Source organism: Paenibacillus agaridevorans (assembly GCF_003112455.1).
GTDB lineage: Bacteria > Bacillota > Bacilli > Paenibacillales > Paenibacillaceae > Pristimantibacillus > Pristimantibacillus agaridevorans.
The window spans coordinates 1-41,140 of sequence record NZ_BDQX01000089.1; the positions used below are offsets into that span (position 1 = coordinate 1).

Annotated in this window: 30 protein-coding genes; 4 read left to right on the plus strand and 26 right to left on the minus strand. The window is 47.3% G+C overall.

Features of this window, described 5'->3' with window-relative positions; all coding sequences use genetic code 11:
• Window positions 1–210 precede the first annotated feature (210 nt).
• From PAT3040_RS09265 to PAT3040_RS09285, 5 genes are all read right to left on the minus strand, one after another.
• A complete protein-coding gene (locus PAT3040_RS09265) occupies window positions 211–996 on the minus strand; it encodes an ABC transporter ATP-binding protein (protein WP_108992392.1) in 786 nt (261 codons plus the stop codon).
• The gene (locus tag PAT3040_RS09270) at window positions 986–1,960 is read right to left on the minus strand and encodes a FecCD family ABC transporter permease (protein ID WP_108992393.1); all 975 of its coding nucleotides are present in this window, start codon (window positions 1,958–1,960) and stop codon (window positions 986–988) included. Before PAT3040_RS09270 ends, PAT3040_RS09265 begins: the two co-directional genes overlap by 11 nt.
• Before the next feature lie 11 nt (window positions 1,961–1,971).
• Entirely contained in the window at window positions 1,972–2,916 is a 945-nt protein-coding gene (gene isdE / locus PAT3040_RS09275; protein WP_108992394.1) for a heme ABC transporter substrate-binding protein IsdE, read from the minus strand.
• 115 nt (window positions 2,917–3,031) lie between these two features.
• Entirely contained in the window at window positions 3,032–4,768 is a 1,737-nt protein-coding gene (locus tag PAT3040_RS09280) for an S-layer homology domain-containing protein (protein ID WP_108992395.1), read from the minus strand.
• Between the two features lie 31 nt (window positions 4,769–4,799).
• On the minus strand, window positions 4,800–5,723 hold the full coding sequence (locus tag PAT3040_RS09285) for an NEAT domain-containing protein (protein WP_108992396.1): 924 nt from the start codon (window positions 5,721–5,723) through the stop codon (window positions 4,800–4,802).
• A 285-nt stretch (window positions 5,724–6,008) separates the two neighbouring features.
• Between PAT3040_RS09285 and PAT3040_RS09290 the strand changes: the two genes are divergently transcribed.
• Entirely contained in the window at window positions 6,009–7,484 is a 1,476-nt protein-coding gene (locus PAT3040_RS09290) for a GGDEF domain-containing protein (RefSeq protein ID WP_181376522.1), read from the plus strand.
• A 117-nt stretch (window positions 7,485–7,601) separates the two neighbouring features.
• On the opposite strand, the gene PAT3040_RS09295 is transcribed toward PAT3040_RS09290, so the two are convergent.
• The 4 genes from PAT3040_RS09295 to PAT3040_RS09310 form a co-directional block, all read right to left on the minus strand.
• Window positions 7,602–8,606: a succinylglutamate desuccinylase/aspartoacylase family protein gene (locus PAT3040_RS09295; protein ID WP_108992398.1), complete on the minus strand. Its 1,005-nt coding sequence runs from the start codon at window positions 8,604–8,606 to the stop codon at window positions 7,602–7,604.
• Between the two features lie 11 nt (window positions 8,607–8,617).
• The gene (locus tag PAT3040_RS09300) at window positions 8,618–9,517 is read right to left on the minus strand and encodes a dihydrodipicolinate synthase family protein (protein WP_108992399.1); all 900 of its coding nucleotides are present in this window, start codon (window positions 9,515–9,517) and stop codon (window positions 8,618–8,620) included.
• A gap of 65 nt (window positions 9,518–9,582) precedes the next feature.
• Window positions 9,583–10,317, minus strand: a complete 735-nt coding sequence (locus PAT3040_RS09305; protein WP_108992400.1) for an MBL fold metallo-hydrolase — start codon at window positions 10,315–10,317, stop codon at window positions 9,583–9,585.
• 21 nt (window positions 10,318–10,338) lie between these two features.
• Window positions 10,339–11,361, minus strand: a complete 1,023-nt coding sequence (locus PAT3040_RS09310; RefSeq protein ID WP_108992401.1) for a Gfo/Idh/MocA family protein — start codon at window positions 11,359–11,361, stop codon at window positions 10,339–10,341.
• Between the two features lie 177 nt (window positions 11,362–11,538).
• Between PAT3040_RS09310 and PAT3040_RS09315 the strand changes: the two genes are divergently transcribed.
• From PAT3040_RS09315 to PAT3040_RS09325, 3 genes are all read left to right on the plus strand, one after another.
• Window positions 11,539–12,618 (plus strand): threonine synthase, encoded by a 1,080-nt coding sequence (locus PAT3040_RS09315; protein ID WP_108992402.1) that lies wholly within the window; start codon window positions 11,539–11,541, stop codon window positions 12,616–12,618.
• Window positions 12,619–12,694: 76 nt separating this feature from the next.
• Window positions 12,695–13,384: a FadR/GntR family transcriptional regulator gene (locus PAT3040_RS09320; RefSeq protein ID WP_108992403.1), complete on the plus strand. Its 690-nt coding sequence runs from the start codon at window positions 12,695–12,697 to the stop codon at window positions 13,382–13,384.
• 55 nt (window positions 13,385–13,439) lie between these two features.
• Entirely contained in the window at window positions 13,440–14,123 is a 684-nt protein-coding gene (locus PAT3040_RS09325) for a FadR/GntR family transcriptional regulator (RefSeq protein WP_108992404.1), read from the plus strand.
• 8 nt (window positions 14,124–14,131) lie between these two features.
• On the opposite strand, the gene PAT3040_RS09330 is transcribed toward PAT3040_RS09325, so the two are convergent.
• The 17 genes from PAT3040_RS09330 to PAT3040_RS36885 form a co-directional block, all read right to left on the minus strand.
• The gene (locus PAT3040_RS09330; protein WP_108992405.1) at window positions 14,132–16,879 is read right to left on the minus strand and encodes an FG-GAP repeat domain-containing protein; all 2,748 of its coding nucleotides are present in this window, start codon (window positions 16,877–16,879) and stop codon (window positions 14,132–14,134) included.
• 29 nt (window positions 16,880–16,908) lie between these two features.
• A complete protein-coding gene (locus PAT3040_RS09335) occupies window positions 16,909–17,730 on the minus strand; it encodes a carbohydrate ABC transporter permease (RefSeq protein ID WP_108992406.1) in 822 nt (273 codons plus the stop codon).
• Window positions 17,731–17,741: 11 nt separating this feature from the next.
• Window positions 17,742–18,623, minus strand: a complete 882-nt coding sequence (locus PAT3040_RS09340; protein ID WP_108992407.1) for a carbohydrate ABC transporter permease — start codon at window positions 18,621–18,623, stop codon at window positions 17,742–17,744.
• 30 nt (window positions 18,624–18,653) lie between these two features.
• A complete protein-coding gene (locus PAT3040_RS09345) occupies window positions 18,654–20,087 on the minus strand; it encodes an ABC transporter substrate-binding protein (protein ID WP_108992408.1) in 1,434 nt (477 codons plus the stop codon).
• Between the two features lie 158 nt (window positions 20,088–20,245).
• On the minus strand, window positions 20,246–22,393 hold the full coding sequence (locus tag PAT3040_RS09350; protein WP_181376523.1) for a helix-turn-helix domain-containing protein: 2,148 nt from the start codon (window positions 22,391–22,393) through the stop codon (window positions 20,246–20,248).
• Window positions 22,394–22,784: 391 nt separating this feature from the next.
• The gene (locus tag PAT3040_RS09355; RefSeq protein ID WP_181376524.1) at window positions 22,785–23,219 is read right to left on the minus strand and encodes a NanQ anomerase/TabA/YiaL family protein; all 435 of its coding nucleotides are present in this window, start codon (window positions 23,217–23,219) and stop codon (window positions 22,785–22,787) included.
• 7 nt (window positions 23,220–23,226) lie between these two features.
• On the minus strand, window positions 23,227–23,895 hold the full coding sequence (locus PAT3040_RS09360) for an SGNH/GDSL hydrolase family protein (RefSeq protein ID WP_108992411.1): 669 nt from the start codon (window positions 23,893–23,895) through the stop codon (window positions 23,227–23,229).
• Between the two features lie 54 nt (window positions 23,896–23,949).
• Window positions 23,950–24,891 carry an aldo/keto reductase gene (locus PAT3040_RS09365; RefSeq protein ID WP_181376526.1) on the minus strand — a complete coding sequence of 314 codons (942 nt, stop codon included), beginning with the start codon at window positions 24,889–24,891 and terminating at the stop codon, window positions 23,950–23,952.
• A gap of 19 nt (window positions 24,892–24,910) precedes the next feature.
• Window positions 24,911–25,711 carry an SDR family NAD(P)-dependent oxidoreductase gene (locus tag PAT3040_RS09370; protein WP_214628099.1) on the minus strand — a complete coding sequence of 267 codons (801 nt, stop codon included), beginning with the start codon at window positions 25,709–25,711 and terminating at the stop codon, window positions 24,911–24,913.
• 153 nt (window positions 25,712–25,864) lie between these two features.
• Window positions 25,865–30,244 carry a DUF2341 domain-containing protein gene (locus PAT3040_RS09375; RefSeq protein ID WP_108992413.1) on the minus strand — a complete coding sequence of 1,460 codons (4,380 nt, stop codon included), beginning with the start codon at window positions 30,242–30,244 and terminating at the stop codon, window positions 25,865–25,867.
• 85 nt (window positions 30,245–30,329) lie between these two features.
• Window positions 30,330–31,946 (minus strand): response regulator, encoded by a 1,617-nt coding sequence (locus PAT3040_RS09380; protein WP_108992414.1) that lies wholly within the window; start codon window positions 31,944–31,946, stop codon window positions 30,330–30,332.
• A 5-nt stretch (window positions 31,947–31,951) separates the two neighbouring features.
• Complete coding sequence (locus PAT3040_RS09385; protein ID WP_108992415.1) at window positions 31,952–33,724, minus strand: sensor histidine kinase; 1,773 nt, start codon at window positions 33,722–33,724, stop codon at window positions 31,952–31,954.
• Window positions 33,725–33,748: 24 nt separating this feature from the next.
• Window positions 33,749–35,437 carry an extracellular solute-binding protein gene (locus PAT3040_RS09390; protein ID WP_108992416.1) on the minus strand — a complete coding sequence of 563 codons (1,689 nt, stop codon included), beginning with the start codon at window positions 35,435–35,437 and terminating at the stop codon, window positions 33,749–33,751.
• Window positions 35,438–35,489: 52 nt separating this feature from the next.
• Entirely contained in the window at window positions 35,490–36,380 is an 891-nt protein-coding gene (locus tag PAT3040_RS09395) for a carbohydrate ABC transporter permease (RefSeq protein WP_087569611.1), read from the minus strand.
• A 15-nt stretch (window positions 36,381–36,395) separates the two neighbouring features.
• The gene (locus PAT3040_RS09400; protein ID WP_108992417.1) at window positions 36,396–37,418 is read right to left on the minus strand and encodes an ABC transporter permease; all 1,023 of its coding nucleotides are present in this window, start codon (window positions 37,416–37,418) and stop codon (window positions 36,396–36,398) included.
• Window positions 37,378–40,149 carry an FG-GAP repeat domain-containing protein gene (locus PAT3040_RS09405; RefSeq protein ID WP_108992418.1) on the minus strand — a complete coding sequence of 924 codons (2,772 nt, stop codon included), beginning with the start codon at window positions 40,147–40,149 and terminating at the stop codon, window positions 37,378–37,380. Before PAT3040_RS09405 ends, PAT3040_RS09400 begins: the two co-directional genes overlap by 41 nt.
• 181 nt (window positions 40,150–40,330) lie before the next feature.
• On the minus strand, window positions 40,331–41,140 hold an 810-nt coding region (locus PAT3040_RS36885), incomplete at its 5' end, for an alpha/beta hydrolase family protein (RefSeq protein ID WP_219930263.1).

Here is a 41,140-nt window from a genome sequence, read left to right on the forward strand (position 1 = left end):
GTGGTGTCCGTTACGATCAGCCTTTACTTAACTGCGCTGCCGTCCACAATGAATCGACAGCCTCCTGGTGCCTGTTAGATTTTTTATCCTGTTGTTTCACAAGCCCGAGCGACAGATCTCCCCTTGGACAATGCAAAACCAAGCGCAACAGGGCCGAGCAAAAGTAGATTAACTTTTGCTCAGCCCTATCAGTAAAGCCATATATATCGATTAACCTAGCGGCGTTGTTGAGGCAACCGGAATAACATAAAACCCGGCCTCGGCATCCTCTCGAATGACAGCCTGAACATCATAGACCCGCAGCATCAATTCACGGGTCATAATTTGCTTCGGCTCGCCTTCAGCCACGATTTGGCCCTCCTTCATCACCTTTAATTCATCGCTGTATCGCACCGCTTGATTGACATCATGAAGCACCATCACGATCGTTAAGCCCAATTGTTCGTTAAGGCTGCGAACCAGCTCCAACAGCTCGATCTGATAATAAACATCCAAATAAGTCGTCGGCTCATCAAGAAACAATAGATTTGTTTTTTGGGCAAGCGCCATTGCAATCCATGCACGCTGCTTTTGCCCGCCGGACAGTTCAATCAGTTTTTTCGACTTTAATGAAGTCAATCCCGTACATGCCATCGCCCATTCGACCGCTTCGGCATCTTCCTTGTTGTCAAACGAGAACATATGGCGATAAGGCAGACGTCCAAACTCCACCAGTTTCTCTACCGTCAAATCAAACGGCGCTTCATTCTGTTGATGGACAACCGCTAATTGCCGAGCCAATTCCTTTTGCGAAAACTGCTGCAAATCACGACCGTTTACGATCACTTGACCCGCCGTTGGCGCCAAATTTTTGGCCAGAAGACTAAGCAGCGTCGATTTCCCGCTGCCATTGGGTCCAAGAATCGTCGTTACTTTCCCTGCAGATATCGATGTAGAGAGGCTGCGTATAATCGCTCCGCTATTTTTATAATGAAATTGAAGCTGCTTAATGTCCATGGACGCGATCCCCCTTTAACAGCATAAAAATCAAGAACGGACCGCCGATCATCATCATAATGACCGAAGCAGGAATTTCAACGGGAGCAATAAGAGTGCGTCCCGCCGTATCAGCAAATAAAATAAGCAAGGCCCCTCCAACCGCACTAAACGGAATTAATAGTTTATGATCGGAGCCTACGAATTGCCTGGCTATATGGGGGACAAGCAAGCCTACGAATACAATCAGCCCGCCAACGGCTGTAGCCGCAGATGCAAGCATGACAGCAACCAAAGAGATGACGATTCGGGCGCGCATAACATTCAAACCTAAATTGCTTGCCGTACGATCCTGAAGAGCAAGCATATTGCACCACGTCGATAAAAAGAAGGATAAAATCAGAGTGATTCCGCCATAAAGCAAGATCATTTCGACGTCCTGCCAGGTTTTCATATGGAAGGTGGAGCTTGTGATCCGACTCGTCGCGCTTGATCCGCCAAACGACCCGAGAACATGGTTAAAGCCGGTAAACGCAGCATTAATGGCTACGCCGACCAAGATAAGCCGCAAAGGCTGCAGACCTGATTTCCATGAAAATAGATAAACCAAAAAGCAGGCAAGCAAACCTCCCATAACGGCAAACAACGGAATATAAAAAAATAATGCGGGAAAAACCGCCGTTACGAGCAAGCCGGCAAAGCCGGCTCCCGCCGAAATGCCAATGACTCCGGCATCCGCGAGCGGGTTGCGCATGACGGATTGCAGCAGAACACCGGATACGGCCAAGGCTGCCCCGCATAGCATCGCAACAAAAACACGAGGCAGCCTAAGGTCGCGGATCACGTCAACCTGCGGATTGTTGCCCCATAATAAACCAGCTACAAGCTCGCCTAAACCTACCTTGATACTGCCCGCCATCATCGAATACAGCGCCATAGCAACAAGCAGGCAAAGGGCTGCCAATAAGGATACCCACTTTTTCATGACAGTCTCCTTTAGTTTGGATAAAGCATATCCGCCAATGCCTCCAGGGCTTCTTCAACGGCCATGTTGCCGGTCGTTCCGAATAGATCCTCAGGCAAGTCATACACTCGGTCATTTTGTACCGCTTTAAAGTGCTTCCAAATATCATTGGTTCGGAATTCTTCATCGAACATTTTAATAACCTCGTCAGGCATCCCATGGGCAGCGCGCAAAATAATATCCGCATTGCCTTGATACAAATATTCGGTGTTGGCGGAGATAAATTCTACATCCGATTGTTCCACCACATTTATGCCTCCCAACTGCTTCACAAGGTCTCCAATATAGCTATTGGCTGTGCCGACCAAATAGGAGCCGGGTACGCCCATTAAAATCATGACGGTAGGCGGTTCTCCGGTTGCTCTTTGCTTGAGCTCGGCAATTTTGCCATCATAATTCGTAATTAACGTTTCGGCAAGCTCCGTTCGATTAAACTGCTCTCCCAGGCTGCGAATCTCCTCTTTCATGCTTTGCAGATTGGTAAAATCCAGAAAATCGGCTTTCACCTTGGCGGCCTCAAAACCATCCTTTAAATCATCCTCCAGCGTACTAACCGATAAAACATGTGTTGGCAGCAAGGAACGAACGAGCTCCATATCAGGGCTCATTGGATTGCCGATCTCCGTTACGCCTTTGAAACGACCAGGCAATTCTTTATAGGTAGTCGGAATGCCAACGGCATCCAGATCAAGCGCATCCAAAATTTCCGTAATCGCGACAGTTGTGGATACGATTCGATATTCGGCATCGGCTTCTGTCGAAGGCTTGCTCCCGTTTGAAGCTTCATCATCTACGATAGTCTTGTTTCCCTTTGCATCGGAACTTATTTGTGCTTCCGTGCCACAGGCAGCCAGTAATAAAACACAAGCACTAACAAAACTTATTTGCTTTAACGATGTCCATATCCTTGCCGGCATCTTAACCCTCCTAAAAACAGATAGAAGGACACTCCCTATAACATCGTTATAAGGAGGTCCTCATCATTAGATAAAACCTAATTAGAATCTTAATTAACTTGACTTGACGCTATGCTTATAGAGTTAGAGCGCGAAGGATAATTGCAGCAGCTTGGGCACGAGATGCATCGGCGCCAGGAGCAAAAGTATTGTTGCCGACTCCTTCGATCAGACCCTTTTCTACCGCCACGGCAACATATGGTTTTGCATAGGCAGGAATCGCATCGGAATCCGCAAAAGTCAGCTCCGGAGCATTTTCCGTGCTAAGCTTCAGAGCTTTTACAAGAATAACTGCAGCTTCTGCGCGACTAACCGTATCTTGCGGAGCAAACGTATGGTCGGCATAACCTGTAATCACTCCTGCAGCTACCGCTCTCTTAACAAAGTCGGATGCCCAAGCTGCGATCTTATCATTGTCGGCAAAAGCTAACTCTTTTTCCGTCGCAGGAATATTTAAGCTTGTAACGACAAGCTTGGTGAATTCTGCGCGAGTCATCGCTTTGCCTGGGGCAAACTGGCCGTTTTCGTAGCCGTTGACGATGCCTTGAGCGTAAAGTTGAGCGATATCGTTTTGCGCCCAATGTTTCTCCGTGTCGACAAATACATTGACATTGCCAATTGCTTGCAGAAGCGCATTCGTTGCAGACTCAATATCAGCAGCAGTGTTTAAATAAGTAGCCGCTTGGTTAGCCGCGGTAATTGCAGCTTTAAGCTCATCGGTTTGTTCGACAGCCGCTTCCGCTAAAGCTACAGCCGCTTTCGCTTTGCTCAATTCGGCATCTTTATTCTGATTGACAACGATGGAAATCGTGTGCGATTGCGGCTCTTCGAATACCCCAGGCACAAAGTAGCTTGCACTTGCGGATAAAGTCGCAGCCAGATCCGACACTTCAAAATCAAACGTAACGAAGGTAACTTCCTCGGAGCCTTGACGACCTTGAACCGTCGTCACATATTCAGCTACTTTGGCGCCTTCCTTTTCTTCTACCAATACTTTGACATCGTATTTTTGCATGACATCTAGTCTCAAATAGCTTTTACCGTCTTTTTGATAAGACTTTGGATTAGCCAAATAGGCAGCCATAGAAGACAGTTTGCTCGGATCCGAATCATTGACATAATAAACAAAAGCATTTGTCGGATTTTCTTGCGTTGCCTTGGTCAGATCAGCCAAAGCGGCCTCTAAATCTGCTTTGGGCGTCAGTAAGCTATTCGCTTTTTTAGCCTTGGATAAAGCTGCAGTCAAAGCTTCCGTCTTCGGCTCAGCTGCGTCTGCAGTTGCAATTGCCGCACTCAACCCTTTTACAGCTTCACTGCTATCATTATTGATGACCACATAAAGATCATGCGATTGCGGCTCAGTGAAATAGTCCGGAACCATATAAGTCGTATTAGCAGTAATAACCTCTGTAAAGCTGTCTACTACATAATCAAATGTAAAGTATGTAACCTCTTGCGCACCATTGCGACCTTGCACGGTTGTCGTGTATTCGCCGACTTTAGCGCCTTCCTTGCCCGCAACGGTTAATTTCACATCGTAGACTTGTTGAACGTCAACGCGCAAGTAATTCACGCCGTCTTTAGAATAAGTGCCGGGCTTTGCCAGGAAAGAAGCAACCGAGGAAATTTTAGTCGTATCTTCATAATTAACAAAATAGACGATCGATTCTTGAGTCTCCTCTTTAGCGGAAGTTACGACTGCCGAACCTGTTGTAACCGCACTGCTTTCCGCCGCTACTACGGTAGGGATTGTACCTACTAACATTACTGCTGCAATAAATGCTGCCAATCTTTTAACTGCTTTTGAATTCATTTTCCATTCATCCTTTCGACTGCACAACGTTTTATTTTTTATTCCGACGTGCTTTATAAACAATAGCCGCTGCTGCAGCTGCCGCTAATAACACGACTAAAACTACTGTGACAATTACTTGATTTCCATTGCGATCCGTTTCCTCTACCTTAATTGAATCTACGGATTCGGCTCCTGTATCAGACTCCGAAGGGACCGCTTCTTCGCTTTGAGTATCGTTTTCCACTGACGCAGGTTCAGTGACCGGAATTGCGGATGGAGTTGCATTTGCGCTGCTATCTATTAACTCCTGCTCATCTGCTTCAGACGTCGGAACAGGAGACGATGCCGTTTGATTTGTTGGTACAGCAGATGCCGATGGCTTTATGGAAGAAACAGGCGTTTCAGTCGATGCCGCCGGCGGGTTCGTCGGCGCAGTTGTCGATTCTCGCGGCGATGTTGCTGCAGGTTTAGTAGCAGCAGGCTTTGTAGCAGCGGGCGCCGATTCTTCTGCTGCTTTTACAAGCGTTAACGTTTCAGGTTTAAATTTAAAATACATCGTATAGCTGTGATCATAGTCCATCTCATCGATAGTCACGCTCACACTGGACTCTACTAAATCCGTTAAATTAGCAATTTGAAATTCGGTCAATCTTTCATTGGCAGCCTCGTCGACCGATATCGTCTTTACAGCCGTCATCCTCCCGTTGTAACGAGTAGCAAATTCGGTTACCCAGGCATGTTTATTGATCGTCGTTTGCACCCGCATGCCGCCATCCTTTATCGTCAGCTTTGCCGGCTGATTCCAGTACCCTTCTGCAATTGAAGCATTTTTTTTATCCGCATGCATAATGTTGAATCCAATCGTATATTCCCCATCGGCCTGCTCTGCATAGGCTGCTTCGGGAAGCAACAAAAAGGCAAGCATCAGCATGGCCATTACCGTCCTGACGACAGGTAAACGGTCAACTAACATATTTAACCTCCAAATCCCACAAAATACCGATAATCATTCTCAATATAGTCCAAAATAAAAAGCTCAATTGAGCTGGCTTTCAAAATGATACCTCATGCGGGTACTGGCGTCAATCAAGTTCATAGAATCGTAAAAAATTCGATGCAGGTTATACGCAAAATCGCCGATACCATTCGTACATCAATAAGTCACTTTTTTATCGAAATATAGATTATAATGCAGTAGATAAGAACTATGGCGAATGGTCAATTATTACTAGATTCAGTCATTAAAGAGGTGAAAGATATGGAATCACGCTTCCGACTAAAACTTATTTGTACAATGATCGCTTTTGCAATGAGTATTTCGGTCATACTAGCTGCGATTGATCATAACAGACTTAAAAGTCAAACGATCCAAAACCAGCATGTGCTCATGCAAAAAAGCGAAGAAATGGTTATAACCTCAATTGATACGATCGAAAAAGCTTATTACCTATTCGGCGAGCAGATGGCTGCCTCCATGAAGGAGGCAACTGCAGAATTAATACTTCTCTATGAAAAACAACCAAATTTCGATCAATGGAGCTTTAATGAACTAAAGAAGGAATATGGATATGATGTCTACATTATCAATAAGGATAACGTCATTACGCACAGCAGCATGGAATCCGATATCGGACTTGATTTCAAATCTTGCTGCAAATCGCTTGCCAAAACATTGGATGCCAGAAGAATATCCGGACAGTTCTATCCTGACGGCATGGATATCGAACAAGAGACTGGCGTGGTCAAAAAATATAGTTATCAGGGCACGCCGGACGGGCAATTTATCATTCAGCTTGGCAATAATTTGCAAGAAGGCGCTATTTTTCAACAGTTTAATTTTTTCACTGCCATTGATAACCTTACATTAAGAGACCCATTGATTTCCCATATTTACATATTAAACACGGCCGGAAATGCATTAGGATATTCGACGGATTCGTTTAAATTGCAAGAAGAGCATTACAAAGCTTTTAAGCATACCCTTGACACGAAAGAAACGACAGAACGGCCAGGGGAATGGAATGGCAAAAAGGTTTCTTACCGAAACATTTATTATAAATCCAAATACGATACGGGAACGACAACGGAACGAAAAGTGATCCAGGTTATTTACAATGATGATGATCTGCAAAACTTGCTGGCCGACAATCGCAAAGCTTTTGTTTTCCAGCTTGGAACCGTATTATTCGTTACGATCATTTTGTCGTTATTCATTTCAAAAGCAGTAGCCAGGCCTATGCATCTTGCCTTTCATGATAGCCTTACCGGTCTGAAAAATAGAGCTGCTTTCGACGAAGCCATGATTCGGACACTCTCTTCGCAACAAACGACGACAGCGCTCATTATGATGGATGTTGATAACTTCAAAGAAGTGAACGACAAGCTGGGTCATGACACCGGCGACCAGCTGTTGAAATGCGTGGCTGAAGGCATGCATAAAGCGGCACGCAAGGGGGACATATCGGCACGACTGGGCGGCGACGAATTTATTATGATCTTGCCTGAGACAAGCGCTGCGGATGCTATGCAGATGGCAGAACGGCTTATCGATTCGATTACAGCCTTGACGACTTCCAACAGGGAGCTCTCGGATCAGCCTGTAACGATCAGCGTAGGCATCGCGGTTTCCCCCATTCATGGACAAGACGCAGAAACCTTGATCAAACATGCGGACAAAGCACTTTACTCCTCCAAAAAGCGCGGAAAAAATCAATATCAGGTATACAACGCATAGTAAGTATTCCATAGAAGCTCAAGAGAGGCTGTCTCAAAAGCAGGTTTTTTCGCTTAATGAGACAGCCCGCTTCGTGAAAAAATCAGCAAAAACATAGAAATGGCGGTGGCCGAAAGGTTATCCCTTTACTCCCGTAATGGAGCAAACGATTCCTGCTTTTTTGATGTATGGCATTTCCGCCAAGCCTACAATGATCCCGGAGGAAGGCGCATGCAGCTTCTCGAGTTCCTCGCCGAATAAGCCATATAAGCTGCCGACAGCATCCCCTTCCTCAACGATCTGAAGCAATTCCACTGCCGGGATAAAGAAACCGTCTACGGATGCAAGCAACGAAGCGTCAAAATTGCCATCGCCTTTCAATCTTCGTTTAATAGCAGGCGCAGGCTGAAGTAACCAGGCTTCAGGCGCAAGCAGCATACCCATATGATGCATCAAGCGATAGGCGCCGCGCCTGTATTGTTCCTGCTCAGCAAGTTTAATTCTGCGGCCTCCGCTCGCCTCCGTATACAGCCATGGGATTCCCCTTTCCGTCGCCGCGCTAACCGTGCGTCCCGGCCCAACCTGCGGATGGGCCCAAATCGTCTCCATGCCGAACGCTTCGGCGGCAGCGCGCGAACGTCTCCCCAGCTCTTCTTCTTCATTATGGTAATAGCCCACAAGCACCGGAATGGAAAATTCCATGGCGCCGCTATGAAGATCCAGCAAAAAATCTGCTTTTGCCAAAATATACTGATCCAAGTAATAGGCCAGTCTTTCCGTATAGCTGCCTTCCGGCGAGCCCGGAAACTCCCTCGCCAAATTTTTTCCATCAAGGGGCGTAACACGCGAAATCCCCTCATAAGCCGGCATATTTACAATAGGAACCATGAGCAGCGTTCCGCGAATATCTTCCGGCTGCACGGAATGAATAAGCTCAATGACAGTACGCACCCCGTCATATTCGTCTCCGTGAACGGCAGCAAGAATGAGCAAGGTTGGTCCCTGCTCCTTCCCTTTTACGATCCGCAGCGGAATTTCTCCGGCTCTTTCCCCGCATTCAAAAGTCAACATAACATTCGCGGCTTCCCCCCGCTTTACTGACTCCCATTCGAATAACGCGGCAGGTGTATGTGGAATCGTCATTTTTACTCTCCTTAGATCAGCTTGAGCGACCGCATGCAGCTTTGGACCTGCTCTTCTTGCGCGGCTGTCAGCCGCGGCGCATAATCAGGCGCAAAATTCCCTTCAAAGCCAAGCGAATTCATGGCATAGCTAAAGCCGCCGAATACGCCCACGCTTACAAATGTGTTGCGAAGCGTTATAATATCATCCAGACTGCTCGACGCCGCTTCCATATCCTCACTTGCCAAACTTTCATATAAACGCTTATTAATAGCCGTCGTGCATGAAAACATGCCGTCAAGCTGACTCGTCAATCCATAGCCGTAAGCCGCATCGAATACGTCCAAGCCGCTAAATAAAACCGAGAAGTTCGGAGCATGCTGAAACTTTTCACGCTGCAAAACTCTGGCCAAAGCCAAATCCCCTGTCTTGATCCCTGCAATATTCGGATGTTTCATTAGCTCTATGGCCGTTGCCGCTTCAATCTTCGTCTTCGTAATGCCAGGCAAATCGTACATATAAACCGGAAAAGGAGACTTCGACGCGATCCGCTCAAAAAATGCTCGTACCTCCGTCTGCGTCAACGCAAAGTAAAAAGGGGTAGTCGCTACAACTCCGCTCAAAGCCATTCCTTTCAAGCTGTCTATTCTTTCTGCCACTCGTCCGATAGAGTTGTCCATGACACCGACCATAACCGGGCAAGCAGACTGGGCTGCCTTTACCGCATCGGATGCGATCTGCGCCGTCCTTGCATATTCCGAGTTTTTAATTTGCGCTTGCATGCCCATCGAGCCCATTACCAACAGCCCTGCCGCATTCCCATTCAACTGATCCTCAACATGCAAACTTAAGCTCGAAGCAATGACGTTCCCCTGCTCATCAAGAGGCGTCCCAAGCGCTGGATAATAACCTGCAGACAAAATATTTTTCATTCTTCATCCCCCGCTAATTCTCAAAATTTATCCTTATAGAGCACATACCCGTGCTCACACCCGTTTTACACAATACTCTCCGGTATTTCCCCCGCCGCAAATTTCCGCTCCGCAGCTGCCATTGTTTTCCCCTCATCACCACATAACGCCTGCCAGTGCCCCGGAAACAAATCCTTTGCCGGCAACCTTTTCAATTTGCGTATGCTGCAAACAAGCTCCTCAAGAGAGAAATCTTCCGCCTGCTGCACAGCTATTCTTCCATTCGAAAATAGTACATCCCCGCAAAATAATGCTGCAAGTTGTGGAATATAGATACTCATATGATCACGGCTGTGGCCGGGCGTCGCAACAAAATGCAGCTCCAAGTCGCCGCAGGACAGTCTTTCTCCATCTTCGATTACGAGAGTCGGCACGCAAGACTCGTAACGATAATCAGCCGGATAAATCCCTTGCTCCCGCGCTTTGCCAATCCCAAGCGTATCTTCCCCACCGCTCACCAACTCTGCCGTCAATCTTGAACAAACGACCTTCGCGCCGAATTGCTGCTGCAATATGGCGGCCCCGCCGGAATGATCCGCATGCGCGTGCGTCAACACAATCCATTCCAGCTGTTCGCCCGAAAATCCATGCTGCGCAAGAAGATCCAGCAATATATGCGTATTTCTTCCGCCTCCGCAATCAATCAATATCCCTTTATCGCCAGCTGCTACATAATAAACATTGCAGTCATAGTCATCCGACATACGATTGCCTAGCAACCCGCTTCCTACTAAAAAAACACGCTCAGTCAGTTGCGCCATCGCGCCGCCTCCCCTTCCACGTCAAGGCGCTAATCGAACCGGCTGTCCGGTTTGGCTGGACAAAATAATAGCTTCCGCCACCCGAACAGCCTCTTTCGCATCCTCCGGCAACAAAATAGGAGAAGGCGTATTATCGCGCACGCACTGGTAGAAATGCTTCATTTCCTCAAAAATATAGCCTGCATAAGAGTCATAAGCTTCATTCCATATATAGGAAGCCCTATGAGTTACGCCGTGTCCGTTCCAAAATACAAGGGATTGGTCTGGATCCTGAAAATGAATGATGCCTTCCTCGCCGACAATCTCCATCCGCACATCCATCTCCGCAGGCGATTGCTTAGATATGAGCCAATTATTCTCAATTACGCCTATCGTCCCATCTGAAAAAGTAAGCATTGCCCATATTAAATCCGGTCCGTTCCCGGTGCTGCTGCTTGATCGGGCAAACACTTCAACAACCTCCGCCCCCGTCATCCAACGCTGCAGATCAATATCATGAATGCCGAGAATATACATCAAATTCGTACGCTCATATAACGAAAAATAACGACTCGGATTGTTCCGTCTCGAATAAATCGAGCGAACTTTGCCAAGCTCGCCTTGCTGAACCGCTTGCCTTGCCGCAAGCATTCTAGGATCAAAACGCAGAACATGCCCTACCATAAGCAGCCGATTATTTTGCTTGGCCGTTTCAATCATCCGCTCAGCATCCTGCTCCGTAAGCGCGATTGGTTTCTCGACAAATACATGACAGCCTGCCTGTAAAGCCGCCAAGGTTGGTTCGGCATGATGCATTTCGGGAGTAAGCACAATGACCACATCCAACCGCTCGGTGTCGATCATTTCCTGCCAGCTTGCATAGCCGGCGCAGCCCCACTCCTCAGCAGTCTCCAACCTCGTTGTCTCGCTCAACTCTGCTACAGCCACCAACTTTACATTGGCAAGCTGTCGCAAACATTTAAGATGAAAGTGCGAAAAGCGTCCTAACCCAATCATCCCTACTCGAATATACGCTGCAGCTTGCCGATGCCCATGATTAACCATTGCACCATCCCCTCGCAAATATATAATATGGTATTACCAATCAATATATCATCTGCTCTTTGATTTAGTCAATTTCATTTCATTGTATACGAATCATCCAGATAACATTGACCTTGTCACTAGCATACAGTACTATAATTGGTAATACCATAATATAAAAAGAAGGTGCTGTTTTATATGATATCTACAGGTATATGGCATTTCGCGGACTCATTGCCGGTCGTAGCGCCGCATAACCGCATTACGCTTGGAGAAGGACATACGCCGCTTATTGCCAGCAGCTCCATTGGTGCCGAGCTGGGTTTGTCACAGCTTTATTTTAAGCTGGAATCACTGAATCCGACCGGTTCCTACAAAGATCGCATCTCGGCTATGGCGCTATCCCTGGCCAAACAATCCGGTAAAACGGCCTGTATCGGCACCACCTCCGGCAATGCGGGCGCGTCTATCGCTGCCTATGCAGCCAAAGCGGGCATTCCTTATCATGTTTATGTCCAGGAAAATATAATTCCCGCCAAGCTGGAGCAAGTGCTTGTTCATCAAGCGCATGTGTATAAGGTCAAAGGACTCGGTTTCGATCCCGCGATCGGCACCAAAGTATTCGAACAGGTACGGGATAAAGCGATTCGCAATAACTGGGAAGCCGTCATTACTGCTTTCGCCTATGCACCGCTCGCTATGGAAGCCGTGCAAACAATCGCATGGGAAATAGCCGATCAGCTTGGCGTGCCCGATGCCGTCTTCGTCCCCGTTGGAGGAGGCGGACTGTTCTCCGGCATATATAAAGGCTTTCATCGGATTTGCGAGCAGAACAAAGCCAGCAAGCTTCCCCGCATGGGCGCCTGCCAATCTGCAGGCTGCAGCAATTTAGTAAGGGGCTGGCAGCAAGGTTTGGGACAGCCTGCAGCAGGAGCCTCGACTTCTATGATTTCAGGCATTCAAGTGTCCAATCCGCCCGATGCAGACATTGTCTTCGAAGCGCTGGACAGCAGCCAAGGCGTGGGCTCCATCGTTGCCGATGAGGAAACATGGAAGTGGCAGCGCGAACTTGCAAGACGGGAGGGTATCTACTGCGAACCTGCCGGAGCCATTTCGCTTGCCGGTCTCGTTCAGGCTGTGGAAACAGGCCGAATCAACCGCACTGACAAAATTGTGTGCATCGTTAGCGGCGCAGGCTATAAGGATTTGGAGCAGCAGCGACTAATGGTTCAGGAAGCAGCAGCCACTATCCCTCTATACGACGCCGATCAGTTGTAGAACCTTATTCTGCTTACAATTAATCGACATTCTCGAATTGTTGGCTATAATGATAGTGTAGAGGAGGTTCCGCGAATTGAAACAACCCATTTCAAATGAAATCAAATCATTAAGCTGGATCGTAAGCGACCGCATTAAACAATATATGATTGATCAGCAGTTGAAGCCTGGCGACCGCCTGCCTCCGGAGCGCGCGCTGTCCGAAGCTTTGGCAGTAAGTCGTCCTGTTGTCAGAGAAGCGCTCAGCCATTTGGAAACACTCGGATTAATCGAGAAACATCAAGGACGGGGATTATTTGTCAAAGAACAAAATTTGTCGCGCCTGTTTCAAGAAATGCTGCCCCCCTCCAATCATGACAAACAAACCTTTAAACAGGTAGTTGAATTTCGTTTTATGATTGAACAAGCCGCACTGAGCCATATTATGAACAATATTCGGGTGGAACAGCTTCAGCCCTTGTACAAGATCATAGAGCAATCCGAAGGCAATATAAGCGATTCGGAGTTTGTAAGACTGGATCATGAATTGCATCGCCAGCTTATCCAGCTTTCATCCAATCCGTATTTAGTTGAATTGACCACTGTCATTGACAATTTTTTTGCGCTCATCGAACAACCGGTTCGTGACAAGACACTTTCTATGGAAGAACGCAACCAGTCCATTAGACAACATCGTCAATTACTTGATTTCATAGAGCAAGGTCAAAAAGGCAGTGCGATAGAGCTGCTTGAAGAGCATCTGTTGCCCATTTACTCTGACTTCTAACATTGGAACTGGAGAAGTATTAACCATTTTATGCTGAATAGGAGTAGGCGGAGTTATGTCACTTGAACCTATAGTACGCACAAGTCTAAAAGAACAAGCGATTGCCAAAATCCGCGAATTTATTACGGATGGCGGCTTTCGTGCCGGACATCGCTTCTACAGCGAGAAAGAACTGATAGAACGACTGGAAATGAGCCGAACGGTTATACGAGAAGCGCTTAAGTCGCTGGAAACAATCGGACTTCTCCAAATTAAGCCAGGCGACGGCATTTATGTATCGGAAGCTTCGATTAGCCATATTGTAGATCAAGTCTCCTTCGGCTGGACACAAAGTCCGGCGCGTATGCGAGAGCTGCTCGAAACGAGAGTCATGCTGGAGAAAGCCGCGCTAGAATTAATCCTTTCACGATCGCAGCCAATCGCATTAGACGCGTTAGACCGCATTAACGCACAGATGGCCGCCGCAATCGAAAATGGCGAATCGATCATCGAACTGGATATCGCTTTCCACCGTTCGCTCTTTCAGTTGACCGGCAACGCCACCTTTCAGGAATTAAGCGAGGTTATAAGCGCGTTTTTTCACGATTGGCGCGATCAGCTTCTGGATAAAGAGTCCGGCTATATTACCCTTCGCGACCATGAGGAAATTACGAAAGCTATTGCAAAAAAAAATATGGCTGCAGCAAAAACTTGGCTAGAACATCATTTATCCGTCTGGGAACGTCTGTTTGAACAATAAAAGCTGTTCTAAGCTTCATAATGGACGGTTACTTCCGTCACGCGCGGACTATTCCCACCATTTATTGCTCCAAATGCCAGGCGATATTGAATCCAGTGACCAACCTGCAGGGCATCCGTCGCTTTCTGACCATTATCGAACCAGCTATCTTCCATCCCATTCGGGCCCTGCCAATTAGCCTGTACCAGCCCCTCTCTACTTGTCGCAGTCCGGATTTGAGCCTTCACCCAAGTCTTCGGCTGCAGCTCGGCTATCCAAGAAATTCGCGACACTTTATCTCCGTGAGGGAGTTCAAATTCACTGGATATATAGAATTCTTCTGGACGACGATCCATGATATTACCCGGATCTACGGACATCATGCCATGCGGACCCATTGTAGGGAGCTTAGTCATCCGTTCTTGAGAGAATCCATCAGGACCATTCCACATGACATAGGAATATCCGCAGTGATTCCCATTCGTCTTGTGGTTAGCGATAGCCAAGTCGACCCAACCGTCTTCATTAAAATCAATCGCCATCGATCCGCAAGATGAATGGGTAAATATCGTCGAACGGTAATCCGCGGAATAGACACCTCCCGGTTGTCCCCAGTAGATATAGGCATCAATGTCCCGTTCACGTCCAGAATTATAGGATGTAACGAAGATATCCAGAATGCCGTCACGATTGAAATCGGCTATCGTTATCGAATTTGCCGTATGCGCCGGGAGCTGCGTTCGTCTATCCTCGCGGAATCCTTCCGGACCGCCCCAGTAAATATAAACATAGGATTCATTCGCAACCTTTTTACCCATCGATAGATATCCGCCGACAATCAGATCAAGCCAACCATTCCCGTTTAAATCCGCTGCTTGGGCGCATATACCGCCATCACAATTCAATACGGTCGAACGGTTCATCGAGAATCCTTCCGGACCGCCCCATAGTATATAACTCGGTCCAAAAACCTGCGATACATATAAATCCAACCAACCGTCATTGTCGAAGTCCGCAGTAAACAACCAGCGCGGCTCCCGATAAGCACGACCTGCCAGCATCTCGTACGAATACAATTTCTTCTCCGGATTGAATATCTTCATATCGGGATCCATCATGATTTTCTGCGGATGATCCACGTCGAATCCTTCGGGTCCGCCCTTGAAGATCAACAGCTCCGGATTACTCGCTCCCGCAACCACGATGTCCAAGTATCCGCTGTGGCGGAAGTCGCCGACGGCACAGCCATGCGCTCTAACCGTAGGCAGCACCAACTTGTTATCGGGATCGAATCCATTCACGCCATTCCAATAGAGATAGGATCCCGGATCAAGGTGGGGAGCGTTCTCCGAACAATTGGCAAGAAACACATCGCCCCAACCATCGTCATTGAAATCGCAGCAGATGGAATCAACCGCCGCCCATCCCGGGAACTCGATCCGCCTATCTTCATTAAAGCCATCGGCCCCCCCTAAATAGGCGTATGCGGGCACGTCTCCTCTGACTCGTCCAGAGACATGATTAATAAAAATCACTTGAGGGGAAGGGGAGTCCATCGTTGTACCGATCAATGCTGTCGTGGCATCATGCGTTACAAAACGAATGAGCTCCGCTGAAGCGTCAGGATGCGCAAATTTAACAATGATCGACTCGGTTGTATTCATAACATCTGTTCTTCCTTGACAGATCACAATTTCCAATTGTCCATCTCCATCAAGATCATGCATGACCACGTCACGCGCGCTTTGGGTTGGAATCTCCAGTCTTTCCCTGTTGGAGTACCCCGAAGGATGACCCCAATAAATCCATGAGGACTCGCTTCGATCCCGATCCTTACAAACGACGAGAACAATGTCCTCATAACCGTTCCCGTTTACATCGCCGACTGCGGCAGAGATAACCGATTCGCAATTCAAGATAAGAGGTTCGGCTGCTTTTCGACTTGTTGATAGAGGATAGAAATAGGCTGCATCATTTTCTTGACGGAAAAGATGGATATGACCTCCAATTTCAACGATTTTCGGCGCCCAACCTTCAACAAATACAAGCCACCCTGCTGTCGTACCCGCTAAATCCTGGGCAGCCTCGTCACTCCCGCCAATTTGCGTGCAGCCCTCTTGCCGCAGTCCTTCAGTACTTCCCCACAGCACCAGGGGATTCCCGCCTTTGACGCGTACAAATAAATCGCAATAGCCATCCTGATCAATGTCCCCGGCAGCCATATGCGTTACTTCAAGCTCTAGCGTTACACGATTCGAAGGCCGGAAACCCGCTGCGGTTTGGTAATAGACGACTAACTTGCCATTGCTGCTGAATGCGATATCCCGATAACCATCACCATTGAAATCACCAATCGCCACGGCTCTGCAATTCGGAACAGGAAGTTCAATCTTGTAACGCTCCGACAAACCGCCGGGTGAACCGTAGTAAATATAAGCCGTCAGGTCCGAGTGGGTTCCATTGTTCTGGTTAACAATGACTAAATCATCATATCCATCGCCATTCAAATCACCGATGGCGCCATAATAAGCCCCTGCTGAGGGTAGTTCGATTCGTCTGGCAGAATGTAAGGGATCTACGTAGACATCAATAGCTGGACGTTCGCCCATATCATGACTATTGACATACATAATATCGGTATAGCCATCTTGATTGAGGTCGAAGCGGAAAATCCGTTGCAGAACCCCATTCTGAGAAACATATAGATTTTGTCCGCCGTTACCGAAAGTTCCGTCTGCGAAAGCAGCATAGCCGCTTTCACGCCAAGCTTTACTCAAGTCAACCCCTCCATAATCCTGCTTAATGACTACCCTTTGACCGCACCTACAGTCAGCCCTTGGACAAAATATTTCTGGAAGGAAATAAAGATAATGACAACAGGCAGCGACGTTACAACCGACCCTGCCATGATGAGCCCCCAATCAACTGCTTCCGCATCAATTAAGGTGGCAACGCCTAACGGCAGCGTCATCATTTCTGTATTCTTGATGATCAGAAGCTGCCAGATATAATCATTCCAGCTCTGCACGAAAGTAAAGATAGCAATTGCAGCGAGTCCAGGCGTCGATAAGGGCAGCATAATACGATAATAAATGCCCATCTCGCTGCACCCGTCCATTTTTGCCGACTCAAGAACTTCCTGAGGGACGGTTTTCATAAACTGCCTTAATAAAAAGATCATGTAAGGCGCTGCGATCGCAGGGACAATCAATCCAAGATACGTGTTTATTAAATTCAGTTCGATTGCAATCTTAAATTGCGGGATCAGGAGCGCCGCCCCTGGAATCGTCATCGAGCCGACAAATATTGAAAATATAAACTTGCCTGCGCGAAAGTTAATCTTCGCCAAAGAATAAGCAGCCATAGAAGTAATAAAAACGACTGCAAGGGTGGTACTCGCGCTTACAAATACACTGTTTAAAAACCATTTAGCCGCATTCGTATCCAGTAGCTTAATATAGTTATTTAATGTCGGATGATGGGGATAAAATTGTGGCGGAATCTGGAAAGCAATCGACATTTCCTTAAATGAAGATGAAATCATCCAATAAAACGGGAACAAAAACAAAACAGCAGCAATAACGAGCAACAGCTTCAACATAACGACGATCAGGTTGGACTTGTTCATACGATTGCCCCTTAATACTCAATATCCGTTCGCAAAAATTTGAACTGCAGCCATGCAATAATGACAATGATTATGCTCAGTATGACAGCCATCGCATTAGCCCGGCCGTAATCCCCATTTACAAAAGCCTCCTGATACAAGAGCAATAAAATGGTTGTAGTCGCATAATTCGGACCGCCTGCCGTAAACAACAATATAATCGCAAAAAGCTGAAAGGCGCCAATCGTGCTCGTAACTGCAACGAAAAGAATGGTTGGCTTCATCATCGGGAGTGTAATACGAATATGTTTGCGCCAGAACGATGCCCCGTCCAATTCGGCAGCCTCATAATAACTGACGGGAATTCCACCTAATGCCGCAGATAGGATTACAATAGGTCCGCCGAGTGAAATGGTGAGTACGACTACTGTCGTTGTCACGATCGCCCTGTCATAGCTAAGAAAATTCACTTTGTCTATGTCGAATAGACCAAGGAGGAAATTCAGCAATCCAAAATCATAATTCAGCAGATACTGCCACATAAATGTAATGCTGACAATGGACGTGACTGCAGGAATGTAAAATACGGCTTTAAAAACACTTTGCAGCCTCGTCCTGAACAGACTGATAAAAATCGACAGAATGAAACTAATGATGAGAGTTGCCGGTACAAACATGATGACAATAAGCAGTGTATTCTTGACGGACCTGAGAAAAACATCATCTTGCAGCAGGGACTGGTAATTCCCAATCCCTGCCCAACCCGAAGAATAATAGGTGTATTTGTAGAAGCTTACTTTAATAGCATCCAAGATTGGATATAAATAAAATAGTGCGAAAAATAACAAGGCAGGCGCTACAAATAGAAAACCATATCTTTCTTTATACAATAAGTTGAATTCTCTTTTCAGCATCGCATGCTCCACTCCAATTCGTGCACTCCATCATTTTTTGGATGCAATTGCGTCCTTAATGATTTTATTGGCCTTCTCATCATAATCCTGCATCGCTTGCAGCGGCTCCTTGGCACCGATAAATACGGCTTGCATTTCCGGGAAGAACACCGCTCTGGTTTGTGAATATCCTTCAATATCATAAGAGCCGTCAATCGCAATGATATGCTCTGTATCGGTCACCAATTTGGACAACCACAGCTTCTCGGGATCTGGATTGGCTCCTAACGTGTCTCTTCCATAAACATCAAAGGCGTTCATCGCTTTAATAAAATCAGGATCCTCCGTCTGTGCAAACTGGATGAATTTTTTTGCATATTTAATCTTATTCTCATCCCCATTGTCGAAAATAACGAATTGACCGCCTCCGCCGATAACTACGCCTTGATCCTCCTTAACACTTGGAAATGGCGCCAAGATCGCTTCAAACTCTCCCTTGATCGCCCCTTCGTCTTTCGCCTTCTGGACTGCATTCAAGAGTGAAAACCCGCCAAACGCGACAGCAGTCTTTTCTTGAACGAAATAATCGTTGCTCATTCCAGCAGCTCTTGTTTCCGGATTTGGATATACAAGCTGTTTATCTATTAGCGATTTGAACCACTCCACCGCTTGCACATTTTCCGTGGAGCTAAATGTACTTTGCGTCCGGTCATCCGTATAACGTTTTCCGCCAAAACCAGCCATAAAGCTGTGATACAGAGCATCCCCCTGCTCATTCAAACCGAACATTAGAAACGGATAATGATCCGGTGTTTCCTTCTTCTGATATTCCCTTACAGCCACGAGGAGTTTTTCAAATTGTTCGATCGTCCACGTCCGTAATTCTCCCGAGGGCAATACGTCCGCCGCTCCCGCTCTTTCCACTAACGATTTATTGATTACCATGAGTGTCGCACCCAATCCCTGAGGGTAGCTGAAGATCGTTCCGTCTTGTAAAGTTACTTTCTCAAGAACATTTTGCGGGATTTTTTTTAGCTGCTCCTCCGTCAATAAATCATTTAGAGGTACCGTATATCCTCTCTTAGCATAGCTGGTCGTACGTCCAGGAGAATCATTAAGAATATCCGGTGCCGTATTGGATGCAAGAGCTACATTCACCTTCTGATCTCCGCCATCATAGGGAATGATTTCAAGCTTCACTTTCACGTTGGGATATTTCTTTTCAAACTTTTCAATCAGCGTCTGGGCATATTCACCTGGCTTTTGATCTGGCAAATTCCAAACCGGATAGTTCCAGAACACAAGCTCGACCGGCTTCTCATCTTCCGGATTAGTAGTTGCTTCCTGGCTCGGAGTCACGGATGATGATGAGCTGTCCGGCTCAACCGTTGTCCCCTCGTTATTCCCGCTCCCGCATCCGCCCAATATGGTTACAACCAACAGCATCACGAGCAAGTAAGCTAAACCGTGCTTTCTTCTTCTCATTTTCTACCCCTCCAGAATTTTGTTAGAAAGCAACCGAAATTAAACCGCTTTCACAAATTAAATGTTAGCGGACATATGGCTCAGGCGACCATATAATATTCTGGGTTTTCCCTTGAAAAAACCATCGTACCGTCTATAAAATTAGGCTGAACAGCGTTTTACTGATGCTGTTCTCGATACTTTACCGGCGAAACTCCAAAAATCCCCTTAAAGCTGAGACTGAAATAATTGGCATCCTTGTAGCCCACTTTTGCGGCTACTTCACTGATCTTTAAATCCGTTAGCGTAAGTAAATTTTCGGCTTCTTTCATACGCACGGCAGTAACATATTGAGAGAAATTTTTGCCTGTCTCTTGTTTGAACAGCTTAGAAAAATAGTTTTCGCTTATATATAATTCCTTACTAATGGTGCTAACGGAAAAATCCCCATCGATATATCGCTCATTAATGATCGTGATTGCTTTGGCAATCGTTTCATGCATCCGTGTTTCGCGTTTATTCCCGATTAATTGTGCGGATGTTTCCAAGAAAATAGAGAACTCTTGTTTCAGTTCATGTGTATGGCGAAACAAGTTAAAGCTTTCAAGCGATGGCAATCGGGGGATAGTCGGGTCGGCATTAAAAAGATCGATTCCCAGATTGCTCATTAATTTAAGAATTTTCAAATGGGTATGGCCTAACGATCGATTCATCGTTTCCCTGCTCACAAATTGTTCTTTGAAGGTATTAAAAAGCAGTTCCGTGCTTGCGGTCAATTGTTCTCCTCGTCCAAACTTTACTGCTTGTACAATCTCATCCTCTATTCGTTCCAATTGTTCATAGTTGTTATCCTTCTCTTGAATATCATTAATATAGATAATTTCATTCGCTTCGAATAAGTGCTTATAGTGAAGCGCATCAAGTGCTTCATTATAAGATTCGTGGATTTTATCATAGCTGAACGAGGAGCGGCTTACTCCGAAAGTTGTCGGCACTCCCTTCTCCCTATTCAAAGACTCATGCAAGTATGGAATGAGATCCATTTCCGCTTCTTGTAAAATAACGATCAGACGGCGATTGTCAAGAATATGCAACAAAGCAGCCGAATGAACGGATACTAATCTGGATTGAAGAAACCGTTCTATATCGTCTATCGGAATAAATTCCTTATCGCTCATGGGAGTGTCATGAATTTCGATTACAACAACAACAATATTAACTCCGACGGTAGCAGCTACTCCAAGTTCTGCTCCTTGAGAAGAGAATTCATCGATTGTGATCCTGCCTAATAACAGCTTGCTGATTAATCTTTCCTTTCTTAGGGGAACGCTATTTTTTAGCGTATCAACCATTTGGTTGAAGTTATTGGCGAGGATACCTATTTCATTAGAAGGAATCTTGACCATTCTTACATTTAAATTCCCATGACTGACACGATTCATTAACGTTACCAACTCTTTGATCGGCTTGACGAGAAATGTGGAGAGGAAAAAAGAAATCATAACAACTCCGCATAGTACGAATAGGATAAGGTATACGATTATTTTTTTTATATAATCCACATCTTTGTAGAGCTCATCTACAAGGACACGGCTCATCAACGTATAGTGATACTTGTCATTTTTAAAAATAGATACGAAAAAGTCTTCTCCATTCATATTGGTTTGAAAGGAGGGCTCTTTTTGCAATTGGGCGGTTTTATTCAATTCGCTAACCGTTCCCTGAAGTTCTTTATGCGCATCAATCGCGACTATTCCTTGAGAATCGACTAATGTTGTCAGCTGTAATTCTGTATTCCGGAATAGAATCGAGGAGAGCGCCCCCTTCTTGATATTTATCATCATCATGCCAATCGGTTTCGTGCCTCGCGGTTTATTGAGTGCATTAATCTGGCTAATAAGTGTTACACTATTGTGATCCTTCGAGTTTCCTCCGGAGAAATCGATGAATATTTCTCCCCGCAGCTCAGCCACCTGATCTTGCAATTCTGGAGTAAAGTAGTTATTCACCCATGCTTCCGTATTAAAGTTTTGGTTCATGGTATAATACTGCTTGCCATTAGTGTCTATAAAAACAATTGCATTAATATCCGTTTGCGTCACGTTAACTTCGTACATTCTGGAGTAGAACTCATTGACGAATTCAATTTTACTTTGGTTGGATAGCCCTTCCAGTCCCTGTAACAATTTCTGCGTTGGCGCCTCGTAGGCTAACGAAATCATCAAATCGGAATATTGGGCTAATTTAATATTGATCCGATCATCAATATTAGTTAACGAACTTATTACTGCGCGGTTTTCCTTTTCTTTAATGACTTTCTCAGCCACATAACTCGTAATTCCGGAGAAGACGATTATAATTAGAACGGAAAGGAATATATAAGTGGATATTAAAATAACTTTCAACGATAAAAAGGTTCTCTTTGACGTTCGAATCACCTCTCTATTCCCCATGCTGCCACCCTTTCCCTAGCTTCGATTTTATATCCCCCACGGATACAGCGCTTTCATTTTTCTAAACCGCTTCTACAACTCATTCTTGATATTTTCTCAGAGTAGCATAATTATAACTGTAATGCCCATATAGATATCTGGGTTTTTTCTCAAAAAAAAGGATATTTGCGCTGCTGGAGACGACCGCCAAAACGATTATCGCTTTGTAGATGCGCCAACGAAAACAAAAGAGGGGAACCTTTTGGTTCCCCCCTCCTGTGGTTGATTAAACCTTTACCTTAATTACAATTTTTTTAACCGGCTGAGGAGTGTCAATCGCCAAACCTGGCATATGAACATCTTGCGGCGCTGCCAATATAAAATGACCTTCCTTCAATAGGAAGAAATCGCCTGTCGCATCGAATATCGCATAGTCGGAATCGGAATCATACGGTCGTGTTACAACCGCTTGCCCGATAGGCGCGTAACCAAAACTCTCCTCGCCTTCAGCAATAATTTGAATATCCATGTACCGCTCATGCGCTTCCCAGAATCCTTGCTCTCGCGGTTTGGTTTCATAATGCTGAACGATTGCGAAAATATTGTCTCCGTCAATCTCATATTTTCCAGGCTCAAGAGTTTTCCAATTCTCGTTAGCTATAAATTGTGCTGCTTGCTCTAACCGCGGATGGAATCCTGTATACTGCTTGAAATTTTGCAAAGCGTCTCTAATCATTGGGCGACCTCTCCAATTCTTCCGCACTAGGCATGATATTCAGATAATGATAGATTTGCCCTGCTATAAATGCATGTCCCTTGGCACCGGGATGAATGCTGTCATGCATGAGCATCAAGTGGCTGTTAGTCGATTCTTGTACATATTCACGCCAATGACTATAAACATCACACAAAGGAGTATCCGTTGCGGCCGCCACTTCCTGCACGGCTGCGGCATACTCCGGATAGGCCGTTCTAGCTAGGACCGCCTGTTCATGAATATTATAATCGAGCGCATTTTGGGTTAAAAGCAGCACCTCTGATCCGGATGCCATAACTCTAGTGATAATCTGTTCCAAGTTCCGTTTAAATTGGGCAATACCTGCTTCTCCTTGCACAGAATCATTCATGCCAACCATCACTGTAATCAAATCCGCTCCGAATCGCAAGGCGTCTTCATCCAGTCGATTCAGTATCCCTTGTGAAGTATCTCCGCTTTTCCCAACGTTGAACACATACGACTTGCGATTGTACCGTTCCATTAACCGTTCTGTAAGCAGACCCACATAATTAAGCTTACCCTCAAGATGGTAGTTTTGTTCTGTTATAGAATCGCCTATGCAAACGATAAAAGCTCGTTCACCACGCTGCAATTGATCTAACACCCTGAGCTTCAACATTTTACCTCCTATTCTGGGAGATATCTATAAATCGCTCGGCTATACTACCTGACGTTAGCGTGCCCTGCTCCACATACCTGGCGTAAGGAGCCGCTCGGGCAGATTCCGGAATCGCTCTCTTATTTCATTACAAATGGACTCCGGTACGGCAGGCCCTTCTATTAGCCGCAAATTTTCCTCCAGTTGCTCAACCGTCTGCACGCCGATAACCAGACTATCGACACCCGGCATATCGCGAATATAGGAAACAGCCAGCTCGGCAGGAGTTAAGCCGCAGCTATGCGCAAGCTCGCGAAGCTGGCGGATCGGTTCGACAGCCTCGGGCAATTGAGACGGCAGCTCTGCTTCATTCGCATAGAAAAGGCCTTGCAGGAACACGCTGCGGACAAACACGGTTTTGCCTGCGGATCGCAACATCTCCAGACACCCGTTATTCAGCGGTCGATGATCGAACACATTTAACGGAAGCTGTACAGCGCCGAAAACGGAGTCTTCCAAATACGGACGCAGCATTGCAAATTCCTCTTCCGTATTGGACGAAAATGAAATACCCGCCTTTTCCGTTAAGCCATCCCGTACAAGCTCGGAGAATACTTGCGCAATGATGTCCCCATGAGCTCGCATCGCATCGACGTTATGCAGCATCATAGCAGACACTTGCTCGACACCGAGTTTCTCAAGCGACGCTCTCGTCTGCCGATAGATCTCATCTTTTATTCGTACAGGACTCCAGCTTTTCTCCGGCTGCACATAAATTTTGGTAATGATTGTCGGAGCTTCTCCAGATTGCAACTTGCCAAAAAAACGGCCCAGTATTTGCTCAGATTCTCCGTACGTCGCTGCCGTATCGTAGGCCGACACTCCACCTTGCCATGCTGCTTGCAAAATACCATGACTCGCTCGAACATCAGGCATTTGACTGTTGCCGATAAGCCCGTAATTCATCCCAAGCTGTACCGTGCCAAGCGTCATTTTGGATACTGTAAGTTTATTCACGGACATTTTACCCTTTCTTTTACCAAATTGTCCAGCCTCCATCAAGCAATAGATTATGCCCCGTGATGTAACGCGAAGCTTCGGAGGCGAGGAAAACGATCGGCCCCTTGATATCATCGTCTTCCGCCAATCTGCCTAGCGGAGTCATAGACTTGTAATTGTTCACGAATGCATTCGAATGCTCCTCATGCTGATTTTCTCCTTCGTAATAACCACCGGGACTAATCGCATTGACGCGAATGTTATAGGGTCCATAATAGCTCGCCATCCATTTCGTCATTCCGATCATCCCCCACTTCGCGAACGTATACTCGACACCGCTGGTCATACCCGTATCTCCATATACAGGGAAGTGAGGCGCCTGCGCTCCTTGAATAGAGGCTATGTTAATAATATTTCCTTTGCCTGCGGCACGCATCAGTTTAACAGCTTCCCTCGAGATAAGCATCAACCCCGTTCCGTTCACCTGCTGTGCCATGTTCCATCCTTCGGCAGTCGTCTCTTCAACATTGTTCAAACCATAACGGGAAACAGAGTTATTGACGAGAATATCAATTCGCCCATACCTGTCGGACACTTCCGCGATAAATGCGATAATGCTTTGTTCATCGCTCAGATCCAGCTTCATGCCCGATGCTTTGTATCCGCGTTCATTAAAGCGATCTGCGAGAGCCTGACACTTCTCCTCGTTGCGGGAAGCGATAATGACATGCGCGCCTGCCTCGCAAAGAGCGGTGGAAATATGTTCGCCGTACAAACCCGAGCCTCCTGTAACAATTGCAACCTGATCATTTAATTGGAACAAATCCATCGTCGACATTACAAACCCACTTTCTATTTAAATTCATGTAATGCGCTCTCAATATATAATATGGTATTACCAATTAATATAGCATCAGCTCTTTGTATTAGTCAATTTATTTCATTCCATGCATGTAGAAAGGGAGTATACCACCGCATACTCCCTTATCTCTTATTGAATAGTTCTCAGTAAAATAGTCAACGCTTCTGCTCTGGTCGAAGTTTCACCTGGAGCAAAACGGTTGCCGCCGCGTCCTTCGACCAGTCCGCGAGCAGCCGCCTCGGCAACCAGGGGCTTGGCCCAAGCCGGAATCGCCGCGTCGTCCGCAAAGCTCGTAGCCGACTCCATGCCGACAGGGAGCCCCAGCGCACGCACTGTCATTGCAATCATTTCCGTTCGAGTTATCCTCGCATCCGGACGGAAAGTGCCGTCATCATAGCCCTGTATGATGTTCGCTTTCAGCGCCTGCGCTATCGATAGCAGAGCCCAGTCCGGGATATGCCCGCTATCGGCAAACGACAACGGCAACGCTTCTTCATCGGCCTCCAGCCCCAGCGCGCGGGCAAGCATAACGATAAACTCGGCTCTTGTCAGTTCTTTATCAGGCTTGAACATGCCATTCGGATAGCCATTGACAATCCCTAGCCTTACCGCCTCATAGACGGCTGCTTGACTCCAATGTCCGGCCAAATCGCTAAACGATACGGCGGGCTCTGTCGATCCAAGCGGCTTGGCGAAAACCGCGAATGTTGCCAAACGATCTGTTGCCGCCGAAACAAAATCACCTTCAACCTTTCCTCCGATTTCAACCCAAACTTCCTTCTCTTCATCATAGTAAGCAATAACAGGCAGTTGATGCTCTTCAAGCTTATCCCGATCAAACTTCAGCTTGATCGTTGCCGGCTTCTTCAAGCTTCCCGCTACATTTTTCGATACTTTAAAGGCAGGACTTAACCGGCTCCATTCCGGATGCTCAGTCGCATCGGCTGACGAAAGCTTGGAGATGGCAATACGCATGGCCTCGTCCGAGGCTCCTGCCGGAATCGTCAATTCTATTTCATTATTGCTGCCAAACGTCCCGCCCTTCCCGGCAGCAACGTTCCATTCATTGGCGGTATTGCCGCCGGTTGAAGGCGCCGTCGATCCCGATGACTCTCTGAGTTGCATACGGAATCGGTTGGAATGAGCCTGTGCCACATTGCCGTTCATATCAGACGCGCGAATATGCAAATACCAATCGCCGGACACGTTCGACAAAGTAATCGCACTGTTTAAGCTAAATGCTTGCCAGCCTGTATCCGGAGCCGTCTCGCTCTGTGCCCAAACATACATAAGCTGATTGGCGTCGATACCGCTCCAATCATCTGTTGCCGCCGCTTGGACAGAAGCTTCATACAATAAGGTTTCACTGCCGTCTGGAGAGAACGAGATTGCCGGAGCAGTCGTGTCCGTCTCTTCGACCGCCGCTTCCTCATCTCCGATCAATCCGGTTTGCGGCAGCGCTACAGATAGATCCTGAATCATCACTTCATCCACATAGACTTCCGTCCCAAGTCCCGAAGCGCCGGATGAGATCATCAAATGGTTAATGACTTTACCCGGATGAGCAGCCTCTATCGTTCCCTTGAATGCATCATTTACATAGACGTCGGCCAGTCCACTGTCCAAATCAAAATCAAGACGAATTTTATGCCATTCATTAAACGTCAAGCTTGTCGGCGTCGCCAGCTCATGGAACTCGATCGGCTGGTCATACTCCGTGATGACACGCATAATCTCTTGCTGCGGCGCCCCGAAAGTAAAGGCCGTGTCCGAGTAGTTTTGGTGGACTTTTACATAACGCGCTTCGATATCCAAATGCTCCAGCCCAATCGTAATATTGCCGTCTTCCTTCTCGAAGGTCCATCCTTCCAGAAGAGTCCAATCCCCATTGTTCATATGGCTGACATACACTTCAAGGTTCTGCTGCTGTATCCGATTTCCCGGCAGGTTGTCCGGCGGCTGCGGTTTATTATATTGCTTGCTGTCATTCAACTGGATTTCGCGAAGCTTGGCAGCCCTGCCAAGATCCACGCCTACGCTGCGATCCTTGTAATCTAGCGCGAACGGGAAAGCGTCCGAGAAATGGGACAAGTTGCCGGTCAGCGGGTTGCTATCCGGATTCACAAAGCCTACTTTGACCGTCCCGGTTGAAGAATTTATTTCCGTATTCGTATATTTCAACGATCCGTCGGAATCTAGCTGCAGGATAAAACCGGCGCCGAGCGCATTCCAATGCTGCGAGTATCCTTCCTGCAAGGAGATAAAAAGATCGTTGTCGAAGCTCTCTCCATACACTGAGAGCTGGACGCTCGCTTTCCGGGTGGCCGGGAATAACCTCGATCCGCCCGTTACTCTTTGGTCATCGACATTATCGTGAATATAAAGCGACCTCATGCCTTGCTTCGCAACAGCGTCACTTGTAGTAACGACTCCGGAGTTAGCCGTCTTCCACCAGTAGTCATTGGCCAGACTTGTCCCATTATCGGGAGTAACTCCGCTATGCTCATACTCGAAGCTATCCAATGCGCCATGGCTTTGGCGCAAATAACGGTCAAAATCCTCTACCAGCATAGAGAAGGCCCCCGTCAGTCCAGGCCACGTGAACAACCACGCATCATCGCCTGCCCTTACTCCATCCGCCTGAACGACGTTGCGCTTCTCGTTCTCGGAAATCCATCCCGGAGTCGATAAGCGAGTGCGTCCAGTCAGATCATGATAGCCCTGCCAGGTGAGCGTCTCATCATCGCTGTAAGCAATAGTAAGATTGTTGCGATAATAACTCCCCATTCCTTCCGCATTATGCCCTGACCATGTCAATAAAATATTCCCGCTGTCATCCCGCTGCATGGCAGGGAACGTATTGGTGCTCATCATTTCACTGTCGGCCACCGGGGACCATGTCAATCCTTCATCCGCCGATGAGCTTGTCCCAAGATAATAGATATCCGATCTTTGCTGACGCAAGTAAGTCTTTAAGCTGCCGTCGGCCAATTCAATAATGGCAACCTCAGTCACTCCGCCTTCCCCGCCGATGGAAGGAATCGTAAGCTCGGAAACGCTTTTCTGCCAAGTGCCCCCATTATCGTCCGAGTACAGGAAGCTGACGCCAAAGGTGCCGTCATCTCCGATGACATGGGAGAATGGAGCGATGATCCTTCCAGAGCTATGACGAATCGGATTCGTATAAGAGATCATATAATGAATCGGCGCCCCGGAAGCTGTCTGCAGGCCCGTTATTCGCGCTGGTTCGCCGAATATCGGCTTTTGTCCGTCAAATCCGTTTGATTTGACGACATACATATCGTTGCGGCACACATCGATAGACAAACAAGTATTGCCGCCGCTCCACACGCCAAAATAATGATGGACGGCAAAGAACAAATAAACTTCGCCCGTTTCGGGATCAACATAAGTTCCGGTAGGGAATTCATATAAGTCGGAGCCTGCCGCCGAAACAGGGAGAATAATCGTTTCCTGATCCGTCCATGTCTTGCCGCCGTCAAAGGAGTAATTGGCCAGGATGCCCGCGTCATTCGAGCCCGCCACTGTCATCAGCGTGCCATCCTTCAATCGCACCGGCTTCAATTCCCCCGATTGTTCCACAATTGTTTTGTTGCCGTACTCGATTTGCAGCGCTTCCTGTGCTCCGCCGCGGAAGGAGGCCGCCGGGTTGCCGTAATACATATAAATTTGTTTCGTTTCCTCAGGCTGCATTTCAGGAATTCGTACGTAGAAACCTGCATCATCCATATAGAAGTGCAGCTCCTGGCCACCAGCAGCAAAGCGAATATCGCGATAATCGGCTTGCAGCTTCCCATCGGCAATCAATTGCGATGTTCCCAGATCCACCTTAGTCAGATAAACCGCCCGATCATTGATCGTCTCGGCATTCGGATTGGAGACGGTTACCGGCTTCTGATACAACCAGCTTTGTCCATTGCCGGCCGTCCAGCGTCCTTGCGGCAGCTGATACGCTTTCATCATCTCTTGCAGGCTGTCATTATAAAAAGTGCCTTTCGCATCATCAAAATGGTTATGAACCTTTACATAACGTGCTGATTCCGAAAAATTGTACAAAATTACACGGTTGTCCACTTTTACGAAATCCCAATTCTTTACTTTGCTGTACGTCTCATTGTCCGTACTGACGTATAGGGACAGATCGCTTTTCTCCACTCGGTTCGACGCATTCGCAGCTTCAAGTTCGATGGTGTTTACAGCCGCGATTGCTCCAAAATCGACGCCGATGCTGCGATACTGATAATCCAGCTCCATTCTCCCGCTATTGCCGAAGCCGCTTAGCTGCCCCAGCTCCGGATTGGCGTCTTTATTCGCAAACCCCGCCGTTGATGCAAGCAAGCCTGAGCCATAACCGCTATAAAGATCGGTTTCTTCCGGCTGCCCGCTTGCCATCGCCAATTGCGGTACAGCCAAGGCCAGAATCATCCCTATGCAGATGTAAAACTGAAACTTGCGAAATCCTTTGCGAAGTAACTGTTCACTTATCATTCATTAATTCCTCCTATTAGTTATTTTGTAACCGCTTCCTCACTGATTATAAAAGGAGTCCATCATTCGATGAACCCCTTAACATTCAGATCATAGCGGGAGGAATTATTGTTCTTGCGCTCATGATTCTGTATTCGCTTGCGCTCAAGCCCGTATGCTGTTTGAATTTTTTATAAAACCAATCCAGATCGTTATAACCGACGGCATAGGCCACCTCGTAAACCTTCATATCGGTAGAGCTCAATATTCTTTTTGCGTTTTCCATGCGAACCTGAAACAAATAATCGTTAAAGCCAATGCCTGTTTCCGCTTTAAATAGCTGCCCCAAATAGGCCGCATTCATATACACTTGAGAAGCTATATTTTTCATACTGATGTTGTCGGCATAACGTTCGTTCGCTAATCTCTTGGCTACTTTGACCGCATTTTCCGATGACAGCTCGCGATGGGACTTGATCAGCTCAGCTGTTTCCTGCACTTTGGTCCATGTAATTTGGAACAGATCCGTCAAAGATCTTGCCCCCATAATTCGTTCGTAATCGAGTTGTCTCGGATTGAACAACTGCTCATAATCAATTCCTTGTTCCTTAACAAGCCGAAACAACTCAATGAACAGCTCCAAGATCATTGTTTTAATAAGATTCGAATGCACTTGATTTTTCGCCAATAACTCCCATCTGTGCGTAAGCAGTTCTCTTAGTTGCTCACTGTCCTGCTTGTCAAGCTGCTCAATAAGCTCATTGGCATGGAGCCAATTCTGTTCATCATCATTCGCCTCTTTCGAGAACAGCCTTTCTTCCGAAATAACGCTTTGCTTGCCGAAAAAGAATTGTTTGTCCAGCATTCGTTTCGCATCCTCATAAGACTTTACGGCTTCATTTATCGCATGAACCAGCTTGCCTATGCCGAATGTTATCCCGATTTTGGCGTATTGCTGCACATGCTGGCTCATCAGGCTGATTCTTGCAATAACATCCGCGCGCTCCACCTCGTCTAAATCCGAGTATAAAACGATTCCGTATTTCATATCCGATTCTTCGAATAAACAGCCGCTTAACCCAATAATATCTTCCATGACATTACGCGCGGCAAATCGTTTTATTTGCAGATCATTATCCGTCATAGAGGAGTCGTTCCAAGCTTCCGAGTCCAGCTCCGCCGCAATGCAGCAAATCCCTGAGCGCTCTCTAACATGTATATCTATCAAATTAAACCGTTCCGTCACTTCTTCCGCATTCATGAAACCGTTGGCCCATTCTCTGGCAATGCGCTCCTTCGTTGCAGACAAACCAAAATGCAGCTTTTTGTCCAGCATTCGTTCATTTTCCAGCTCGGCTGCCACGGATTTCAATAGACGCACCAAGTCATCTTCCTCAACCGGCTTCAGCAAATAATCCTTAACGCCCAGTTGCAAACCCTTCTGCGCAAATGAGAAGTCTTCATAACCGCTCATGATGATAATCGGAACATCGGATAATGCACGCAACTGCGCAATCAAATCCAAACCGCTCAATACCGGCATCTTCATATCCGTGATGACCAGGGCGTAATTGCCGTCATGAAAAAGATCGAGCGCCTGCTGGCCATTCGTCGCTTCGCCCGCGATCGTAAAACCTAGCTGTTCCCAATCCAGCAAATATTTCAGTGAAAGCAGCGCCCCCGGTTCATCGTCTACAAGAAGTACGTTATAGATGGCTCCCAACCTCCTTACGTTTGCGGCTTGTCTAGCGGAAGGTTAATGATAATTCTTGTGCCCTCTCTAGGCTTGCTTTCAATGATCAGACCGAAGTTCGGGCCAAAGCTTTGGCGTAATCTTTGATGTACGTTGCGCAGGCCAATATGCAGCGAGTCATCCTTCTTCTGATCTGCAGATTCGAGCCTATGTCTTATTGCCGTCAAGTGATCGCACGGAATGCCCGGACCGTTGTCCTCCACGACAAGTCTGCATTGCTGCTCATCAAAATCCGCCCTAATAACGATCATTGTTCCGTCAGCGCTTGGCTCCAGCGCATGGACGATCGTATTTTCCACCAATGTCTGCAGCGACAGCTTCGGTATAGCGACATCATGCAGCCGCTTCGGAATGTCGATTCGGAAGCGAAGCCGGTCAGAGAAGCGGAAAGCTTGAATGTTCAAGTAAGTCTCGATAATGTCCAATTCTTCCGCTATTGTAATCATCCGGCCGCTTTTGCCCAACACATTGCGAAAGGATTTAGCCAATAAGTTAACAATTTTCGCATTTTCACGATCTCCCTTCATAAGGAGATTACCGCGAAGCGCATTTAAAGTATTAAACAAATAATGGGGATTTACTTGTGTCTGCAAAGCATATAACTCGGACTCCTTTGTCTTCAGCTCCAGCTCTTTGCGCCCCAGTTCCGACTCATACACCTCGCGAATAAGCCGCTGCATGCGCTGCACCATCTCGTTAAATCTGAAGCCGAGCTTGCTTACTTCGTCATTTCCTTTAATCGTTTGAATCGGCTGCAAGTTTTCGAGGCTGGTTTTTCTCATTTTTATGGACAGCTCTACCAATCTTCTCGTTAATCTGGAAGATACCACATAGTTTGCAATGACGAATATAGCCAAAGTTGCTACGAACAGAACGAGTGCCGTCGTTCGAATCGCATTGGTGCCTGCCACTAGGGCATCAAGCTGGGTAAGGAAGACGATTTGGATGCCATTAACGCTATTGCGCGAATCCAGGACGCGGCTGGTTAGCAAATATTCCTGATCAGCCGTACGTACAAGCTGGCCGTCATCATTGGCATTCATCTCGGGGAAAAACCAGTAATCCTCTAAACGGACCGTCCCTGCATGGTCGGAAGCATTGTCAAATACAACCTTCCCATCCGATAAACTAAACACAATTTGATTAGGATTATCCTTCGCTTTTATAAAGTCCACCAGTACATTGACATCCACATCGATAGAAACGAATAGACATGCTTTCATATCCAGATGGTTAAGCCTTTGCGATAAGCGAAGCAAGTTCTCGCCACCCGCTCCCTTCTCCAAAGTCCAGGAACGAAGCGACCGATAGCTTGGCGCGGAAGTTTCGCATCCACTTCTCCTCGCCAATTCGGGAGCCTCCGACAACGGCCTGACAACCCCTAATTGAAACGTATCATTATTGGTAAACAGTTGAAAATTGACAATATCTTTCGTCGAACGAATCGATTCCATAAGCGGGACGATAAGCTCCGTGTACTCCGTATGCTGCAACGCCAAAGAATGAATTTCTTGAAGCAGAGTAGCCTGCAGCGAATCATCCATATACAATACATCGGCAGTCTGTTCGTAGGTCTTCAAGAGACTGTCCACATTTTCCGTCATTTGCGAAAAGGAGTTGCTATTGCTCTCCATGATCTTCTCAAGAATCATCTGCCTGCTAAAATGCTCAAAAATAAAAGTAAGGGAAGTGAGCAGCAAAATGACGACTGCGCCGTTCGACAAAAACAGCTTAGTGCGGATACTCATTCTGCTCCCCCTCCCCTATATGATTTACTTCCCTATATGGCTATATCGCGCAGTAGCCTCTTTCCACAATTTTGTATACGCTTCCTCGACTTTCGCGATTCCCGCCTTTTCCAGCGCGCGCATGGTTTCATTCCACTGCTTTTCGAACTCCTCTTCCGACGCGGAGAAAACAATCTTGGCGGTATCGCGGTTCCAAATTTGCTTAAGCCGCTCGGCTTCGGCGCGCACTTCCTCCACATCGCCCAGTTGTCCAAGTCCGTGAAGAATAAAGTTTACCTCAGGAATGAAGTCTGCCCACACTTCCTTGCCGTACTCAGCTAAAACTTCTTTTGTTCTTTCATCGTATTTTTCTCTGACGCTATCTCTCGTCGTAGGCGTGGCATAGTCTCCATCAGCCAACTTCGTTCCGTGCGCGAAATACATCGATGTGCCGTAGAATGGCGTAACAATTTCGCTCCAGATCAAATCCGGGTTGGCGGCAACTCCTTGCTTATACTCTTCCTTAATGACCCTCTTACCGTCTACGACTTCATAATGACTGCCTTCAATTCCCCAGTTAATCAAAATTTGCGCTTCATCGGTAAACATATAATCAAGCAGCTTGATTACTTCTTCCGGATGCTTGGATTTTGAGGTAATCGCCCAGTTCCAGTTAGAACGCGTTGCCGCAGCCGTGAAGTTTTTATTTGGCTTAGTTGCATCGAACACAAGCGGGAAATAAGCGTAAAGATCATCAAAGTTGCCTGCCGCCCGGATAACCGGCTCTACTTCCGGCTGCATGTACCAGCTTGGGAAAGCGCCCGCCAAAACTCGGCCTTCCGCCAGCCTTTGCGTCATCGTATCATTTTTCAAAGTGAAAAATTCTTTGTCCAGCATGCCGGCGATATGAAGCTTATTCAAAAATGCGAGATACGTTTTCGCCTCTTCCGATGTAAAGATATGTCTAACGTTATCGTTTTCGTCTATCGTAAAGTCCCCGTGATTTTCCAATCCGCTCGTAGTGAAGATCGGACCTGTCGCGTTTTCATAAGTATTGTCATTATAGCTAAAGCCGGAGAAAGGAATGGTCGGCTGTCCATTCGTTTGCGGATGCTTCTCATAGTAATCCTTCAGCAAGTTGAACAAATCATCCATTGTTTCCAGTTCGGGGTATCCCGCTTCCTCCAACATTTTATAGCTGACAGCGAACTCTGACTGCATCGTCGGCGTCGGCTCATCTGTTATGTTGCTGACATAGAGCGACCAAATATGTCCGTTTTCGTCTTTTAACAAATCGAAGTATTCTCCGAAATGCTTCTTAATATTAGGGCCATGCTCTTCTATCAAATCCTCCAGCGGGATTATAGCGCCGGCATCCGAATATTTTTTAATATAATCCGGCTTTAAAATAACCGTATCGGCCGGATAATCGCCGGAAGCGAGCCATAAGTCGAATTTTTGATTGCGATCTCCCGTTACTGTAACCAGGTCAAATTTAAAGCCCGATTTTTTGCTAAGTTCCGTCATAACCGGATTGTTCGCATCCAGATTCGGATACAAGCTTGCCATCTGGACCACAACGGGCTCTTGCGGCGCCGCCGATTGTGTCCCGGCATTCGTTTCTCCCGGTTTATTCGTCGGGGCAGTGCTGTTCCCTCCATTGTTCCCCCCGCTGCAGCCGGCAGCCACTGCAAATACAAGCACGATGACGAGCAATCTGAACATTTTGTTCATGATAACACCCTTTCTAGTTTTTAATTATATCATCGGGTTTCCCCCAAAGATATCATTCCTTCATAGCGCCAAGCGTCATGCCTTTAATGAAATACTTCTGCAAAAATGGATACACGAATAGAATGGGAAGCGTGACAACCATCGACATCGTAGCCCGGATTGACTGCGGCGTTGTAAAATTCAATATAGCGTCGTCGGTTCCGGACCCGATACCGCCGGAAACTTGCTCGGTTGTCTGCATTAGAATCTGCATGAGTTGATATTGCAGCAGCGTCAAGCTTTCTTTGCTGTTGTACAAGAAATTATCGGTCCAGGAATTCCAATGTCCGACAGAAATAAACAAAGTAATGGTTGCAATGACAGGAAGACTGATCGGCATAACGACGCGGAATAAGGTTTGCCATTCATTTGCTCCATCCAGCTTGGCCGATTCAACAAGCCCGTCAGGCAGCTGGTCAAAGTAACTCCGCATAATCATCACGTTAAACGCGCCGATCAGACCGGGAATAATGTAAACCGCGAACGTATTGGTCAATCCTAAATTTTTGATCATCAAATAGATCGGAATGATCCCGCCGTTTACATACATACTGACCACAATGATGGCATTGAGCGATTTGCGAAGCATATACTCTCTGCGGCTTAATGCGTAAGCAACCATAATTGTGCATATTACAGACAATCCGGTTCCAATCAATGTTCGCAATACGGAGAGAGCGGCGGAATCGAATAAACGGTCATTGCTGAATATAAGGCGATAATTGTCGAGCGTAAAATCTCGCGGCCATAAATAGATTCCGCCGCGCATCGTATCGAGCGACTGATTCAAGGAGACAGCCAATAGATTCAGAAAAGGATACAATGTCGCTATGCCCAGCAGCAGCAGCAGCGTATTGTTGAAAACGTTAAATATGCTGTCCCCGACTTTAGTTCTGCTTCTCATTTTGTGCCTCCTTCACTACAGAACGGTAGACTGGCCAATCCGCTTGGCCCAAGAATTGACGAGCAATACCAGTACGATGCTCACCACTGATTTGAACATGCTAATCGCGACCCCGTAAGAATAATCCCCGATTTGCATGGAGTAATTGAGCGCATACAAGTCAAGCACCTGAGAATACTCCATGACCAGATTGTTGCCGAGCAGCATCTGTGATTCATAGCCGGTCGCGATCAAGTAACCCGTGTTCAAAATAAGCAAAATGCTGGCAGTCGGCATAAGTCCGGGCAAAGATATATGAATCATTTTGCGGAAACGTCCCGCTCCGTCCACATCGGCGGCTTCATAGAGCGCGGGATCCACTCCGGCCAGCACCGCCAAATAAATAATCGTGCTCCAGCCCAGCTCTTTCCAGAAGCCGGCCATCGTATGAATAACCCAAAACCATTTTTCCTTGGATAGAAAAAATATCGGCTCATCTACAATGCCAAGCCAGATTAGCAGCTCATTAAGCGGCCCGAAATCCGGAGACAGAACAAGCGTAACGATGCTGGCAATCACGACCCAGGAGACGAAATGCGGAATATACGTAATCGTTTGAATCGTTCGTTTGAACAGTCTCGACCTCACTTCATTAAGAAAAAGCGCCAAACCAATCGCTCCTGCGAAGCTCGTAATCAGATGCATCAAACTCATCGCTAACGTATTTCGAAGAACGGTATAAAACCAATCATCGTTGAACAGCTTTACAAACTGATCGAATCCAACGAATTCACTGCCGAAGATGCCCTTCCCTATGGAATACTTCTGAAAAGCCATAATCCAGCCCCATAAGGGCAAATAACTAAATAGGGCCAAGATGCCGACAAACGGCACAGACATCAGTATTAACTGGTATTGCTGGGCTAATGTTTTCCATTTCTTTTTGCGGAGGTTGTTCTTAAGACCTGCATCCGTTTTTATCGCTTTCGCAGCAGTTTGTTCGATGTTGATCCCCTCCTCATTCGTGATTGTTCTGATGCTTTTGCGCCTGCGATTCATAATCAAGGATCACTTCGCTAATACGGGGAGTGCCGCCGCTATTGACGGCTCCAAGAGCTAAGCGATATTGTACCCAGTTGCCCGCATACCTGCCTGCGGACCACTTGCCGCCCCTCTCGAACCAGCTTCCTTCTCCATCGATGCCATACCAGTTCGCCTCTTTCAGCGCTTCTTCATTCGCGGCAGTTCGGATTTGCGCTTTAACCCACGTTTTCACCGGTATGGCTGCAAGCCAATCGATTCCGGTTATGACGCAGCCTTTCGGAAGTTCAACAGGGCGCGATTCATAGTACTCTTCGGGACCGCGATCCATCATGTTGCCAATGTCCGAATGCGTCATTCCGTGCGGTCCTTTTGTCGGCAATTCCGTCCGGTTGTGCTCGTTAAATCCTTTCGGACCGTTCCACCATACAAAGGACATGCCCGGATGATTTCCGAATGTCTTATGGTTGGCCATCGCCAAATCGACATAGCCGTCCTCATTGAAATCAGCAGCAAGCACGCCGGCGACGGAGTGACCGAATAGTCGCGTCCGCTTGTCCACCGAATAGGTTCCGTCCGGCTCCCCCCAATAAATATACGAGTCGATATCGCGGGTTCGAGTGCCATGATAGCAAGCGACAAATATGTCAAGAATGCCGTCATTGTTAAAATCCGCTATCGCGAGATCCGCGGCGAAGTGCGCCGGCAGCTCCGTCCTTCTGTCATTGGAATACCCGTCGGGCCCGCCCCAGTAAATATAAACAAAAGTGCTGTAAGGATCGCCGGCGTCCGGCCCTTTGTAACCGCCTACAATTAGGTCCAGCCAGCCATTGCCATTTAAATCCGCAGCGCGCGAGCTGATTCCCGATCCTTCCGGCAGTAATGTGCGCCGATTTAAATCAAATCCATCCGGCCCGCCCCACAGGATGAGCAAATCATCGGTTGCTCCACAGTCTGGTATGACAAGGTCCAACCAACCGTCATTATTTAAGTCCGCAAGAGTCATGAATCTCGGCTGTCTGTAGACAACGCCGTCAATCACTAACGGAATGCGCGCCGGTTCGTCGACAAACCCTTTCTCCGAGCCGTAAAAGATTAACAATTCGTCGTTGTTGTGGCCGACAACAATAAGATCAAGCCACCCGTCCCGGTTAAGATCCGCGCAGCAGCTGCTCATCGAATGTTTGGTCGGCAGCTCCACTTTTTGATCCGGACAAAATCCGTCTGGACCGTTGTAGAAGACGAATGAACCATTATCCATATGCAGCGCGTTCTCATTGCTGTTGGTCATAAACACATCCGCAAATCCATCGTCATTAAAGTCGCAAATTCGCAGCTCTGTAGCTGCCCAGCCGGTCAATTCAAGCTTTCGCTCAGGGGAGAAGCCGTCCGGTCCGCCCAAATAAATAGAAGAAGGCACATCTCCCAAAATTCGATTGGACATGTGATTAAGGAAAATAACTTGCGGATTCGCGCTGTCCATCGTTCGAGCGACGAATACACCTACAGCGCAATGCGTTTCAAGCCGCAGCGGCGTCTCTTCCAAGCCAGCCTCTGATCCTCGGTAAATAACCGATTCATGCGTGTACATCGTTTCCGTCTTATCCTGGCATACGATGATATCTCCATAACCATTGCCGCTCAAGTCCGCTATTTCAATGTCGTAAGCGCTTTTCGTCGTGAATGAGGTTCGATTTTCGTTGGAGTATCCCGTTGCCGTATCCCAATAAATCCATGATTTCTCCGCCCCGTCCCGATCCGGCTGCCGGGATGCGAGTATAATATCTTCGCTGCCGGTTCCTCTTACATCGCCGATCGCCGCGCTTGTCACTTTGCCGCTATCGAGTACAAGCGGCTGGCCAACGCTCCGGTTCATATCGATGGGGATGAATACGGATTGTTCCCCGCGGCATACGAAGATATGCGGAGCTCCTCTCCATTGCAGCACTTTTAGCCGAATAGCTTGGGATACATTGTAAACAAACAGGCTTCCGCCGCCGGCTCCGCTTGCCGCACTGTCAATGCTTGCTTCGATCGCGTCGTTCCCTGTCAAAGCGGGGTCCAGCCATGTACGGGATTCTGCCTGGATGCCATCGGGTCCCCCCCAATAAATAACGATCTCGCTATTATTCGTCCGAACGATCAGGTCGTCGAAGCCGTCCCCATCCAGATCAGCCGAAACGATGGTATCAATGGAGTGATCCAGCTCCACATCCCTATATCCTTTCGTTCTAAATCCCCGCTCATCCTGAAAAAACAAACGCAGCTTCTCGAAGCTGACAAATGCGAGGTCCTTGCGCCCATCCCCGTTAAAATCTCCAATCGCGACGCTTTTGCATGATGGCGCCCATAATTGAAGCATCCGTTTCGTGCTGTACCCTTGCGGCGAACCATAATAAATTTGAGCATATGTGTAATTGGATGCGCCGTCATACTGATTGCCGATAACAAGATCGTCGTATCCGTCATTGTTCAGATCGCCGACAGCCCCTGTATAAGCGCCTTCCGTCGGAATTTCGATTCTTTCTTTCCCATTAAGCGGGTCAACATACACATAGGCGGGAACCCGCAAGCTGTCATCGTGGGAATTGGCAAACGGCAAATCGATAAAGCCATCCCCGTTTACATCAAACTGGTGAATCCGCTGAATAACGCCTTTTTGTGACACATATATGTTCTGTCCCGCATTCCCGAATTTCCCTTTGCTAAACGTATCAAAACCTTTTTCCTTAATCGCTCCGCGAATCACATTCCAACAACTCCTTCTTTCCAGCTGAATTCATTATATAATCTTGTTTTCGATCAAAAACCATGGGAACATTCAGTTCATGACAGGGGTATTTGCAGTAAATGAGAGAAATATAAAAAAGCGATCAGGAGATTTCACCTGATCGCTACTTGTTTTATTGTGGCAATAGATCTATTTACGATTACTCAGCCAGTATGGCTTGCACAAAGGCATCTCTGGCCTTGCTCTCCTCCAGGCCGGAGCAAATCCGCACATCCTCCGGATATAGCGCGCTCGCATGCGCCAGGTCGACAAACTCCCGGGCTGCGTTAAGCGGGTTGATAATTGTCTTTTCGCCGCAAGGAGCGTTCCGCAGCAGATCCTGCAGGTCATAATGCCGCAAAATGTCCGGCACGACGACGCTTTGTTTCCAGGCAAACGGAAATTCCTCGGTCAGCGCCTGATAGTTAAGCAACGAGTCCCATAATACCAGCTTGTGGAATGGACCGATAAGCATGGATGCCAGCAGCGCCACCGTCGCTCCGAGTCCCTTGCCCGCCAGAACGAGTCGATTCGGGTCGACCTCCGGCAGCGAGCGCATGTAATGCCAAGCGTTCAGGGCATCCCGCACCCGCAGGCCCATGATCGATCGGTCAGCAGCGACGGAGAGATACGTCAGCGTCCGCTCGATGTCGCACCAAGGCGCTACATCATGCCAGACCGGGCGGGGCGCAAGCTCCCCGAAACCGCTGACGTCAATGCTGTACACCAGCGATTCTCCAAGCGCCGTCAGAGGGCCGAAACTGCGGAAGCCGTCCCATTTGCCCCCCTCGTCGATCATCAGCACAGCCGGCAGCCGGCCGGACGCATCCGCCTTCGGGCCGACGCCGGAAGGTCTGGTCCTTCGCATAAACAGGCCCGGCACCTCGCTCACCGACGTCGTTCGCAGGCTGACGGCGCGGAACTGGTAAGCGCCGGCAGGCTTCTGCTCCTGCACCCTGGCCCGCAAGCT

What these genes read in the sequence shown, in the direction of transcription:
- PAT3040_RS09385 (WP_108992415.1), bottom strand. Translation starts at nt 33,724, where the DNA reads ATGAGTATCCGCACTAAGCTGTTTTTGTCGAACGGCGCAGTCGTCATT.
- PAT3040_RS09360 (WP_108992411.1), bottom strand. Translation starts at nt 23,895, where the DNA reads ATGTTGAAGCTCAGGGTGTTAGATCAATTGCAGCGTGGTGAACGAGCT.
- PAT3040_RS09305 (WP_108992400.1), bottom strand. Translation starts at nt 10,317, where the DNA reads ATGGCGCAACTGACTGAGCGTGTTTTTTTAGTAGGAAGCGGGTTGCTA.
- PAT3040_RS09390 (WP_108992416.1), bottom strand. Translation starts at nt 35,437, where the DNA reads ATGAACAAAATGTTCAGATTGCTCGTCATCGTGCTTGTATTTGCAGTG.
- PAT3040_RS09310 (WP_108992401.1), bottom strand. Translation starts at nt 11,361, where the DNA reads ATGGTTAATCATGGGCATCGGCAAGCTGCAGCGTATATTCGAGTAGGG.
- PAT3040_RS09300 (WP_108992399.1), bottom strand. Translation starts at nt 9,517, where the DNA reads ATGAAAAATATTTTGTCTGCAGGTTATTATCCAGCGCTTGGGACGCCT.
- PAT3040_RS09315 (WP_108992402.1), top strand. Translation starts at nt 11,539, where the DNA reads ATGATATCTACAGGTATATGGCATTTCGCGGACTCATTGCCGGTCGTA.
- PAT3040_RS09270 (WP_108992393.1), bottom strand. Translation starts at nt 1,960, where the DNA reads ATGAAAAAGTGGGTATCCTTATTGGCAGCCCTTTGCCTGCTTGTTGCT.
- PAT3040_RS09340 (WP_108992407.1), bottom strand. Translation starts at nt 18,623, where the DNA reads ATGCTGAAAAGAGAATTCAACTTATTGTATAAAGAAAGATATGGTTTT.
- PAT3040_RS09400 (WP_108992417.1), bottom strand. Translation starts at nt 37,418, where the DNA reads ATGAATCGCAGGCGCAAAAGCATCAGAACAATCACGAATGAGGAGGGG.
- PAT3040_RS09370 (WP_214628099.1), bottom strand. Translation starts at nt 25,711, where the DNA reads ATGTCGACGATGGATTTGTTCCAATTAAATGATCAGGTTGCAATTGTT.
- PAT3040_RS09280 (WP_108992395.1), bottom strand. Translation starts at nt 4,768, where the DNA reads ATGAATTCAAAAGCAGTTAAAAGATTGGCAGCATTTATTGCAGCAGTA.
- PAT3040_RS09345 (WP_108992408.1), bottom strand. Translation starts at nt 20,087, where the DNA reads ATGAGAAGAAGAAAGCACGGTTTAGCTTACTTGCTCGTGATGCTGTTG.
- PAT3040_RS09335 (WP_108992406.1), bottom strand. Translation starts at nt 17,730, where the DNA reads ATGAACAAGTCCAACCTGATCGTCGTTATGTTGAAGCTGTTGCTCGTT.
- PAT3040_RS09265 (WP_108992392.1), bottom strand. Translation starts at nt 996, where the DNA reads ATGGACATTAAGCAGCTTCAATTTCATTATAAAAATAGCGGAGCGATT.
- PAT3040_RS09375 (WP_108992413.1), bottom strand. Translation starts at nt 30,244, where the DNA reads ATGATAAGTGAACAGTTACTTCGCAAAGGATTTCGCAAGTTTCAGTTT.
- PAT3040_RS09295 (WP_108992398.1), bottom strand. Translation starts at nt 8,606, where the DNA reads ATGACGATTCCACATACACCTGCCGCGTTATTCGAATGGGAGTCAGTA.
- PAT3040_RS09395 (WP_087569611.1), bottom strand. Translation starts at nt 36,380, where the DNA reads ATGAGAAGCAGAACTAAAGTCGGGGACAGCATATTTAACGTTTTCAAC.
- PAT3040_RS09285 (WP_108992396.1), bottom strand. Translation starts at nt 5,723, where the DNA reads ATGTTAGTTGACCGTTTACCTGTCGTCAGGACGGTAATGGCCATGCTG.
- PAT3040_RS09325 (WP_108992404.1), top strand. Translation starts at nt 13,440, where the DNA reads ATGTCACTTGAACCTATAGTACGCACAAGTCTAAAAGAACAAGCGATT.
- PAT3040_RS09290 (WP_181376522.1), top strand. Translation starts at nt 6,009, where the DNA reads ATGGAATCACGCTTCCGACTAAAACTTATTTGTACAATGATCGCTTTT.
- isdE (WP_108992394.1), bottom strand. Translation starts at nt 2,916, where the DNA reads ATGCCGGCAAGGATATGGACATCGTTAAAGCAAATAAGTTTTGTTAGT.